Annotated in this window: 49 protein-coding genes and 1 tRNA gene (2 of these 50 cut by a window edge); 19 read left to right on the top strand and 31 right to left on the bottom strand. The window is 33.0% G+C overall.

Annotated features, from left to right (window positions below; translation table 11 throughout):
* The 5 genes from cas2 to ACFSSE_RS09610 all read right to left on the bottom strand — a co-directional run.
* A protein-coding gene (gene cas2 / locus ACFSSE_RS09630) for a CRISPR-associated endonuclease Cas2 (RefSeq protein ID WP_379043757.1) crosses the window boundary here: on the bottom strand, nucleotides 1–7 show its 5' portion. The gene continues 323 nt to the left of window position 1, outside the view; the window shows 7 of its 330 coding nt (coding positions 1–7); its start codon is at nucleotides 5–7; the stop codon falls past the left edge of the window.
* 2 nt (nucleotides 8–9) lie between these two features.
* Nucleotides 10–1,041, bottom strand: a complete 1,032-nt coding sequence (gene cas1 / locus ACFSSE_RS09625) for a type II CRISPR-associated endonuclease Cas1 (protein ID WP_379043753.1) — start codon at nucleotides 1,039–1,041, stop codon at nucleotides 10–12.
* Nucleotides 1,042–1,044: 3 nt separating this feature from the next.
* Nucleotides 1,045–1,671, bottom strand: a complete 627-nt coding sequence (locus ACFSSE_RS09620; protein WP_379043750.1) for a transposase — start codon at nucleotides 1,669–1,671, stop codon at nucleotides 1,045–1,047.
* A gap of 223 nt (nucleotides 1,672–1,894) precedes the next feature.
* Nucleotides 1,895–6,202, bottom strand: a complete 4,308-nt coding sequence (cas9, locus tag ACFSSE_RS09615; RefSeq protein ID WP_379043747.1) for a type II CRISPR RNA-guided endonuclease Cas9 — start codon at nucleotides 6,200–6,202, stop codon at nucleotides 1,895–1,897.
* Nucleotides 6,203–6,630: 428 nt separating this feature from the next.
* On the bottom strand, nucleotides 6,631–7,743 hold the full coding sequence (locus ACFSSE_RS09610) for an acyltransferase family protein (RefSeq protein ID WP_379043745.1): 1,113 nt from the start codon (nucleotides 7,741–7,743) through the stop codon (nucleotides 6,631–6,633).
* Between the two features lie 318 nt (nucleotides 7,744–8,061).
* On the opposite strand from ACFSSE_RS09610, the gene ACFSSE_RS09605 reads away from it, so the two are divergent.
* From ACFSSE_RS09605 to ACFSSE_RS09595, 3 genes are read left to right on the top strand one after another with little or no spacing between them, the layout of a single operon-like run.
* A complete protein-coding gene (locus ACFSSE_RS09605; protein WP_379043742.1) occupies nucleotides 8,062–10,449 on the top strand; it encodes a heavy metal translocating P-type ATPase in 2,388 nt (795 codons plus the stop codon).
* Nucleotides 10,446–10,622 carry a cbb3-type cytochrome oxidase assembly protein CcoS gene (gene ccoS / locus ACFSSE_RS09600; protein WP_379043739.1) on the top strand — a complete coding sequence of 59 codons (177 nt, stop codon included), beginning with the start codon at nucleotides 10,446–10,448 and terminating at the stop codon, nucleotides 10,620–10,622. The genes ACFSSE_RS09605 and ccoS overlap by 4 nt, the downstream gene beginning before the upstream one ends.
* 42 nt (nucleotides 10,623–10,664) lie before the next feature.
* Entirely contained in the window at nucleotides 10,665–10,853 is a 189-nt protein-coding gene (locus tag ACFSSE_RS09595; RefSeq protein WP_379043736.1) for a hypothetical protein, read from the top strand.
* Nucleotides 10,854–11,168: 315 nt separating this feature from the next.
* On the opposite strand, the gene ACFSSE_RS09590 is transcribed toward ACFSSE_RS09595, so the two are convergent.
* On the bottom strand, nucleotides 11,169–12,332 hold the full coding sequence (locus ACFSSE_RS09590) for a beta-ketoacyl synthase N-terminal-like domain-containing protein (RefSeq protein ID WP_379043733.1): 1,164 nt from the start codon (nucleotides 12,330–12,332) through the stop codon (nucleotides 11,169–11,171).
* 662 nt (nucleotides 12,333–12,994) lie between these two features.
* Nucleotides 12,995–14,272 (bottom strand): acetyl-CoA hydrolase/transferase family protein, encoded by a 1,278-nt coding sequence (locus ACFSSE_RS09585; RefSeq protein WP_379043730.1) that lies wholly within the window; start codon nucleotides 14,270–14,272, stop codon nucleotides 12,995–12,997.
* A 287-nt stretch (nucleotides 14,273–14,559) separates the two neighbouring features.
* Here ACFSSE_RS09585 and ccoN point away from each other — a divergent pair, with 287 nt between their 5' ends.
* The 6 genes from ccoN to ACFSSE_RS09555 all read left to right on the top strand — a co-directional run bounded on the left by ccoN (nucleotide 14,560) and on the right by ACFSSE_RS09555 (nucleotide 20,401).
* Nucleotides 14,560–16,677 (top strand): cytochrome-c oxidase, cbb3-type subunit I, encoded by a 2,118-nt coding sequence (gene ccoN / locus ACFSSE_RS09580; protein ID WP_379043926.1) that lies wholly within the window; start codon nucleotides 14,560–14,562, stop codon nucleotides 16,675–16,677.
* Between the two features lie 4 nt (nucleotides 16,678–16,681).
* Nucleotides 16,682–16,876: a hypothetical protein gene (locus ACFSSE_RS09575; RefSeq protein WP_379043727.1), complete on the top strand. Its 195-nt coding sequence runs from the start codon at nucleotides 16,682–16,684 to the stop codon at nucleotides 16,874–16,876.
* Nucleotides 16,873–17,733 (top strand): cbb3-type cytochrome c oxidase N-terminal domain-containing protein, encoded by an 861-nt coding sequence (locus tag ACFSSE_RS09570; protein WP_379043724.1) that lies wholly within the window; start codon nucleotides 16,873–16,875, stop codon nucleotides 17,731–17,733. The genes ACFSSE_RS09575 and ACFSSE_RS09570 overlap by 4 nt, the downstream gene beginning before the upstream one ends.
* Before the next feature lie 176 nt (nucleotides 17,734–17,909).
* Entirely contained in the window at nucleotides 17,910–19,298 is a 1,389-nt protein-coding gene (ccoG, locus tag ACFSSE_RS09565; RefSeq protein ID WP_379043721.1) for a cytochrome c oxidase accessory protein CcoG, read from the top strand.
* Between the two features lie 6 nt (nucleotides 19,299–19,304).
* Entirely contained in the window at nucleotides 19,305–19,718 is a 414-nt protein-coding gene (locus ACFSSE_RS09560; RefSeq protein WP_379043718.1) for a FixH family protein, read from the top strand.
* Nucleotides 19,646–20,401, top strand: a complete 756-nt coding sequence (locus tag ACFSSE_RS09555) for a sulfite exporter TauE/SafE family protein (RefSeq protein ID WP_379043715.1) — start codon at nucleotides 19,646–19,648, stop codon at nucleotides 20,399–20,401. Before ACFSSE_RS09560 ends, ACFSSE_RS09555 begins: the two co-directional genes overlap by 73 nt.
* A 594-nt stretch (nucleotides 20,402–20,995) precedes the next feature.
* On the opposite strand, the gene ACFSSE_RS09550 is transcribed toward ACFSSE_RS09555, so the two are convergent.
* The 5 genes from ACFSSE_RS09550 to pfkA all read right to left on the bottom strand — a co-directional run bounded on the left by ACFSSE_RS09550 (nucleotide 20,996) and on the right by pfkA (nucleotide 25,366).
* A complete protein-coding gene (locus tag ACFSSE_RS09550; protein WP_379043712.1) occupies nucleotides 20,996–21,154 on the bottom strand; it encodes an IPT/TIG domain-containing protein in 159 nt (52 codons plus the stop codon).
* A 58-nt stretch (nucleotides 21,155–21,212) separates the two neighbouring features.
* Nucleotides 21,213–22,040: a formyltetrahydrofolate deformylase gene (purU, locus tag ACFSSE_RS09545; RefSeq protein ID WP_379043708.1), complete on the bottom strand. Its 828-nt coding sequence runs from the start codon at nucleotides 22,038–22,040 to the stop codon at nucleotides 21,213–21,215.
* A gap of 487 nt (nucleotides 22,041–22,527) precedes the next feature.
* Nucleotides 22,528–23,526 carry a type I glyceraldehyde-3-phosphate dehydrogenase gene (gene gap / locus ACFSSE_RS09540; RefSeq protein WP_379043705.1) on the bottom strand — a complete coding sequence of 333 codons (999 nt, stop codon included), beginning with the start codon at nucleotides 23,524–23,526 and terminating at the stop codon, nucleotides 22,528–22,530.
* 4 nt (nucleotides 23,527–23,530) lie between these two features.
* Complete coding sequence (locus tag ACFSSE_RS09535; protein ID WP_379043702.1) at nucleotides 23,531–24,379, bottom strand: hypothetical protein; 849 nt, start codon at nucleotides 24,377–24,379, stop codon at nucleotides 23,531–23,533.
* Between the two features lie 6 nt (nucleotides 24,380–24,385).
* A complete protein-coding gene (gene pfkA, locus ACFSSE_RS09530; protein WP_379043699.1) occupies nucleotides 24,386–25,366 on the bottom strand; it encodes a 6-phosphofructokinase in 981 nt (326 codons plus the stop codon).
* A 124-nt stretch (nucleotides 25,367–25,490) separates the two neighbouring features.
* Between pfkA and ACFSSE_RS09525 the strand changes: the two genes are divergently transcribed.
* Nucleotides 25,491–26,186, top strand: coding sequence for an NUDIX hydrolase (locus tag ACFSSE_RS09525; RefSeq protein ID WP_379043696.1), 696 nt, complete (start codon nucleotides 25,491–25,493; stop codon nucleotides 26,184–26,186).
* Nucleotides 26,187–26,563: 377 nt separating this feature from the next.
* Here ACFSSE_RS09525 and ACFSSE_RS09520 read toward each other — a convergent pair whose 3' ends face one another.
* The 3 genes from ACFSSE_RS09520 to ACFSSE_RS09510 all read right to left on the bottom strand — a co-directional run bounded on the left by ACFSSE_RS09520 (nucleotide 26,564) and on the right by ACFSSE_RS09510 (nucleotide 32,529).
* The gene (locus ACFSSE_RS09520) at nucleotides 26,564–26,980 is read right to left on the bottom strand and encodes a cupin domain-containing protein (RefSeq protein WP_379043693.1); all 417 of its coding nucleotides are present in this window, start codon (nucleotides 26,978–26,980) and stop codon (nucleotides 26,564–26,566) included.
* A 105-nt stretch (nucleotides 26,981–27,085) separates the two neighbouring features.
* The gene (rpsA, locus tag ACFSSE_RS09515; RefSeq protein ID WP_379043690.1) at nucleotides 27,086–29,032 is read right to left on the bottom strand and encodes a 30S ribosomal protein S1; all 1,947 of its coding nucleotides are present in this window, start codon (nucleotides 29,030–29,032) and stop codon (nucleotides 27,086–27,088) included.
* A 200-nt stretch (nucleotides 29,033–29,232) separates the two neighbouring features.
* A complete protein-coding gene (locus ACFSSE_RS09510) occupies nucleotides 29,233–32,529 on the bottom strand; it encodes a T9SS type A sorting domain-containing protein (protein WP_379043687.1) in 3,297 nt (1,098 codons plus the stop codon).
* 519 nt (nucleotides 32,530–33,048) lie between these two features.
* On the opposite strand from ACFSSE_RS09510, the gene ACFSSE_RS09505 reads away from it, so the two are divergent.
* A complete protein-coding gene (locus ACFSSE_RS09505; protein WP_379043684.1) occupies nucleotides 33,049–34,281 on the top strand; it encodes a M23 family metallopeptidase in 1,233 nt (410 codons plus the stop codon).
* A gap of 654 nt (nucleotides 34,282–34,935) precedes the next feature.
* Here ACFSSE_RS09505 and ACFSSE_RS09500 read toward each other — a convergent pair.
* Both ACFSSE_RS09500 and ACFSSE_RS09495 read right to left on the bottom strand, forming a co-directional pair.
* Nucleotides 34,936–36,027, bottom strand: a complete 1,092-nt coding sequence (locus tag ACFSSE_RS09500; RefSeq protein ID WP_379043681.1) for a T9SS type A sorting domain-containing protein — start codon at nucleotides 36,025–36,027, stop codon at nucleotides 34,936–34,938.
* A gap of 129 nt (nucleotides 36,028–36,156) precedes the next feature.
* Nucleotides 36,157–36,618 (bottom strand): DUF4293 domain-containing protein, encoded by a 462-nt coding sequence (locus ACFSSE_RS09495; RefSeq protein WP_379043678.1) that lies wholly within the window; start codon nucleotides 36,616–36,618, stop codon nucleotides 36,157–36,159.
* A gap of 102 nt (nucleotides 36,619–36,720) precedes the next feature.
* Between ACFSSE_RS09495 and truA the strand changes: the two genes are divergently transcribed.
* The 3 genes from truA (at nucleotide 36,721) to sucD (ending at nucleotide 40,556) form a co-directional block, all read left to right on the top strand.
* Nucleotides 36,721–37,488: a tRNA pseudouridine(38-40) synthase TruA gene (gene truA / locus ACFSSE_RS09490; RefSeq protein ID WP_379043675.1), complete on the top strand. Its 768-nt coding sequence runs from the start codon at nucleotides 36,721–36,723 to the stop codon at nucleotides 37,486–37,488.
* Nucleotides 37,481–39,271, top strand: coding sequence for an ABC transporter ATP-binding protein (locus ACFSSE_RS09485; protein WP_379043672.1), 1,791 nt, complete (start codon nucleotides 37,481–37,483; stop codon nucleotides 39,269–39,271). The genes truA and ACFSSE_RS09485 overlap by 8 nt, the downstream gene beginning before the upstream one ends.
* A 412-nt stretch (nucleotides 39,272–39,683) precedes the next feature.
* The gene (sucD, locus tag ACFSSE_RS09480; RefSeq protein WP_379043669.1) at nucleotides 39,684–40,556 is read left to right on the top strand and encodes a succinate--CoA ligase subunit alpha; all 873 of its coding nucleotides are present in this window, start codon (nucleotides 39,684–39,686) and stop codon (nucleotides 40,554–40,556) included.
* 291 nt (nucleotides 40,557–40,847) lie between these two features.
* Here the strand turns inward: sucD and ACFSSE_RS09475 are convergent, their stop codons facing one another.
* Nucleotides 40,848–41,423 (bottom strand): outer membrane beta-barrel protein, encoded by a 576-nt coding sequence (locus ACFSSE_RS09475; protein WP_379043923.1) that lies wholly within the window; start codon nucleotides 41,421–41,423, stop codon nucleotides 40,848–40,850.
* On the opposite strand from ACFSSE_RS09475, the gene ACFSSE_RS09470 reads away from it, so the two are divergent.
* A complete protein-coding gene (locus ACFSSE_RS09470; protein WP_379043666.1) occupies nucleotides 41,332–42,072 on the top strand; it encodes a sensor histidine kinase in 741 nt (246 codons plus the stop codon). The two genes, ACFSSE_RS09475 and ACFSSE_RS09470, sit on opposite strands and share 92 nt — an antisense overlap.
* A gap of 372 nt (nucleotides 42,073–42,444) precedes the next feature.
* Nucleotides 42,445–43,266 carry an endonuclease/exonuclease/phosphatase family protein gene (locus ACFSSE_RS09465; RefSeq protein ID WP_379043663.1) on the top strand — a complete coding sequence of 274 codons (822 nt, stop codon included), beginning with the start codon at nucleotides 42,445–42,447 and terminating at the stop codon, nucleotides 43,264–43,266.
* A gap of 286 nt (nucleotides 43,267–43,552) precedes the next feature.
* On the opposite strand, the gene ACFSSE_RS09460 is transcribed toward ACFSSE_RS09465, so the two are convergent.
* The 3 genes from ACFSSE_RS09460 to ychF form a co-directional block, all read right to left on the bottom strand.
* Entirely contained in the window at nucleotides 43,553–44,974 is a 1,422-nt protein-coding gene (locus ACFSSE_RS09460) for a tetratricopeptide repeat protein (protein ID WP_379043660.1), read from the bottom strand.
* 73 nt (nucleotides 44,975–45,047) lie between these two features.
* Nucleotides 45,048–45,119, bottom strand: a tRNA-Arg gene (locus ACFSSE_RS09455).
* Between the two features lie 82 nt (nucleotides 45,120–45,201).
* Nucleotides 45,202–46,302: a redox-regulated ATPase YchF gene (gene ychF / locus ACFSSE_RS09450; RefSeq protein WP_379043658.1), complete on the bottom strand. Its 1,101-nt coding sequence runs from the start codon at nucleotides 46,300–46,302 to the stop codon at nucleotides 45,202–45,204.
* 136 nt (nucleotides 46,303–46,438) lie between these two features.
* On the opposite strand from ychF, the gene ACFSSE_RS09445 reads away from it, so the two are divergent.
* Both ACFSSE_RS09445 and ACFSSE_RS09440 read left to right on the top strand, forming a co-directional pair.
* On the top strand, nucleotides 46,439–46,921 hold the full coding sequence (locus ACFSSE_RS09445) for a hypothetical protein (RefSeq protein ID WP_379043655.1): 483 nt from the start codon (nucleotides 46,439–46,441) through the stop codon (nucleotides 46,919–46,921).
* Between the two features lie 31 nt (nucleotides 46,922–46,952).
* Nucleotides 46,953–47,402 (top strand): hypothetical protein, encoded by a 450-nt coding sequence (locus tag ACFSSE_RS09440; protein WP_379043652.1) that lies wholly within the window; start codon nucleotides 46,953–46,955, stop codon nucleotides 47,400–47,402.
* A gap of 17 nt (nucleotides 47,403–47,419) precedes the next feature.
* On the opposite strand, the gene ACFSSE_RS09435 is transcribed toward ACFSSE_RS09440, so the two are convergent.
* From ACFSSE_RS09435 to ACFSSE_RS09395, 9 genes are all read right to left on the bottom strand, one after another.
* Nucleotides 47,420–49,261: a UbiD family decarboxylase gene (locus tag ACFSSE_RS09435; RefSeq protein ID WP_379043648.1), complete on the bottom strand. Its 1,842-nt coding sequence runs from the start codon at nucleotides 49,259–49,261 to the stop codon at nucleotides 47,420–47,422.
* Between the two features lie 114 nt (nucleotides 49,262–49,375).
* A complete protein-coding gene (locus ACFSSE_RS09430) occupies nucleotides 49,376–49,663 on the bottom strand; it encodes a hypothetical protein (protein WP_379043645.1) in 288 nt (95 codons plus the stop codon).
* Between the two features lie 164 nt (nucleotides 49,664–49,827).
* Complete coding sequence (locus ACFSSE_RS09425; protein ID WP_379043642.1) at nucleotides 49,828–50,190, bottom strand: hypothetical protein; 363 nt, start codon at nucleotides 50,188–50,190, stop codon at nucleotides 49,828–49,830.
* A gap of 86 nt (nucleotides 50,191–50,276) precedes the next feature.
* Nucleotides 50,277–51,365, bottom strand: coding sequence for a chorismate synthase (aroC, locus tag ACFSSE_RS09420; RefSeq protein ID WP_379043639.1), 1,089 nt, complete (start codon nucleotides 51,363–51,365; stop codon nucleotides 50,277–50,279).
* A 157-nt stretch (nucleotides 51,366–51,522) separates the two neighbouring features.
* On the bottom strand, nucleotides 51,523–52,767 hold the full coding sequence (aroA, locus tag ACFSSE_RS09415) for a 3-phosphoshikimate 1-carboxyvinyltransferase (protein WP_379043636.1): 1,245 nt from the start codon (nucleotides 52,765–52,767) through the stop codon (nucleotides 51,523–51,525).
* The gene (locus ACFSSE_RS09410; RefSeq protein ID WP_379043633.1) at nucleotides 52,767–53,873 is read right to left on the bottom strand and encodes a chorismate mutase; all 1,107 of its coding nucleotides are present in this window, start codon (nucleotides 53,871–53,873) and stop codon (nucleotides 52,767–52,769) included. The genes aroA and ACFSSE_RS09410 overlap by 1 nt, the downstream gene beginning before the upstream one ends.
* A gap of 144 nt (nucleotides 53,874–54,017) precedes the next feature.
* Entirely contained in the window at nucleotides 54,018–54,848 is an 831-nt protein-coding gene (locus ACFSSE_RS09405; protein ID WP_379043630.1) for a prephenate dehydratase, read from the bottom strand.
* Nucleotides 54,849–55,093: 245 nt separating this feature from the next.
* Complete coding sequence (aroB, locus tag ACFSSE_RS09400; protein WP_379043627.1) at nucleotides 55,094–56,158, bottom strand: 3-dehydroquinate synthase; 1,065 nt, start codon at nucleotides 56,156–56,158, stop codon at nucleotides 55,094–55,096.
* Entirely contained in the window at nucleotides 56,155–56,361 is a 207-nt protein-coding gene (locus ACFSSE_RS09395) for an RNA-binding S4 domain-containing protein (protein WP_379043624.1), read from the bottom strand. Before ACFSSE_RS09395 ends, aroB begins: the two co-directional genes overlap by 4 nt.
* Before the next feature lie 86 nt (nucleotides 56,362–56,447).
* On the opposite strand from ACFSSE_RS09395, the gene ACFSSE_RS09390 reads away from it, so the two are divergent.
* On the top strand, nucleotides 56,448–57,638 hold the full coding sequence (locus ACFSSE_RS09390; protein WP_379043621.1) for a proline dehydrogenase family protein: 1,191 nt from the start codon (nucleotides 56,448–56,450) through the stop codon (nucleotides 57,636–57,638).
* Here ACFSSE_RS09390 and ACFSSE_RS09385 read toward each other — a convergent pair.
* Nucleotides 57,635–57,671, bottom strand: the final stretch of a protein-coding gene (locus ACFSSE_RS09385) for a hypothetical protein (protein WP_379043618.1). 365 nt of this gene lie beyond the right edge of the window; the window shows 37 of its 402 coding nt (coding positions 366–402); the start codon falls outside the window, past its right edge; its stop codon occupies nucleotides 57,635–57,637. The genes ACFSSE_RS09390 and ACFSSE_RS09385 overlap by 4 nt on opposite strands.

The following is a 57,671-nucleotide window of genomic DNA, read 5'->3' as shown; positions in this document are numbered from 1 at the left end:
GGCGCATATTTAAAAAGGCAATGGCTCATCATCAATTGTTTTGGGCTTGCTCAATTTTATTTCTTCTTCAGCAGCAATATTTATATCATTTTCGGTTTTGTAAAGTTTTACTTTTTTGGCTTCAAAATCTTTAAGTACCGGATAATTGATTTTTCTTAGAGTTCCCTCATAACATTTAGCTAATGATGCTGTAGTATATTGCACACCTACCATTAAAGGGCTTGTTCCTCGTTCAAAACTAACATCAACACTTGCAATGTTTAATAATTGGCTTTTTATAGCAGAAGATAGCTCTAAGAAGTTCTCACCATTGTCGATAATTTTCAAAACAATTTGATCTACAAAAGGCCGGTAAGGTTCCATCACATCATCTGCCAAGCAGTAGGCATTGTATTTATTTTTATGATGGATGCCTAAGGTAGGGATTAAGCCAGAAGAAACAATTCCGCGAGCCACAATAGCTCTTAAAATGGCATAGCCATAATTGAGGAGATTGTTAGGAGGGTCGCCATCTCGTCCTCTAAAAAAATCTAACTTTTTGGGGAATACGTTTTTCCAATAATAAGCTGCCGCTCTACCTTCATAATTATCAGGGTCGCCACTTTTTACCGATTTTGCCCAATGTAACATGTTATCGCATGCAATCCCTCTATTAAATAATACGGCTGCTTGGTTTAATATTTTAGCTTGAATGGTTTGTTGCCAAAGCTGTTTTTTTAAAGGTTGCGATGCTTCTATTTGGTATTTATATCTTTCGCTTTGGGTATGATGTCCATCAAGTGGAAGCAATAAGCCTACCGGATGATGGGTATGATTACAAGTAATTAAAGCTACATTATTGGCTAATAAAGCCGCCATACAGCCATGAGTGATGGTAATTTGTTGATGATCTAAAATCACAATTCCAATATCTTCTATAGGGATGTTTTTCTTACTTTCTTTTTCTCCTAAGCTTTTTAAATGAGGTAGGTCTATCTGTAATTGTTGATTTTTTAAACTCAGATAGGCAGGGTTACTGAAATAGAGCGTCCTTTTAATCATGTTTTAGGCGTTTAAAATATGCTCCTCTATTTTAGCATACTCCTTAAAATATTTGAGTTTTTCTAAATGGATTTGATGGTAGTTATTTTCCTCGCCAAATAGTTCGGTTATTAAAAGGGGGTAATTTTGATTAAAAGTGGAGTAAGATGTCCATTCCCAATCTAAAAGGTGACTTGTAAAACCATGTTTGATGGGATTTGTATGGATATAAATAATTAATTGATGGAGATAAGCTTCGTTATCGATTAATTTTCTTTTAAAATTCTTTAAAAATAAAGATCCTCTACGTTGATAAACTTTGTTAAACGATTGCGAATAGGAACTAAAAAAATTAGAAAACTGTTTAGATAATAAATTAGAAAATTTTAGTTGTCTTTCTTCGTTAGTTAGATTTTCCACAGTTTTAAACTTTGGAAAATCTTGTTTTAAAGCTACTTCATCTTTTATTTTAACCAGCAGATGGAAATGGTTAGGCATCAAACACCAAGCGATGGTTTTGGCTATGGGGTTGATATGCTGCTGATATTTCTGTAAGAAAAAAGGATAATTTTTAGCTTCCCGAAATAGGTTATCATCACCATTGGCGTGGTTGTAAATGTGGTAATATTGACCAGTTTCAAGCGCTTCCATTTTACTATTCTCCTATTTTTGTGATTTTACCTAAATGGTTAATTCGAACTTTGATAATGTTTTAAATGCTATTTATTACTTCTCTTGTCACTACAAAAAATTATTTTTTAGTAATTGGTAATTATGTAACGGTAAAGCACTAACCACAATTACTGCAATCATATTTTTGATAAAGTTGTAGTAGTTCATTTTAGAAAGGTTTTACTCATAATTTATAATTATTCTATTCTCTACTGATTAATTTAATATTGCCTAACCAATCTGTTTGAATTTTAATACAACTATCTTGTATTTTAAGATTCTTCTGACCAGCAAATTCTTTCTTTAGAATTATTTCTTTTACAAAATTTTCATTTACTTCCGTTTTAGTACTTGAATCAAAAGACCCAAATTCTTTATAATTCAATTCTTGTTTCGGGATACTTTTATCTTTATATAGTTCTTTCAAATTCTTTCTCTGCTCCTCTGTTAAATCTTTTGGAATACTAATCGGCATAGAATAATTATGAGGGATAAAAAAACAATCTTTTCCTGTAAACTTTACTACTTTATAAATCCTTTTACTAAACTTAGTTTTATTTTCATTTAAATAAATCCATTCCTTAAACTCATCTGTAGTGAAATTCAAAATAGGATCTTCAATTTCAGGTAGATATACCAAATCATTTTGTTGTAGGGTAAATAAAACCTTATCTGGCTTTTCCTTATGCTTTAGCCTATAATATTCTGCAATTTTGTTTCTGTAATTTGTATCATTTTCTTTCAATGATTCTTTAGCTATATCAGCAGAATCAAATAATGTTGCAATATCAAATACTCTTTTTCTATTCTTCTCCATTATTAAAAACAAATAATTATCTCCGGTAATCACTCCCTTCTTAATATTGTTTTCATAAAGCCTTTGTAAAGTACTTGTTGCCGTTTCTTTAGTGGTATACCAAACTTTAACTTTAAAAACTGGTGGTTTTAGTTCAGTTGGTTTTTTAGTTTGAAATCTATTTTCGTTAAAGGCTATCATTCCCTCTCCAGTAAAAGCTTCCTTAATTGATTCATATTTTTTTCTATGATTGTCAATTTCATTTTTTAATACCTCATCTAATATTTGGGGAATATCTTTAGCTCCTAGAGAGGAAAGTCCAATTGTTTTAGTATCTCTTACTTTGTTCGTCTTAGGATCTAATGATTTTCCATAATAAGTTTCTTGATGTAGAGATGCTCTTATTTTTAATTGTTTTTTGCCTGTTTCTTCATCAACTTTAATTCCTAACTTATCTTTTGGTTTATGAGAAATTATCATCTTCTCCAGCTGCTCTTTAGCCTGTATTACTATATCATCAAAAGGTTTTTCAAAATATCTTGAACTTTCTATTTTTTTTTGTATTTCTTCTCTTCTTGTTTTTTCCATGTTAAAAAATGCCTCAATGATACTTTCGTCTTCTTTTATTTGAATATTAAACTCGTCTTTTCGCTTAGTTAATTCATCCTGAAGATACTTATTGAGATTATTAAGTCTTTGAATATGACTTTGGTTAGTTAATGCTACTACTAAAGCATCAATTGAATGGTGGCGATGGTCAAAACGTTTACTCCAGTTTTTAATTTCATAAATATGTTTTTGTTTTTCTTTATCATAATACTTATTTATCCATTCGGTGTTTGGCATTCCTGTTTCTTTATTCAAATCCCATAATTCCATTTGCTTGAAACGGCTTTCTGTTAATTCCATAAAAAGCTTTTTCAATCCCCACCTACTTCTTAAAAAACTGGTTACTTCTCCTGTACTTGTTTTGACATTATCGCTACCAACGATTTTTGCCAATTCATTTTTAACAGCTACGGAAATATACTGTGTATCTTTTATTTGTCGTTCTACTGGATTTGTTGGTATTTTTTCCAGCAAAAGATTCTTTTTCTTTTTGCCATAAAATATACTTTCAATGTGGCTTAAGTAATTTTCTATTGTACAAATATCAAATGCTGAATTTTGTTGTGAAATATATTCCCACGCGGTTCTATTACTTTTTTCTTCATTGATGTTGGTTTCACAAACTACTTTATTAGAAACAGAATCATCAAAATATCTTGATTTTGGTACGATGTGGTCAATATCATAAAGACGATCTAGTGAGAATAATTTGGATAATGGAATCGGCTTTAGGGTATATGGAGAGATACATTTTTGCTCTTCCCATAGTCTTAATTTTTGTATTTCTTCTAGGGTAGGTTCTTTAGATTGTTTTGGGTATTCTTCTTTATTTTGGCGGCTCCAGATTTTGTATAATTCAATGTTGCCTTGTGTTGGATCTTGCTTCAATTCAATCAAACGTTTTTTGATTGTTTCATTAATTTTTTGATTATTGATTTGCCCTTTATAAATTTTCTCTCTCTCTACCGCACTATTTTTTAAATCTCTTGCCAATTCAATCCGTATTTCTAACTCTTCTGGATTAAAATTGTATTCTTTCCAAATAGCTTTTACCACTTGCATTGTTTCATTAGAAATTTGCTCAACAATTGAATTTCTTAAATTTCTATTTACATAGTTAATATCGTGATAATTGGTGATTTCTTTATTTATTGCGGCCTTTGTATGTTTTCCATAAACAAGAGATGCAGCAAGAGAGTACATTAACCCACCAGTTTGGAGTGCATTATAATTACTTTGTATAAAGTTTACGACATAATCTTCTAAATTTTCAAAAGGAAATTCTTCGGATACCTCACCCGTTTCAATAAGATGAAATTTTGCTTTTAAGGATTCGGAAATTTCAGTTGGATATAATTGCATTAAAGGTAGAATATTTAGAATAGCCTTTTCAGAGAGACTTGCATATTTTCTAGGAAACTTAACATTTTGAGCAAACTTTAATGCTAATTCTGTGGCAAGTAAGTCATTCATAAGTGGTTTTAAGACCTCCTTTATTGACGATACTTTTACGCTTTTTGGGTCATATTCATTACCATTATTAGCATTCTCAAAAATGGTGTTCCAAAGACTTATGATTATATCGTTATTAATTACAAAGTTTTCTCCTAATACTTTTTTAATTGAGATTAGAGTATCACAGCCCTTTAACTTTGCTTTTGAATTTAAACCATTCAAAAACTCTCCTTTCTCATCTTCTAATTGGATTATTTTTCTTACCTCTCCGTAACCTAATTGTTTTTGCACTTGAAGCCTACTGTATATTTCTTGCTTTTCTTCTTGTGTCAAAAATCTGTTGGTATACTGGAATACATTTTTCTTTTTCTTCTCATTATAGACTTCTTGCTTAGAAGTAATATACATCCTATTAATCTGATCCCAGCATCTGAACTCTTGAAATAAAGGATGGGAATTAGCTAAAACAGATTCATCTTTTTCAAACTGACATTTATTAATTAAGTCAGTTTGTGACTTCAAAGGTCGTTGATAATAAATAATTTGTTCTTTAATTATGTATTTCAAACCACCATCAATGGATTCTTTTCTTAGTTTAGTTTGTGTTTCACTATTGCCAGGGAATAAATAATTTGCTATTTTTTCTAACTTTTCTTTTGGACAATTATTTAAAAATTCGTTTTCTATAGCTTGTCTTTCCCAAATAGAATCAAATTCGGCTTCATACCTATGACGAAGAACAACTCTATTTCTAACTTTAGTCCATTTATTTTCTTTTAATATTTTAAGAACTTCTTGACTTACACTATTACCCGAATCTTTTATTCTTTCCTCGAAAGATTCCATTTGCTTTCTCCAATTTGTCCTTTGCGGCAAAGCAAGCTCATAGGTTGAATCACCTTTTTTTGGCCTTTTAATTCTAATTTCTAATTCTTCTTCTTTATCCTTCTTTTCTTCTAAATTTTGTAGTTTAGTCCAGCACTCAATTTCTATCCCATTTAAAACAATTGTTATATTGTATTTAAAAAAAGTTTCGCTTTTATTCTTGCCTCCTTTAAAAGTATCTTCTGATTTTTCAACACTTTTAATCAATACTTTTTCTTTAATCACTTCATAACTTTTCTTTTTACAGTTTTCTTCTCCATCGTCCTCTTCCTTACCTTTCTTTTTTGATTCATCTTCATTATTTCCACCAGCATAGCCACGTAGTTGATTAAAATTATACAATATTTTACCAAATTCCTTTAAACCAATTAAATTACTTATAGCATTTGCTTTAAGTTGGTAATGTTGTAAAGAATCTAATTGCATTGTTCCTTTTTTTATAGGTAACAATTCTAATGTTTGAATTTTATTTGCTTCCGGTAAACCATTTTTAAATTGAAATTGCTCAGGTAACATTCCTAATTCATTCAATACAAAGAGTAGTTTATTTCTACGAAGTTTATAACGTTTATTTAATTTTCGAATATTTCGCTTTTCTCTCCGTGAAGCATTTTTCGTAATTCCAACTCCTTTTTCATAATCTTGTTTGTCAGTACCCATTGGAATAATACGTGAGCCCATTCCAAGAATTTTCTTGTCATTTATGTTAACCAAAGCCCAACCAATACTATTCGTCCCTAAATCAAGTCCTAAAATTGTTTTCATAAATATAATATTTGAGAGTGTTTTTAATTCCGTTTAAAATAGTTTAATAATTGATCAATTATTTTTCTGAATCTCTTGAAAATAAAGGTAAATAGAAAATATATTTTAAGATTACGGTTTCCCGTATTTGTAATTAAAAAATAATATTTACATTTGAATACGAAAGCAAATCACAATAAGGATTATTCCGTTGTGAAAACATTTAAGGCGGGGCAACTCGCCTTCTTTTTTTTTTATACTTTTTTCGCCCAAACATTGTTAGCAATATTTGTTTTTTTATGAGAATCTCTGTTTTTTCTGGAAAATTCCAATCCTTCCACCAATAATTTCTCGCGTTAACGATAGCAACGACAGCGCCGCCAGCTGGCGGACTATAGTGAATAGCGTGTTAAAACGCCCAAATAAAGGATATAAACCTAATATTTAATTTAGTTCACCCAAACCCTTTTTAAACCCATTACCTTTTTTTCAAAATAATAATACGATAAATAGGCCAGCGTAAAAGATGCTATAAACACAATTGAGGAAGTGATTACTTTGGATGCAACACTGAGGTGGATGGTTTCAAAAATTAATTCTTCTAATGGCGGTTTCATAAAAACATACAATATCCAATGAAAAACGTAAAGACCATAAGCTATTTTGCCAATAAATTTTAGGGAACTGTTGTTTAATACTGTACTTAAGAAACTGATTTTTGGAGTGGCTAAAGCGTAAACTAAAATACAGCCAAAAAACAAGGCAAATGCTGTTAATCCAAATGTTGCGATATGTGGGTTGCTAAAGTGTAAATCTTGATTTATAACAATTGCAAACACAATATAAGCTAAAGAGCTATAAAAAATAAGGTGCGTAAACTTTTGTAATAATGAAATGTTATAGCGTACTAAATAAGCTAGCATTGCACCTATACTTAAAGCATCTAACCTTGATACTGTAGCTACATAATAACCAATATTATTTAATGAAAAAAAATAATACCTAAAACCTATGGCAATAATTATGAAAAGTAATAATATTCCTATAAGGCTTTTACGTGGCAAATATTTAACGATAAAGGGAAATAAAAAATAAAATTGTTCTTCAATTGCTAATGACCAAAAATGGTTTAAAGTGGCTTTACCATGCGGAAAAATTCCGTTAAAAGTGTACACCCAATTTTGTACATAAAACCAGTAAGACCATGATGTATAGCTAATAGTTTCTATATTGAAAAGTTGCTTAGGTAATAAAATAATAATAAGGACTAAATAATAAAGCGGGAAGATACGGAGGGTTCTTTTGATCCAAAAATTTCTGAAATAATGAGGTTCATCTCTGGTTTCTAATAAACTGCCGGTAATTAAAAAGCCCGAAAGAATAAAAAATAAATCGACACCGCACCAACCAAACATAAAATGAAAAGTATGGAAAAGAATAACCAGCAAAATGGCAATTCCTCTTAAACCATCTAAAGCTGGAATATAGGTTTTAGCATTCTGATAATTTATAGTTAAAGGAGGAAAAAAAAGCTGAAAGAGCTTGTTGTTGCTTTTTACCATTTGTTTTTAAAACTCAATTGTTATCGTATTTTAAGTTTAAAACGTAAAACTAATCATTTGCCTTACATGCTAAAATTTTTTATAAATTATAAAATTTAAACCTGCGTTAATCATGACAAACTTATTTTGCCAAATTAAAGTTTAACAGTAAAAAAATAACGTTTAAGAATAATGTTGTAAATGAAGAATTGGTTTTTAGCAGCTCAAAAAAATGATACATAATTGATTAATTTGTTTAAGCTATATTTTGTGATTTCAGTCACTTTTTGGAATTAGGAATATCATAATTAAATATTTACAAAGTAGGATATTTGCATTATGGCAACTCTAGTACAAGAACAATGTTTTCACTGTGGTGATATTTGTATTTCTAAACCGCTGCAAAAAGACGAAAGGAGTTTTTGCTGTGCTGGTTGTTTAAACGTTTACAGTATTTTATCTGTTGGTAGCTTAAAAAATTACTATAAATTAAATCCTCACCCTGGGGCAACTCAAAATAAAGACAACAATAATTTCGCTTTTTTAAACGTTGCAGAAATTGCCGCTAAACTCATCAACTATCAAGATAAAGACAAAACAATTATCACTTTTTATATCCCAAGCATCCATTGCAGTTCTTGTATATGGTTGTTAGAGAACTTGCATACGCTTAATCATGGAGTTTTTGAAAGCCGGGTAGATTTTTTAAAAAAGCAGGTTTATATTCAATTTAATCAACAACATACCACGTTACAAGAGGTTGCGCAATTATTGGCAAGCATTGGATACGAGCCCTTAATTAGCTTGCAAGATGTGGTAAATGATAGTACCCAAAAGAAAGATAATTTAATGCCTAAAATTGCCGTGGCAGGTTTTTGCTTTGGAAATGTGATGTTATTTAGTTTTCCGGCGTATTTTGGTATTTCTGTTGGCGATGCGCATTACGGTAGGTTTTTTAGTTTATTGGGTTTATTGTTTTGTATTCCGGCGGCTGCATACGCTGGTATAGATTATTTTAAAAGGGCTTTTTATTCTTTAAAACAAGGTGTTTTAAATATAGATTTCCCTTTGGCTTTAGGTATTGCAGTTTTGTTTTTAAGAACCCTTTCCGATTATGTTTTTGATTTAGGAGAAGGTTTTGCCGATAGTTTAACTGGTTTGGTTTTCTTTTTACTGATTGGCAAATTTGTACAACAAAAAACTTATCACCACCTTTCTTTTGAGCGTGATTACCGTTCGTTTTTTCCGGTAGCGGTTGATGTAATTGCCGAGGATGGTAAAATTAGTCCGATTGCTTTAGAACATATTAAAGAAGGGGATAGAATTGTGGTTAAAAACCAAGAAATAATTCCGGCTGATGCCATGCTATTAAATGGCAATGCTTTAATAGATTTTAGTTTTGTTACTGGCGAAGCTAAACCTGTAGCAAAGGTTTTGGGAGAAATTATTTATGCTGGTGGTAGGCAAACGGCAGGAGCGTTAGAGTTAGAGGTAATAAAACCGGTTTCACAAAGTTACTTAACTGGTTTGTGGAATAACGAAAGTTTTCAAAAAGCAAACCCTAATAAAACCAAAACTTTTGTAAATAAAGTAAGCCATTATTTTAGTGTGGTTTTACTCACATTAGCCACACTTACATTTTTGTTTTGGTTACCTTTTAGTTGGCAAACTGGTTTAAATGCCTTTACAGCGATATTGATTGTAGCTTGCCCATGCGCATTGGCTTTAAGCACTCCTTTTACCATGAGTGCTGCTTTAAGTATTTTTGATAAAAATAAGTTTTACCTAAAAAACACCGACGTGGTAGAACATTTAGCGGCTATTGATACCATAGTTTTTGATAAAACAGGTACAGTAACTTTGGCACAAGATAATTCGGTTGAATTTATTGGACAAATGGATTTACAACAACAACTGATGGTTTTTAGTGTTTGTAAAAACTCATCGCATCCGTTAAGCAGGCAAATTTGTGAATTTATTAAAGTTAGCAATCCTTTAGCCGTTACCGATTTTAAAGAAATAGCTGGTGAGGGAATTACTGGTTTTTGTAATGGTATAGAGGTTAAAATAGGGAAGGCAAATTATGTTACAGGTAAGGATGTGAAAGTGGGTAATTTTCCTCAGGTTCATATCCAAATTAATAACCAATACCTGGGATATTATAAAGTTAACCAAAAGCTACGTCCGCAACTGGGCAGTTTAATGGAAAATTTAGGCAAGCAATACAGCACTTACCTCATTTCTGGCGATGGTAACCAAGATGGTATTTTACTTAAAAATTATTTTAAAAATGAGAGCCATTTATTGTTTAAGCAAAGTCCGCAAAACAAGCTTGATTTTATAGCTAAACAGCAAAGCCAAAACGCAAAAGTTTTAATGATTGGTGATGGTTTAAACGATGCTGGTGCATTGCAACAAAGCGATGCCGGAATTGCAGTAACTGATAATATCAATAACTTTACACCAGGTAGTGATGCTATTTTGGATGGCAACACTTTTCATTTATTGCCTAATTTTTTAAATTTTGCAAAAGGTGCGGTAAAAATAATTCATCTTTCTTTTTGTATCTCCGTTTGTTACAATATTCTTGGAATTAGCTTTGCAATACAGGGTAAGTTATCGCCATTAATTGCTGCTATTTTAATGCCTTTAAGTACGGTTACTATCATTATATTTACAAGTATTGGCACTCATTATCAAGCCAAAAAACACCATTTAAAATCATGAGTATTATATTTTTTTTAATAGCCTGTAGCGTAGTTTTAGCACTCCTGTTTTTAGGCGCTTTTTTTTGGGCGCATCATAGCGGTCAAAATAAAGATTTATATACCCCTTCTGTAAGGATGTTGTTTGATGATGATTGTGTTGAAGATGGGAGTGAGGTGGAGAGGAAGGATTGATTATTGAGATTGTTGATAAAATCCTCTTTATTGAATTAAATAATGGCATTTACAAAAGGTTTAGGTTTTATTAAAATCTTCCCGCTCATTGCCGCGGGGGTTAGTTGCTTTTTTCCAGTAGCTGAAAAAAGTAACCAAAAAAAGCCACCGCTGCGCCGATTGCTACAAAGGTTTTGCTTTAACTGCTCCATCACTACAGCAATCACCAAGGCGGAATTTATCGGTAAATAAAGTTTGTGCTAAAGCCTGAAATGAGAAGATTTCTTTGTGAAATAATAACCTAATCAGGTTAATGATAACTCTATTTTTAAGAATTTAGGTTTTATTAAAATCTTCCCGCTCATTGCCGCGGGGGTTAGTTGCTTTTTTCCAGTAGCTGAAAAAAGTAACCAAAAAAAGCCACCGCTGCGCCGATTGCTACAAAGGTTTTGCTTTAACTGCTCCATCACTGCAGCAATCACCAAGGCGGAATTTATCGGTAATTAAAGTTTGTGCTAAAGCCTAAAATGAGAAGCTTTAAGCTTTTCGCCTTTAGCCTTCAGCTTTTTAGTCTATTTCCAAAATAACACTTGCAGCATTTCCCCCAAAACCTACGGCGTTAATCATTATTTTTTTGATGTTTTTGGTTTGTTTTTGTGGTGCTATATAAGGCGGAGCAATAAATTGATTGTGTTGTAACATCAATAAAGCCATTTCAATACTTAATGCACCAGATGCGCCAAAAGTATGTCCGGTTTTCCATTTGTTGCAGGTTAATAATGGGATACCAGTTTTAAATACAGCTTCAATGGCTCTCATCTCGGCAATATCTCCTAATAATGTTCCTGGCGAGTGTAGTATAATTACATCAACACTGTTTATATCGTGGTTTGTGAGTGCTTTTTGCATGGCTTTTTGCATACACTCAGCATTGGCAGATAGGGATGCTCCGTTTTTAATGCTTTCTACTCCGTAGCCAATTCCGGTTATTTTAGCCAAGGGTTTTTCTGCATTTGCACTCAATAAAAAGTTGGCAGCACCTTCACCTAAAATCATGCTACTTTGCGTCTTCCTTAAATCCATTGCTTTACAAGGATAGCTTTCTTCTATGCTAGAATATATTTTTAAGGCCTTCATTTGCGCTACTGTAAAAGGCGTTAAGGGCGCTTCAGACCCGCCAGCTAAAAAGTGATTTGCATAACCAGATTTTAGCCAAACAAAAGCGTTAATGATGGCATGTAAGGCCGTACTACAAGTAATAGAATGCGAAATTGCTGGTCCGTTAGTGTTTAAATCTGTTGCTACCCAACTGGCAATGTTTCCTAAAGTTGTAGAAGGTGAAGCTTGAGCGTAAGTTTCATTTTGTATGCTACTTAAAAACTGCGAATGGTAATTTTCGAATAGGGTAGTGGCTCCTCTTGATGAACCAATGTTAATTCCTAAATCTGTATCAATTGGATGGTTACAATGTTTTACGGCTTCTCTTGCTGTAAATATTGCATATAAAACACTGGGGTCTAAATTTCTGTAAGCGTTTTTTTCTTCAATAATTTTATTAACGGCTAAATTACTTTGTTGGCTAAGTTTAGCCATCCATTCCTCTTTTCCATTTATATTTTGTTTGGTAAATAAATGATTGCTATTTAAGTAATTTTCCCAAATTAGTTTTTTATCAAAACCTAAAGCCGATATACTTCCCCATCCTGTAATACCTATTTCAATCGAATTCATCTTAAACCTGTTCAAATATTGTAAGAGGTTGCGAAGTTAGGTTTTTGTTTAAAAACTGAGGATGTTTTTTTTATTTTAATGGTACGTGGTTTAACCTTAGAGTTTATGAAGGTTAACCACAAAGAGTTCACAGAGTCGGATGGTGATGAATCTGCGTAAATCGGCGAAATCTGCGGGAGAAATAATTTAACCACAGAGCCCCCAGAGGTTGCAGAGCTGGGAAAACAGTTTTTTTCATTGTTCAAAAATTCCATCATTCACTCATTTAAAATTCTTTACCTCTCGAATTCATTAACTCACCACCAAATAAAGCTCATTCTCTCATCCACAATTCTATCCTTCTAAATTCACTAATTCTAGCTGTCGTTAAAGGCGCAGCGGAGAGTTTATTCAATTTGTTTCAAAGGCTTTTATGTGTTCGCTAATGCTCGGGTTGTTTCTTTTCCTCTGAAATTGCGAAGCACTCTTGAATGCCTAATTATAAAATCTGTTAAATATGAAAAAAGAAATAGCCTCACGCGGCAATGAGCGGAAAGATTTTGAAGACTCATACAGTTTTACTAAAAGTCATTTATTCCAATAAAATCAGGTTCCTCTTTGAGAGAACCTGATTGGACACAATAAATCAGATTTCCTAAAAAAAACCTGATTGAAAATCAAAACTATTTAAATCTTTCATAAAACGCTTTCTCCAAATTTTCTCTATGATCTGGATGTGCAATCTCAATTAAAGCTTTACCTCTTTGTTTTAAACTTTTACCAAATAAATTTACTTTGCCATACTCGGTAACCACCCAATGCACATGTCCTCTTGTTGTTACCACACCAGCACCTTCTTTTAAAAACGGAGTAATGCGAGAAATACCTTTACTTGTTACTGAGGGCAATGCTATAATTGGTTTTCCACCTGGCGATAAAGACGCCCCTCTAATAAAATCCATTTGCCCACCTATACCAGAGTATTGGAACGTTCCAATAGAATCTGCACAAACTTGCCCAGTTAAATCAATTTCTATGGCACTATTTATAGCAATAACTTGCGGATTTTGTCTGATAATTGAGGTATCGTTTACATAATTAATGTTCATCACCCTTATAGATGGATTGTCATCCACAAAATCATATAGCTTTTTAGTACCTACCATAAAAGATGTAACAGATTTACCTCTATTTAGCTTCTTATTAACATTGTTAATTACACCACTTTCAATTAAAGGAATCACTCCGTCAGAAAGCATTTCGGTATGTAAGCCTAAATTTTTATGATTTGCTAAATTCTTTAAAACCTGATCGGGAATACTACCTATACCCAATTGTAGCGTTGCACCATCATCAATTAAAGAGGTTACGTTTTTTCCAATTTCAGTAATAATATCATTTCCTTTTGTAGAATAATCAACTTCTGGTAAGGCACAATTTTGCCAAACCATGGCTTCAAATTTACTGCAATGTATAAATCCATCGCCATGCGTACGGGGCATATTTGGGTTAACTTGGGCTATTACTTTTTTTGCATTATCTAAGGCTGCTTTGGCAATATCAACAGAAGTACCTAAAGTACAATATCCATGTATATCAGGTTCTGATACTTGTAAAATGGCGACATCAATAGGCAAAAAATCATCGTTAAAAAGTAATGGTATTTCGCTTAAAAAAACCGGAACATAATCTCCATTTTGGCTATTAACAATCGCTCTCGAGTTTGCAGAAACAAATAAGGAATTAAAGAAAAAACTTTCTTTGTATTTAGGATCGTTAAAATTACTATCCCCCAAGGTGGTGATGCTTACTAATTCAACTTTTTTTAATTCTTTATAGCGGTTTTGCAAAGCTTGGATAATATGTGTTGGTGTTGCAGCGCTTCCATGTATAAAAACACGGTCGCCAGATTTTACCATTTTAACTGCTTCTCTTGCCGATATATAATTGAGGGATTCCATATAAACTATCTTTTTAATGTTATAAATAATGCAACAAATTTAACGTACTAAAACTTCTAAATATATGACTAACATCATCCAATATGTTAATGTTTAGCAAAAGCTAATTTATTTAATGATGCGTTCTAAAACTAAAAAGAGTAAGTTTTTAATGTGTTTTAGAGAATTAAAATTGATTGAAATATAGAAAGTGATAGAAATCACTTTTTCGTACTCTTCAAGTCATTCTATTGTCATGCAGTCAACTTTACTTTTGTAACAATAAAAATGCTATTCAAATAGATATGATGCAAACAGATAAATTTTATTATGATAACAAAATCGTTAGAGATTTTGCTATTGCCACATTAGTTTGGGGAATAATTGGTATGACGGTAGGCTTGCTAATAGCCACTCAACTTTTTAGTCCGGAAATGAACTTGGGTAACCAATACACAACTTTTGGTAGAATTAGGCCTTTACACACCAACGCCGTAATTTTTGCTTTTGTGGGTAATGCCATATTTATGGGCGTTTACTACTCTTTACAACGTTTGTTAAAAGCTCGTATGTATAGTGATGTAATGAGCAAAATACATTTTTGGGGTTGGCAATTAATCATTGTTGCAGCAGTAATCACTTTGCCTTTAGGTTTAACAACATCGCATGAATATGCCGAATTAGAATGGCCAATTGATATTGCAATTACTGTTATTTGGGTAGTATTTGGTGTTAATATGTTTGGTACTATCATTAAAAGAAGAGAAAGACATTTATATGTTGCTATTTGGTTTTACATAGCCACATTTGTTACCGTAGCCGTTTTACATATTGTAAACTCTGCTCAGTTACCAATTTCTGCATTTAAAAGTTATTATATATACGCTGGTGTTCAAGATGCGTTAGTGCAATGGTGGTATGGGCACAATGCTGTAGCGTTTTTCTTAACTACGCCTTATTTAGGGATGATGTATTACTTCTTACCTAAAATGGCTAATCGTCCGGTTTATTCTTATCGTTTAAGTATTCTTCACTTTTGGGCATTAATTTTTATTTATATCTGGGCGGGGCCTCACCATTTACTATATACCTCTTTACCGGGTTGGGCACAATCTGTTGGGGTTGCGTTTTCTATCATGCTTATTGCACCAAGTTGGGGTGGTATGATAAACGGTTTATTAACCTTACGTGGCGCTTGGGACAAAGTACGTGATGATGTTACTTTAAAATTTATGGTGGTTGCTTTAACCGCTTACGGTATGGCTACTTTTGAAGGTCCGATGCTCTCGCTAAAAGGCGTAAATGCAATTGCTCACTTTACAGATTGGATAGTAGCTCACGTTCATGTTGGGGCATTAGGTTGGAATGGATTTTTAACTTTTGGTGTGATGTATTGGTTAATACCACGTATGTATAAAACCAAATTATATTCTAATAAATTAGCTTCTTTCCACTTTTGGATAGGCACTTTAGGTATTCTATTTTACGCAATTCCGCTGTATTGGGCAGGGTTTACGCAAGGTTTAATGTGGAAAGAATTTACGCCAGAGGGTTTGTTAAAATATTCTAATTTTTTAGAAACGCTAATTAGAATTTTACCAATGTACATTATGCGCTCTATTGGTGGTGCAATGTATTTAATAGGTGTTATTGTGATGGCTTATAACTTAGTTAAAACAGCCAAAGCAGGTAAACTGGTAGAAAACGAATATGCTGAAGCTTTACCATTACCAAAATTAGAAGCCGAAGAAGGTAAAAAAGAATTTTGGCACCGTAAAATTGAGCGTAAACCAATGGTAATGTTGGTGTTAAGTTTAGTTGTTATTTTGATTGGCGGATTAGTAGAAATGTTACCCACTTTCTTTATAAGCTCTAACGTACCAACAATTGCAAGCGTAAAACCTTACACTCCGTTAGAGTTACATGGCCGAGATTTATACATACGTGAAGGTTGTGTAAACTGCCATTCGCAAACAGTTCGTCCGTTCCGTTCAGAAACAGAACGTTACGGAGATTACAGTAAAGCCGGCGAGTTTGTATATGATTATCCATTTTTATGGGGAAGTAAACGTACCGGACCAGATTTGCACCGCCAAGGAGGTAAATACAGCAATGCTTGGCATTATAACCACATGACAGATCCTCGCACCATGTCGCCGGGTAGTATTATGCCAAGTTACGATTGGTTGATTGATCAAAAATTAGACATCAGTACAACAGCTGCAAAAATTAAAGCAATGCAAACTTTAGGTGTTCCTTACCCCGCTAATTATGCCGATATAGCCAACGAAGATGTGGCAAAACAAGCAAAATTTATTGCTGATGATTTAGCACAAAATAAAATTAAGGCAAGTAGCGATACAGAAATTATAGCCATTATAGCCTATTTGCAAAGATTAGGTACTGATATTAAAAATAAAAATTAAAGATATGTTTAAGCAATTTGTAAAAACACTACAAGGTGATGAAGTTTTTATGCTGATCTCCTTATTGATATTCGTACTTTTTTTTATCGGGGCAACCATTGCTTTAATAAGAATGAAAAAAAGTTATACAGAATATATGGCTGATATTCCATTAAATGACGAAAACGAAAAACAGGATTTTAACACATCAAACTTATGAGGTTTTTAAAAAATAAAATAGCGTTGGTTTTAGTAATTGTTTTAACCAGCGTTAGCGTAACCTTTGCCGCAACTACTACAGAAATTATGAACGGCATTGCTTTAGGTGCAATCATAGCTACATTATTTTTAATTCTGATTGTATGTTTGGTATTGCTTAGAGCTTTTGGAGCGATGGCAAAATTGCTGTTACCAAAAGAAGAAGCCGCAGCCGTAAACAATCCTAATTACGAATTGGTAATAAAACCAGGTGTACCAAAAATTACATTTTGGCAAAAAGTACTTTCTTTAAGGCCTTTGGCAGAAGAGAAAGAGTTACTTATTATGCATGATTATGATGATATACAAGAATTAGATAACCCAATACCAGCTTGGTTTAACTGGTTGTTTTATGGTTCTGTAGTATTTGGAATTGTTTATTTACTTAATTTCCATGTATTTAAATTAGGGAAATTACAAGATGAGGAATATGTTGTAGAAATGAAAATTGCTGCTGAAGAAAAAGAAGCGTTTTTAGCACAATCTGCTGATAGAGTTGATGAAACAACAGTTAAAATTAACACAGATATTGCTGTTTTAGAAAGCGGGAAAGCATTATTTGCACAAAATTGTGTGGCTTGCCACGGTGCAAACGGCGAAGGGACCGTTGGGCCAAACTTAACAGATGAATATTGGTTACATGGCGGATCAATTAATAACGTATTTAAAACTATAAAATATGGCGTACCAGAAAAAGGGATGATTAGTTGGGAAAAACAGCTTTCACCAAAGCAAATTTCGGATGTATCTAATTATATAGAATCTTTAAAAGGTACAAACCCGGCAAACCCTAAAGCACCGCAAGGGGAGAAGGAATAGGGCCTCATCCTAAATCCTTCTCCGGAGGAGAAGGACTTCCCTAAATTGGTTAAGAGGAGTGAGGTGATTTTAAGTAGCATAAAATCATTTTATAAAACAGATAGAAGAGTAATTAAACATTCCCGTTATCAGGTAGCTCCCTCTTCTTTGGAGAGGGTTGGGGTGAGACCAAAATTATGTCAGATCAAGAAATTAAATATCACCACCAAACTGTAGATGAAAAAGGGAAACGTAGGTGGCTTTATCCATTAATTAGGGTTGGAGATTGGTACAAGTACAGAAGTGTTGTAAGTTATGTTCTTTTGGTATTTTTATTTGGTGCGCCTTATTTAAAAATTAACGGAAACCAATTTATTTTATTCAATATCATCGAAAGAAAATTCATTTTGTTTGGGCAGGTTTTTTGGCCACAAGATTTTTTTATCATCGTTTTATTGATGTTAACTGGCTTAGTTGCTATTGTTTTATTTACAAGTGCTTTTGGTCGTATTTTTTGTGGATGGATTTGCCCTCAAACTATATTTTTAGAGATGGTTTTCCGCAAATTAGAAATTTGGATAGAAGGTGAACCTGCTGCCCGTAAAAAGTTAGATAATAGCCCTTGGAATCAAGATAAAATCATAAAAAAAACCACCAAGCATTTTCTTTATATTTTAATTTCCTTCTTTATTGCCAATACATTTTTAGCTTACATTATTGGTACAGATGAGCTTTGGAAAATCATGACTGAACCCATTCAGCAGCATTTAACTGGTTTTGTAAGCATCTGGGTTTTTACGGCTGCTTTTTATTGGGTATTTGCTCATTTTAGAGAGTTGGTATGTATAGTTGCTTGCCCTTACGGAAGGTTGCAAGGCGTTTTATTAGATAAAAACTCATTAATTGTTGCGTATCATTATTTACGTGGCGAACCAAGAGGTAGAATTAAAAAAAGCGAAGTTAACCCTGAGCCTTTAGGCGACTGTGTAGATTGTAATTTATGCGTGGCTGTTTGTCCTACTGGGATAGATATTAGAGAGGGAACACAACTAGAGTGTGTTAATTGTACCGCTTGTATTGATGCATGCAACCAGGTGATGGATAAAATTAATCGTCCAAGAAATTTAATTGGTTATTATTCTGAAGAAATGATAAAGAATAATGAACAGCCTAAATTTACGCTTAGGATGAAAGCTTACAGCATTGTCATCGTATTAATGATGGCAATTTCAACCTATTTTATTTTAAGCAGAAAAGATATTGATGTTACCATTTTAAGAGCTTCTGGCACTTTATATCAAGAACAACCAAATGGTTATGTGAGTAATTTATACACGGCAGAACTGGTTAACAAAACATCAAAAGCTATAAAAGTTGATTTTGAATCGGAAGATAAAGATGCCAAAATTAAATGGATACAAGCCGTAGATAAAATTGAAAAAGAAGAGACTGTAAAAGTTACATTTTTTGTAATGTTACCGCAAAAAAGCATTGTTAAAACCAAAACTAATATTAAGCTTTTGGTGAAAATAGATGGTGAAATAATAGACCATATAGAAACAAATTTTTTAGGTCCTGTAAATTAATATAATATGAATTGGGGAAAAGGTTTAGTAATTTTTTTAGCAGCATTTATGATTTTTATTTCCGTTTTGGTGGTAAAAATGTTTAGCAGTGCCGAGGATAATTTTGATAAAGATTATTACGAAAAAGGTTTAGCTTATGATAAAGAATATGATTTAAAACAAAATGTAATTAATGATAAAGTTGAGCCCACTGTATCGCAAAATGATGATTATGTAAGCATCCGTTTTAATGCAGTTGATAGTGGTGTTGTAGCATTTAAACGCCCATCAAGCCAATTAAAAGATCAAGTTTTCACTTTTAAAGATAGTGTGGTACAAATACCTAAAACTAATTTTGAAAAAGGCGAATGGAAAATGGTTATGAATTGGAGCGCCAACCAAAAGAATTACTTGTTTTATACCAATTTATTTATGCCATGAGCCATATCCAACTCGCATTTGTGATTGGATTATTAGGCAGCTTTCACTGTGTTGGCATGTGTGGGCCTCTAGCTTTTGCTTTTCCGCAACAAGCAGAAAGTACATGGCTAGTTGTATTAAAAAAAATATCTTATAACGTTGGGCGAGCAATTTCTTACGCTTTTTTAGGCTTATTAATTGGTTTATTAGGCAAACAATTATGGCTTGCTGGTGCACAACAAGCCATAAGTATTTTAAGCGGGGTTTTAATTGTTTTAGCGGTTTTGCCCCAAATTATTAAGTATAGTAAAAAAGAAAATTACCAACCAAACCTATTTAATAGGTTTATTAATAAAGTAATTGCAAATGCCATTAACCGTAAAGCTGGTCATTTTTATTTAGGCTTGTTAAATGGTTTTTTGCCATGTGGTTTTGTTTATTTAGGCCTGGCAACCGCAATAAATACCAATAGTGCTTATCAATCGGCTTTGTTTATGTTTGTTTTTGGTTTAGGTACTACTCCTTTAATGTTGCTGGCAATGTTGGGTGTAAACTTTAGTAAACCTGTATTTAGGCAAAAAATCAATTTATTTTTACCCTACCTTACGCTGTGTTTGGGTTTGTGGTTTATAGTTAGAGGCTTAAATTTAGATATCCCTTATCTAAGTCCTAAAATATCTTCTGAAACGGTTATTTGTCATTGATAGTTTTTTGTTGAAAACTAGCGTCTGTTTAAATTTGTATTGTAAAAATGTTTATAGATTATTTTTGAGGGAAAGGAGACAAATTTTGTAGAGATAGCCGGAAGCTGTCTTGAAAACTGCTTTAGCACTCTAGAGTTCCTTTTAAAAAAAAAATGTATCGAAAAATTTAACGAAGTTGTAGCCAAAAATAAGTATAAGCAAATTATTAGATAAATTTTAAACAAGCTCTTATATCTTAGAAAAATATATTTGCAAAAAAAAATGCACATGTAATGTTCTTATTTGTATCATGGCGAGGAAGTAAGCCATCTGTTGGTTTAGAAGATGCATTTGTGTTAGAGATTATTAAATAAGAGATGTAAATCATTGTTAATTTAATTTGGGCGTTTATACACGCTTTCCATTATATCTTTTTATTGCCTTCCTTCAACTTCGCTCAGGATGATAATAAAAAGGATGCCATTTCAATCGTTAACGCAAAACGCAGGGTTCTCAGAAAAGAGAAACCCTGCTTGGACTGAATCCAAAAATAACACAAATAAAATAGCACCCCTTCATCAAGAGTGCTGCTTTCTAAACAAAATTAACCAATCCCTAATTGGTAATCGTAAAATTATCTGTTGCGGTAATGGTTTGTCCGTTAACAGTAACGCTAATTTTCATAGCAGAGGGAGTAATATTTGAAGGAACTGCTACCGTAATTCTATTGCTTGTTGCTGTTAAAACAGTAGTGCTTATAGTTCCAAATTTCACGGTATTGTTATAAATGAAAGAAGGTATGCTGGTATTGAAGAAAAAAAATTGACCATAATTAATCAAAAACCACTGTTTTATTGTTATAAACAAACACCCTATCTTCAAAAACCAATTGCATTGCTTTTGCCAAGGCAGCTGTTTCATTCTCTCTGCCAGCTCTCACTAAATCTTTTAAGCCAAAACTGTGGTTAACAGGTGTTATTTTTTGAGTAATAATTGGGCCTTCATCTAAATCGTTAGTTACAAAATGAGCCGTTGCACCAATAATTTTTACGCCACGTTCAAATGCTTGTTTATAGGGGTTAGCACCTATAAAAGCGGGTAAAAAGGAGTGGTGTATATTAATAATTTGCAGTGGGAAACTGCTAACAAAACTTGGCGAAAGAATGCGCATAAATTTTGCTAAAATTAAATAGTCAGGTTTGTAGGGTTTTACAATGGCTTTCAATTCTTCTTCAAAAACCTCTTTGGTTTTTTCATGATGGTTTATAAAATGAAAAGGAATTTGAAACCTTTGCGATATGTTTTCCAAATCGGGATGATTGCCTATAATGCAACTTACATTTGCGCCCAAAGTTTTAAAATGGTTACGTGTTAAAATATCGCTTAAACAGTGGTATTCTTTGGTTACTAAAACTACGATGTTTTTTTCGGGCTGTGGGTTTACATGTACTACGGCATTTTGTGGTAAAACACGCAATAATTCTTCTTCAATTTCTTCAGGATTCAGGATGCTGTTTACCACTAATCTTGCAAAAAATTGATTTGCTATTACATCAACATGCTCTCGCATAGATACAATATTATATCCTCCTTTTGCTAAAACAGATGAAATGATAGATACTAAACCAACCTCATCTGTACACTGTATTACAATTACCAAAGCTTATTATTTTATGATGTTACTGAGGGCTAATATATTGTTTATTTCAGAAATGAGGGAGATTGTTTTTGATAATTTGTGTTTAGGGGTAAGGTCGATATAACGCTTTGGATAAACGGTTGTAACGACATCCATTTTATTTGTCCTCCTGAGGCCTAATATATTTCATATAAATCAATATAGAATGACGATAAAACTCATGATTTGGCAACAACACAAGGGGGGAGTCACCCTGAGCGGAGTCGAAGGGGAGCGAAGGGACTTATGCTTCGACTCCGCTCAGCAGGACAAAACGGCTCTGCTTTTAGCAACCTAATTAATAGGTGATTATAAATAACGTCAATGGTAGCGGAGTCGAAGGACGGCAATTATAAAGATATAGTGTAATCCACCTGCCAGCGGATAATATGCCCAAAAAATCTAATTTATAAAAAAAGGTTGCCTTAAATGAATAAGACAACCTCTTCTTTTATAACTATTTTTAAAACTACTTAACTGTAGCCATGTGTTGTAATAAATCGATGATTTTGTTAGAATATCCCCACTCGTTATCGTACCAAGCAACAACCTTTACAAAGTTATCGTTCAATGCAATACCAGCATCAGCATCAAAGATAGAAGTACGAGCGTCTCCTAAGAAATCTGTAGAAACAACAGCATCTTCAGTATAACCTAAAATACCTTTTAACTCACCTTCAGAAGCATCTTTCATTGCTTTTTTGATTTGCTCATAAGTAGCTGGTTTTTCTAAACGTACGGTTAAATCAACAACAGAAACATCTGGAGTTGGTACACGGAAAGCCATACCAGTTAATTTTCCTTTAATTGCGGGAATCACTAATCCTACCGCTTTTGCAGCACCAGTAGAAGAAGGAATAATGTTTTGTGCAGCACCACGTCCACCTCTCCAGTCTTTTGCAGACGGACCATCAACTGTTTTTTGAGTAGCAGTTGTTGCGTGTACAGTAGTCATTAAGCCTTCAATAATACCAAAGTTATCCATTAAAACTTTAGTTATTGGAGCTAAACAGTTAGTAGTACAAGATGCGTTAGAAACGATATTTTGATCTGCAGTTAATGTTTTGTGGTTTACACCCATTACAAAAGTAGGGGTATCATCCTTTGCAGGCGCACTCATTACTACTTTTTTAGCACCAGCATCAATGTGTTTTTGAGCTGTTTCTTGGGTTAAAAATAAACCTGTTGATTCTATAATATATTCTGCACCAATCTCATCCCATTTTAAGTTAGCTGGGTCTCTTTCTGCAGTTACGCGGATAGTTTTTCCGTTTACTACTAAGTTACCGTCTTTCACTTCTACAGTACCATCAAAAATACCATGTGTAGAATCGTATTTTAACATGTAAGCCATATAATCTGGTTCAACCAAATCATTTATTCCAACAACTTCAATATCTTTTCTTGTTACGGCAGCTCTAAAAGCTAATCTTCCGATACGGCCAAAGCCGTTGATTCCAATTTTCATTTTGTTAATTTTTATTTGCGTAATAATTTAATAAATTATAAATAGGTTCTTTTATAACCGAACTAATGTTAATATTTTTTTCTTCTGCAACTTCTCTCAAATAATCTTGAAAAAACGCAGCAATTGTACCTACAAAGTAGATAGGGTGTTTACCACCATAGCTTTGATGAAGCGGGATAAGATAAGTATCCATAAATAATCCAAAGCCTTCTTTAATTAATCCTTTAATATAAGGCGAAGTTCTGTTTTCATTATAAAAACTTGTAAAAGAGGTTAAGAATATGTTTGGATGTGGCAACTTATAGAGCTTATCCATGATGGTGCGCCTATCATAGTCATATTTTTTTTCAAAAGCTGCCTTTATATCGGCTGGCATGGTGTCGCTTAGGTATGCTTTTAAAATGGCTTTACCCATCCAAGTAGCAGATCCTTCATCACTAATGGCGTACCCTAAACCATAACTATTTTCTATTATTTTTTTTCCATCAAAAAAGCTAGCGTTAGAACCACTTCCTATAATACAAACAACGCCGGGTTTATCATCAGAAGACGCTTTTGCGGCTGCATCCATATCATGGGAAACATATACTTTACTGTACCTAAAAAACTTTGATAAAGCATTATGAATGATTAGATTTCTTTCTTTAGAAGACGCACCAGCACCAAAAAAATATATTTTTTTGATGGCTTCTGCATTGTTAATGAGCTTAGTGTTTTTGTTTAACAGTTGGATAATCCATTTTTCATCGTTAAAGAAAGGATTGATACCATTGGTACGCACCTCAATAACCTCTTTCTTTTCGGTTAAACGCCAATTAGAATATCTTGAACCACTGTAAACTACTGCTATCATTAAAAATTATGCTAATATAGTTGACATTTCCATTAAATCGTCTTCTAACTTAAATTCATGCCCATTTAATGCTTCAACAATATCGGTTAAAACAATTTCATTCCCTCTTAAACCAACTGTTTTACGATGCTCTCCTGCTATTAATGCCTTAACAGCGGCAAAACCCATTCGGCTTCCTAAAATCCTATCAAAACTGCTAGGCGAACCACCTCTTTGCAAATGGCCCAATATGGTTACTTTGGTATCGTAAAAATTAAAAACCTCTTTCACTCTTTTAGCAACATTAAAGGCACCACCATTTTTATCTCCTTCGGCAACAATTACAATTCCCGATGTTTTGTTTTTTGCAGCTCCTGCGGCCAAAGTAGCAATTAAATCTTTAATGCTAGTGTCTTTTTCTGGTAACATGATGGCCTCTGCGCCACCAGCTATACCTGCTCTTAAAGCAATACAGCCAGCATCACGCCCCATTACTTCTACAAAAAATAACCGAGCATGGGATTCTGCTGTATCTCTAATTTTATCAATAGCTTCAATTACTGTATTTGTTGCTGTATCAAACCCTAAAGTATAATCAGAACCGTATAAATCGTTATCAATGGTGCCTGGCACACCAATTACCGGAATATCAAATTTTGAAGAAAAACGCTCAAGACCAGTAAAAGTACCATCGCCACCAATGCCAACTAAAGCATCAATTTTATTCTTTTTAAGGTTATCATAAGCCTTTTGCATCCCCTCGGGGGTTTTAAATTCTAGGCAACGAGCTGTTTTTAATATTGTTCCGCCTAATTGTAGGATATTGCTAACAGAATGGTTATCCATATCAACGATGTTGTTCTCAATCATTCCTTGATATCCTTGCCTTATCCCTGCTACTTTTAATCCATAATAAATGCCGGTTCTTACAACTGCTCTAATACAGGGGTTCATTCCTGGTGCATCTCCTCCTGAAGTAAAAACTGCTATTTTATTTATTTTTGACATGTATTTGTATTGTTCGAAAGTTTGGAGTTACTAATATAAGGTGTATTTTTTACACTAAGCAAATTTTTGTCGATTATTTTTTTCAACTTTGTGTTAAATTACAATTAAATTATAGCTTTATATCTTGGAAAATTTACCGCTAAATTTCGAATCTATTTTCACCGTAGATTGTATCATTTTTGGATTTGACGAAGGAGAACTGAAAATTTTATTGATTGAAAGAAATGAAGAACCATTTAAAGGTTGGTTTGCTTTACCAGGATATTTTGTAGAAAACACAGAAGCGATTGAGACTGCAGCTAAACGAATTCTTTACGAATCTACAGGTTTAAAAGACATTTATATGGAGCAATTTTACACCTTCGGGGCTTTAGGAAGACACCCTCAAGGGAGGGTAATTACTGTTGCATATTACGCTCTAATTAGGTTGAATGGGCAAAAAGATTTGCATCCAATTACAAATTTTGCAAAACAAGCAGTATGGGTAAACGTAAAAGATATTCCAGAACTAGCATTTGACCACAGCAGAATTTTTAGGAAAGGTTTTGAAAAAATAAGAAATAAAATAAGCTACCAGCCTATTGCTTTTGAGCTGTTGCCAGAAAAATTTACCTTAACACAATTACAAAATGTGTATGAAGTTATTTTAAACAAAAAACTAGATAAAAGGAATTTTAGAAAGAAGATGTTGTCTTATGATATCTTAAGAGAACTAGATGAAAAGCAAAAAGGGGTTTCATATAGAGCTGCCAAACTTTATAAATTTGACAAGCGTAAATACGCTAAGAATTTCCATAAAGAACTTTCTTTTACTAAATAGTTCTTTATGTAAACTATTTTAAAGAAAGACTGATTATTTTAATCGGTCTTTTTTTTTGGAGTTTCATTTATAGAAATGGATGTGTTTTTTTAGAAAGGGTTTTAGCTTAGTTCCGATTTTTAAGGTTTGAAATTTCCCATTTTTAATTATAGCAGAAACATTAATCACCTTAAAATTCGCCTTTGGCTGGTGCGGAATAGTTGAAGAAATATGGGCACTTCCATTTATAGCATCAGGCATAGGCGAGAGTTTTTTGGATACTTTTTTGCGGAAAAAAAGTATCTGCCACTGCCCGGCATGAGGGCAGGAAAGGCTGTGCGGTTGCCTTTTTAAGGATGAAATTAATAATCAAACAAAGGGCTATAAATTCAACATCATTATTTCTTAACAGTATTCTCCATTCCTTCAACACCAGCGTAAAAAACCATAATTTCTACGGGGTCATCTCCTTTGTTTTCTCCATAGTGGAAAGTGTTTACTAACTCTATTAAACTATCACCAGTTTTTAGCTCTAATTTATTTTCTTTATCGTCAACTACAGTTAATGTACCTTTTAGTACAACACCAGCATTAATAACCAAATGTTTATGTAATGCAAGTACGGTATGCGGCGGAATGATGTATTTTAAGACGGTTATTTTTGGTTGCCCGGTTGGGTAGGATGGTAGCTTTTCTCCGTTCCAGCTTTGGGTGCTTTCTGCAATTTTAGTAACCGTTATTAATTGCTTATTTTCTTGCGTAAATGCTGGTAGCATAAAGCTTAGCAAAAATAAAGTGTTTAAAATTTTTTTCATTTGTTTTAAGGTTTAAAGTTTTAATTCAAAAATGGCTGTAATTTTTGGTACAAAAAAAAGGGCAGTAAAATTAATTTTACTGCCCTTTAAATATTTAAAAGCTAATTATTTACCTTCTACTTTTTTCTTAGCAGCTTTTAAAGCATCACCTTCTAACTTATCTTTAAGTTGAGATAATACATCTAAATCTCCTAAAGTAGATTTCTCTACAGAATCTTTAACTTTTTTAACTGATGCGTTTGCAGCGGTAGCTTCTTTTTTCTTAGTAGCTCTTTCTTCTGCAACTTCCTCAGCTTTAGCTTCTTCCCATATACGAGCATGAGATACAACGATACGTTTTGAATCTTTGTTGAATTCGATAATTTTAAATTCAGCAGCTTCTTCTGCTTTTAAAGTTGTACCGTCTTGTTTAGCTAAGTGTTTAGATGGAACAAATCCTTCAACACCGTAAGGTAAAGCAATTATAGCACCTTTATCTGTTACTTTAGTAACTGTACCTTCGTGGATAGAATCCAATGTGAAGATAGTTTCAAAAGTTTCCCAAGGGTTTTCTTCTAATTGTTTATGACCTAAACTTAATTTGCGGTTTTCAACGTCTAATTCTAAAACAACTGTATCTAATTCTTCACCAACTTTAGTGAACTCGTTAGGGTGGTTTACTTTTTTAGACCAAGAAAGATCAGAAATGTGGATTAAACCATCAATTCCTTCTTCAATCTCAACAAAAACACCAAAGTTAGTCATGTTTTTAACTGCAGCTTTGTGCTTGCTTCCGATTGGGTATCTTTCAGCAGCTTTCTCCCATGGATCTGGAGTTAATTGCTTAATACCTAATGACATTTTGCGTTCGTCTCTGTCTAAAGTTAAAACTATAGCTTCAACTTCGTCGCCAGTTTTCATAAACTCTTGTGGGTTACGCAAGTTTTGAGACCAAGACATTTCAGAAACGTGGATTAATCCTTCTACTCCTGGGATAATTTCTAAGAAAGCACCATAATCAGCAACAGTAACAATTTTACCTTTTACTTTAGTTCCGATAGCTAATTCAGTATCTAAAGATTCCCAAGGATGAGCAGAAAGTTGTTTTAAACCTAAAGCAATACGTTTTTTCTCATCATCAAAGTCAAGAACAACAACATTTACTTTTTCATCTAAAGACAATACTTCTCTTGGATGCTCAATACGTCCCCAAGAAATATCAGTAATGTGTAATAAACCATCAACACCACCTAAATCAATGAATACACCAAAATCCGTAATGTTTTTAACAGTTCCTTCTAATACTTGTCCTTTTTCTAATTTAGAAACGATTTCAACTTTTTGTGATTCTAAATCGTCTTCAATTAAAACTTTGTGAGATACTACAACATTTTTAAATTCGTGGTTGATTTTAACAACTTTGAATTCCATTGTTTTACCAACGTAAACATCGTAATCTCTAATTGGCTTAATGTCTATTTGAGATCCTGGAAGGAAAGCTTCAACACCAATAATATCTACAATTAATCCACCTTTAGTACGGCTTTTTACAAAACCATTAATGATTGTATCATTTTCTAAAGCTTCATTAATCATTTCCCATGAACGTTGAGTTTTTGCTCTTTTACGAGATAAAACTAATTGTCCATTTTCATCTTCTCTTTGTTCTACGAAAACATCAACGGTATCACCTTTTTTCAAATCAGGCATATCGCGGAATTCGTTTACTGCTACTAAACCGTCAGATTTGAATCCGATATTTAATACCACATCTTTACTGTTGATAGTTACAACAACACCAGAGATGATTTCTCCTTTGGTAACAGAATTGAAAGTACCTGAGTACATTTCTTCCATTTTTTCACGGTCAGCTTTGCTGTAGTTACCAAACATTTTTTCGTCAGCATCCCAATCAAAATCATTAGGATCAGCGATTTTTGATGATGATTTAATGTCATCAATAGATAATGAATCAGCTTCTGACTCATATACCTCTTTTACTTTTTTTTCAGTGTCTTGAAGTTCAGCTTGTTTAGCTTCTAACTCCTTCTCTGCTACTTGTTTTTTTGCCATTAATTAGTTTATCTCCTTTTTTCCCGCTTTGGGGACTGCAAAGGTATGAATATATATTTTGAATTAAAAGTATTTTTTTTGGCTATTATTATTGATAGTGAATTAGTTGAGTGTTTAACAAATTAGTGCTGTCAAGAAGTGTGAAAATATCTTCTTACAAGCACTAATTATATTTTAAAAATATTTCACTCGCCAAGGTATTATTGTTTAATCAATTTTTGTTGCTGAGTTTTCCCATCTGCAGTTATCTCTAAAATGTAAATTCCAGCATTTAACGAGTATAGCTTTTGGTTTATTTCCGTACTAATTGTTTCTAAACTTCCTGAGCTTGTTAACCAAACCCTACCATCTGTTCCCATTATTTTAAAGTTTAGGTTAAAGGTGGTAGTGCTATTCCATATAATGTTGAGTTGATCTTCAACTGGATTTGGATAAACTGTAAACAATGTTGGATTTTTACCACTGATTATATTTAGTGCTTTAGGCGAAGAATAACTCGCATTTCCATCAAAATCAACTTGTTTTAGGCGGTAATAGTTAATGCCTTTAAAAGGCAAATAATCTGTAAACTGATAATTTTGTAGGTCTTTAGAAGTCCCTGCACCTTTCAATTTTCCTAACACTACAAAGTTTTTTCCGTCCGAAGATCGCTGAATCTCAAAATGGCTGTTTTTCGTCTCAGAAAGTGTGCTCCATTTTAACTCAACTTTATTTCCTAAGCCTTTGGCATCAAATAAGTTGAGAATAATTGGCAAGGTTGCATCATAAATAGGTGTAAAGCGGGCGTAAACAGGCAAATGATCTGATGTATTGGTAGAATAAGAAGAAATGTAATTTCGAGCATCTTCTACCATGGTGCTATTAGAAACATAAGTGCTTTTTAATTCGTTCGAAGTGATAATATGATCGATAAAACTTGGATTACTGCCACCAACAAAAGTGCCTGCACCCACAACCTGACTAATTTCTTTTGTTAATGTTAGGTAATTTGTTTCATCAGCCACAAAAGAATTATAACTTGATGTAGGATTGGTACTAATTGAACCTACTACTTTATCATTAAAATCTCCTAAAATTATAAGTTTATCATTAGGATAAGTTGTATTCAAATAGTTGTTTAGATAATTTACGTCATACACTCGTCTATTATAATCTGCGGTAGCAGAACCTGATTTTGCGTGTAGCACTATCACTTTGTAACGGTTGGTAACGCCCTCAATAGTAACATCAAAAGTTGCCATAAATGGTAACCTACCCGATGACCAAAAAGAACTTGCATCTCCGCCCGGATAGTTTGTAATGTTGTTAGGTTGATTTGCTCTGGCATTATCAAACTCGGTTACAAACAAAGCTTCACTACTAATTAAAGTAGTGGTTGCAGGATTGTATAAAAATCCAACTTTTTGTGCTGGAAAATTAGAAGACGGAGTGTTAAAAGAGTATGACCATCGGTCGCTTAACAATCCACTATAACCTGTATTTGTTTTTAACGTGTTAAATGCATCATCATCAGATACTTCTTGCACTGCCAAAATATCCATATTTAATTTTTGAATAACTGTACTTACGTTGGTTATTTGAAGCGCATCATTTGTAGGACCAAATTCGATATTACTTGCGTCCCTTACATCAGTTCCAAAAAATTCAAGATTATAACTTGCTATATCTATGGTTTCTGATCTTAAAACCGAACTGCCAGATAAGCCAACAGTATTATTGATTAATCCGGTTGCCGTAAATGTTAAAACCCCCGAAGTTTTCAACTTGCGAGTTGTTGGTGCAAACCTTAAATGAACAGTTTTTCCGGCAAGTGCATCTGTTTGATTAATGGTTATCGACGAAAGGAATAAAATGTTATCTCCAGAAACCTGAAAATCAGCTGGAGCAGTTACACTCACATCGCCATAACCAGCACTCTTAAACATGAAACTTTTACTTGCCGAAAAAGCTAAAGCCATTGTTTCCTCAAATTCAAAAGACATTGCGGGAATGTTAGCATATTGTGTCAGATTTTCTATTTTAAAATCATCTATTTTCCATTCGGAAGTGTTATTTGAACCGCCAGAAGTGGTTTTGTAAACAAAAGCAACGTAGGTTGACGCAGATTTATAATCGCTAAGATCAATGTTGGATGATAATTTCCAAATTCCAGTGGCAGTAGGGAAATCTCCATTTATTTCTGTCCACTCAGATTCGTTAATCACTCCGCTACCGTTGTAAGTGGTAGAAACCATCAGTTTAATATCCGGACCTGTAAAAAATTCGCGACTGTAAAACTGCAAAACAGGAAAATTGGCAAAGCTGTTTAAGTTTAAGGCAGGCGAAATTAACCAGTCGTTACTTGGCGTATTGGTGTCAGAAAAACCATTCATCGTTGCCGATCCAGGTGCCGAGTTAGGATTTTGGGAGCTGTAAATCCAGCTATTTGCCGGTCCAGATACGTTCACCTGAGTCCAGCCCGAACTTGTTAAAAAATCTGCTTCATTAAAATCTTGTTGAAAAGGATTAATTACGTAAGCATTTAGAGTTAATGTTTTGTCTGTAGCTCCGGTGCTGGTAAGTGTAATTGTTCCAGATTTTTTGCCGAGAACTGCGTTTGATAAATGGCGAACGAAAACAGTTTTATTAGCACCGCCACCCAAATCTGCCATGGCAATGTTTAAGCTTGCAGTGCCAAACGTTGAATTATCTAGAGAGATTTCAAAATTTTGGTCAATATTTACGCTTATATCATTAGTAAGGTTGTTTGCGGTAACAATAAAGCTTTCTGTTGCGGATGTAGAATTGGTAATTTGGGGTTTAAGATTAACAATAGCAGGAGTTACATTAATAACCGGACCATTTGTAGGTATCAAATCTACACTTCCCTTCAGCTGTACGTTATCTATACTAAAAGTACCGCCTGTTCCTTCAGCATTGAAACCGTAAAACCTAAAAGTTATTGCACCGTTTACAGCGGCATGGCTGGATGATAAGGTAATTTTACTTCCTTCTTCTGCACTGCTTGTTCCATCACTAACCTCAAAAATATTTGTGGCTACTACAGAAAGATCCGAATTTATGGGAGCTATGCTGGCTGGTAAATTGGATGCATAGTTATCTATGCTTGACCTAACCGCATACTGCCTAATTCCCGATGCGGATCGTTGTAAAGTAAATGCTAAATCAGCCACAGTTAAACTATACCCAGCAGCAGGTGTAACGGTTACTTGATAATAAGAGCTAGCCGATAATGCGCCAGTGAAAATATTAGAGCCGTTTGTTGCACCTGTTGGCCAGCCTGTAAAAGAAAACCTTGAACCTGCATTAGGATTTGCCGATGCCCCAGTAGAGGTAAATGAACCGAAAGTGACATTAGTGCCGGTAGGAACTGTTGTTGGGTCGGTAAGACCAGAAGAGGATGTTACACTTCCAAAATTGTAAGTCGCTGTAAAACTTTGCGAGAAGCCTAATTTAAACAGGATACAGAGAATAGAAACTAGTAATAATTTTTTCATATAACTCAAATAAATTTTTGTGAGCAAGATATCTACTGAACAAAAATTTAACGTTAACAAGGTGTAATATTTGCCTTACAAAATGATTAAATAGTTTTGAGATTTGACTGCGCAATGGGAGCTGTAAAATACGAGTGGGATAGCCCCATATATTATAAAAACCTATATCCGGCTTGTGAGAATTTAACCAAATTTTTATCTAGAAAACTTTATTATTGTCAATTTCGGGTTACCAACATCATCCCACTAAATCAAATTTAATTTACAGTCGGCAACCAAATGCTAGTTCAGTTTTTACTAGGCACAATTTGTGTATATTTTGATTTAATGGAGGATTTTGTGAAATCTATCTATTGAAATGGAATAAAATAAGCTTAAAAAGAAGTTTTATTCGTAAAGTTTTAAACTAATTTAAAGCATCTGATAAAATTGTCGCCAATGACAAGGTGATTGAGTTAACACTAATATCCGTTAATAATTTTAAACAAAAACTCTTATTGAGTAAGTAAACAAACAGAAATGACTAAAAATATCTGCTATATCATCGTTTTATCACTCTTATTTATTACCTCGTGTAAAACAATATTTAAAATTTCTCCTTATCAATCCTACGTTGAGTCATTAAAAAGTACGGGTTTAAATACCACCAACATGGGCCAAAAGTGGACGAAGGTTGGCGACAGTGTTTTAAGCAACCCCAATAATGGCTTGAGCTTTCCTTTTAAAGAAGAGATCTTTTTCAGAGAAGAAGCTCCTGCTGCTATTGCCTACCAAATCTCCTATCAGAAAAGCAAGAAAATCAAGATTAGCATTTCTACCTCTAATAAAAACGGCGTTTTTTTAGATTTTTTTGAAGGGATAGAAAATAGAAAAAACATTACAAGTAAGCACTTAAAAGACACTATTTTAGTTTATGAAAGTGATAAAGACCAAGTTTTATTGTTACGCTTACAACCACAACTATTAATTAACGAACATGTTATAGTAGAGATTTTGGAGCAGCCGAAATTGGGGTTTCCGGTTAAGAACGGCAAAAACAACGATATTAAAAGTTTTTGGGGGATGGATAGAGATGGAGGAGAAAGAAAACATGAAGGAGTAGATATTTTTAATAAAAGAGGAACTCCAATTATAGCCGTAGAAGACGGTGTTGTTAGCAGAGTGCAAATTACAAATTTAGGCGGTAAAGTGGTTTGGCAACGTTTAGGGTTTGCTGGTCCATCTATATATTATGCTCATTTAGATAGCCAAACTGTTAGTGAAGGACAAAAGGTGAAAAAAGGGGAAGTTTTAGGTTTGATGGGAAATACCGGCAATGCTAGGACTACATCACCCCACTTACATTTTGGTATTTACACCTCTAGCGGAGCAATTGATCCTTTAAATTATATTTTTAAAAAGGATAGCGTCCCCGGAAAGCTAAAAGCTGACAGTAAATATTTAGGTAAAGAGATAATGCTTACAGAAAACGACCAAGTATTACCAGTAAAAATTTTGGCAATTTCTACAAGCAGTGTAACTTATCAGGATATAGAAGGCAATGTAAGTAGAAACGAAGTGCTTAATATTTATAACAAAAAAATTAAGCGGCCAGCCAACCCAAGCTCAGCTTATTTATTAGAGAAACCAGCAGCAGACGGTGTAGCCATAGGTAAATTTGATCCTACAGAATATTATGCTGTTTTAGGTTTTAAAAACAGTTTTGTTTACTTAGAGCAGAATAATGTTAGGGGATGGGTTGCTGCAAAGTAAATTGTTATTTTATAATTAAATGATTCCTTTTTTAATACGCTTTTCAGTTGTCCGTCTTTGGAGAGGGTAGAGAGAAGTTAATAGGGTTAGTTGTATCTTCTTATTCATAATTTAATACACTTTACTATTATCCTTCTTTGGCGAGGCTAGGGAGAGGTTTTTTATTCTTTGGGCAACAGCCGGGCTGTACGGTACTTCGCTATCGCTACGGTGCTACGCACAAATTTTTGCAAAATTTCACCTACCATCCCTGTTGCAAATCGTCATAACGCAATACTCTTAAGTTGAAAATTTGCTTTGTGTTAATAATTATGATATACTGGTAGGGGAGTGTGGTTCAGATTAGTAAAGTGGATAACAAAAATCTGATTCCGTTTAAGTTTTTACATGTCCAGCAGAACATGTCGAAAAGCATCCTAACATAATCTTGTATAAATTACTTTTTTATGCGAAAACTGATAATAAATCGTTGCTAAAATTTTAAATATTTTTATTCATTTTTTTTTGATAAAAAAACAGATGGCTATGTATTAGAACACGTGTAAATAAATTAAAAATAACAAAAGTTTTTTCTTGTTATTTCACGTTGAATTTTGGCAAAAAAAAGCCTGTTCAAAATTAATTCTGAACAGGCTTTTAAGTTCTTGTTTAAGTTTACTTCACAAATTTCAAACTTGTAACCTTTCCATCTGCAATTAAATTGATAAAATAAATTCCGTTATTTACAGATTGAGAGAAATTAGCAGCGTTGAATCCTTTGGTTAAAGAAATAGATTGTGAATCTAATTTTCTACCTGTCATATCAAATAAGGATAATGTACCAATAGTTTGATTTGGAGAGTTAATATTAATAGAAACTGAAGAACTTGATGCAAAAGCAGAAAGTTTAACTTCTTCAATTTTAGCTGTTGCCGAAACAATTTCTGAAACAGCAGTTTTACCATCAAAATCTGTTTGTTTTAATTTGTAATAATTAGCACCAGCGTAAGGGTTTTCATCAACAAAAGAATAAGTTTTTTCTGAATCTGAGTTGCCAGCACCGTTTAAAGTAGCAATAGAAGTAAATGACTTACCATCATAAGATTTTAAAACCTCAAAAGATTTATTGTTTTTTTCTGATGCTGTAGCCCAGTTTATTAAGATAGTTTCATCAACTGCTTTTGCTGTGAAAGATGTTAGAGAGATTGGGAGAGTTGTAATACCATTCAAAACTACATCATCAATTCTCCATGTTCCTGCTCCACCTTCTGCATTATAACCATAAATTCTAAAGGTTAGTGGGGTAGTTCTGGCAGAAAATGCAGCAGTTGCTGGTAAGCTAATTGTTTGACCAGTTCTTTCAAGATCATTATCTGGAACTGTGAATACTGTACCAATGGTTGTCGAATAAGAATCATTACTTGATCTTAATTCCCAGTTCGCAACTCCAGTTAGTGACCTTCTCTCTGATAAAGATAAAGAAGAAAGATTTAATGTAACGTTTGCATTTGGAGTGATTGTGAATTCGTAATAAGCAGTTGCTGACAGACCTGCTGTTGGCCAACTAGATGAATTAAACTTATTAGCTGTTTTACTAGGCGAGATAGAAGAACCTCTAGACATGCTTGATACTACAGCATTAGAAGGCTGAGCATTTGGTGCAAAAGTGGTTTCATCTCCGAGAGCTCCTGTGAATGAAAATGTTACAATTTGACTAAACCCAACAAAAGGAATAAATAATAATAAAGAAAGTAAAATTTTTTTCATGTGATATGTTTTTGTTTTTAAAACTTAAACCTACTGATTTAATGATAATTAATCAAAAATTAATTGTTATTTATGGAATAATTACAATTTTGTTACCCATACATATTAAGATTTAATATTCACATAATATTACCTTAATCTATCCGCACTTTTTACCAATTTCTCATCTCGCATAATTCCTTTTGCGGCTAATATCAAAAATAAAATAGCTACAGACGTTAACCCAGCACCAATACTGTAATCGCTAATTTCTAATTCTTTACCAGCAGCAGCTTTAATAGTTTGCGCTAACCAAAAACTAAATCCAATTACTAAAAAAACATTGCCATAAACCAACATGGTTTGTTGTTTTCTGTTTTTAAATAAAAATATGAGTACAATAGGTATTAAACCTAAAACAGCTGTTACAATAGTTAATAAAGTAAAAGGTTCTGTTTGTGCAACTTGGTTATTTATAATTTCATAAACACCCGTCACCATTATTTTTTTTGCGCCAAAGGCAGATAATATATTTACAATTGGGAAAAGAAATAAAGCATATATTGCTAATGAAGAAAGGAAAAGATAAATAGTTTGAACTCTTTGTATCATTTTTTTTGTTTTTAAATTACGTTTTCTTTAAAAATTAGTTACAAAGTTAAAACAACATTCTTAATAATTCTTTGTTAAATTATTAATGAATAAATTTGTGCAGTGCAAAAATCTCGTCGGTATTTTATTGAATTAGCATATAAAGGTACAGCTTACCACGGGTGGCAATTGCAACCTAATGCAATTGCAGTGCAAGAGGTGTTAAATAAATCGTTAAATATATTTTTCAGGAAAGAGATTGAAACTTTGGGCTGCGGACGTACAGATTCTGGCGTACATGCCAGTCAGTTTTATGCTCATTTTGATGTTGAGCAGGATTTTAGCGAAACAGATAAAGAGAAGTTTATTCGTTCCATCAATTCTTTACTGCCATCTGATATTTCAGTTTCGCAATTAATTAAAGTAAATAACGATGCTCATGCAAGGTTTGATGCTACATTAAGAGCTTATCAGTATCATTTACATTTTAAAAAAGACCCTTTTAAAACAGATACTAGCTGGAGAATTAAGGATAAACTTAATTTAATAGCAATGGAAGAAGCAGCCAATATTATTAAAGAATACCAAGATTTTGGCGCTTTTTGTAAATCAAACGCTGATAATTTTACAAATATTTGCCATATCCAAAAATCGGAATGGGAAATTGTGCCCAATGGTTTAATTTACCATATTACAGCAAATCGTTTTTTAAGAAATATGGTAAGGGCAATTGTAGGTACTTTGGTTGATGTTGGAAAAGGAAAAATTGAAGCACAAGATTTACATCAAATTATTCAAAGCCAAAACAGATCAGCAGCAGGAGCATCTGTGCCAGCCTGTGGCTTATTTTTAACCCAAGTTAAATACCCTTACATAAATAATAATGTCTAATAATATTGCCGGTAAAACTTACGATTGGGGTTTACTAAAAAGGGTTTTTGTTTACGCTAAGCCTTATAAGTCTGTTTTTTTTTGGTCGGTATTTTTAACGCTTTCTTTAGCTGCACTTGCACCTGCAAGACCATATTTGGTACAACTTACATTAGATAAATATGTGTTTTTTAGCGATAGCAGCGGCTTATTAAATATGACTTTGTTAATGATTGCAATTTTGCTTTTGCAAACTTTAGTGCAGTATTATCAAACACTTTTAACAAATTCTTTAGGGCAATCTGTAATTAAAGATTTACGTGTTGATATTTTTAATCATATCATAAAACTACGTTTAAAATATTTCGATAAAACACCAATAGGTCAGTTAATTACCCGTACTGTGTCTGATTTGGAATCTATTGCAGATATTTTTAGTCAGGGTTTAATTTCTATAATTGGCGATAGTTTACAAGTAATTACCATTATTGCGGTAATGCTTTATGCAGATTGGCGACTAACGTTAGTGGTTTTAATACCAATGCCGTTTTTAATGATAGCAACGTATGTATTTAAAGAAGCTATCAAATCTGCATTTCAAGATGTGAGAACGCAAATAGCTTTATTAAATAATTTTTTACAAGAGCATATTAGTGGCGTAAGCATTATTCAATACTTTGCAAGAGAAGAACAGGAATACAATAAGTTTTATAACATAAATGCAGAACACAGAGACGCCCATATTCGTTCAAATTGGTATTATTCAATATTCTTTCCGGTTGTTGAATTAATTTCGGCACTATCTATTGGGCTTTTGGTTTGGTATGGTTCTAAAAGTATGTTAAGTAATCAAGTTTCTCCGGGTGTTGTGGTTTCTTTTATTATGTACATAAATATGCTTTTTAGGCCAATTAGAGAACTTGCCGACAAGTTTAATACCTTACAAATGGGAATGGTTGGCGCTGATAGAATTTTTAAAGTTTTAGATACTGATGAGAAAACTGTAAATAACGGAACTACAGTTTTGCCAGCAATGAAAGGTGAAATTGAGTTTAAAAATGTATGGTTTTCTTATAAACAAACTGATGAAATGCCAAGCGAAAGTGAGTGGATTTTGAAAAATATTTCTTTTAGCTTAAAAGAAGGAGAAACTTTAGCGTTGGTTGGCGCAACTGGAGCAGGTAAATCATCTACCATAAATATTTTGAATCGCTTTTATGAAATTAGTAAGGGCGCTGTTAGTATTGATGGAGTTAACATTAATAATTTTGAACTCAGTTATTTAAGAGCGCAAATTGCAACCGTTTTACAAGATGTTTTTCTTTTTTCTGATACGATACAAAATAATATCAGTTTAAAAAACCCAGAAATTACTTTAGAACAGATAATTGAAGCTGCAAAAGACGTTGGTGCACATGATTTTATCATGCGTTTACCGGGCGGTTACCAATATAATGTACAAGAACGCGGCGCTACACTTTCTGTTGGGCAAGCGCAGTTGGTTTCTTTTATTAGAGCTTTAGTACACCAACCAAAAATATTAGTTTTAGACGAAGCCACATCATCTGTTGATACCGAAACAGAACATTTAATACAAATAGCTATTGAGAAGTTAATGCTGGGAAGAACTTCAATTGTAATAGCTCACCGTTTATCAACCATTCAAAACGCTGATAAAATTATTGTTTTAGAAAAGGGAGAGATTATGGAAATTGGAACTCACCAAGAGTTGCTTCAATTAAACGGGTATTACAAACGATTATATGATTTGCAATTTGGTTCTACTGGGATTAAAAAAGATTAGTTTTTAGTTTTTAGTTAGTTAGTTAGTTAGTTAGTTAGTTAGTTAGTTAGTTAGTTAGTTAGTTTTTAGTGATTTGTTTTGAGTAAGAAGTTTTTTACCGCTGGTGTGATGCCTACACTTGTTGGTAGCACAAGCTTGAGTTTATAAACCCGGTTGAAGCGATATCCTTTTTTTGCCCTCGCCTAAATTGCAAATAGCAAAAAAAGATTTAGCGGAAGACGGGACTGCCTTAAATGATTTGCACCACAGCACCTTTTCATCTTTCAAAAAATAGCTTCTTTTTATAATTTTTGATAAAAGCGTAATAAATGCGTAAAAATGTGGCGTTAACTAAATAAAATAGCTATTTTTTTGAGTAATTTTTTGACATTCTTGTTGATTCTGTTAGCTTTGCCATACATAAAATTTAACCATGAGTGTACTTGTAAATAAAGATTCAAAAGTTATTGTTCAAGGTTTCACCGGAAATGAGGGTACTTACCATGCTACCCAAATGATCGAGTACGGAACCAATGTTGTAGGTGGTGTAACGCCAGGAAAAGGTGGTCAAACCCATTTAGACAAACCAGTTTTTAACACTGTATTAGATGCAGTTACTAAAACCGGAGCAGATGTTTCCATTATTTTTGTACCTCCCGCTTTTGCAGCAGATGCTATTATGGAAGCAGCAGAAGCTGGTATTAAAGTTATTGTTTGTATTACCGAAGGTATTCCAACAAAAGACATGATACAGGTTAAAGAATATATTTCTGGTAGAGATTGCCGTTTAATTGGTCCTAACTGCCCAGGTATTATTACTGCAGATGAAGCTAAAATTGGTATTATGCCAGGTTTTATTTTCAAAAAGGGTAATGTTGGTATTGTTTCTAAATCAGGAACTTTAACTTACGAAGCTGTTGACCAAGTTGTGAAAGCTGGTTTAGGTATTACTACTGCAATTGGTATTGGTGGCGATCCAATTATTGGCACACCAACTAAAGAAGCTGTGGAATTGTTAATGAATGACCCAGAAACTCACGGTATTGTAATGATTGGTGAGATTGGTGGTAGCATGGAAGCAGAAGCTGCTATGTGGATTAAAGAAAATGGCACTAAGCCAGTAGTTGGTTTTATTGCTGGACAAACTGCGCCTGCGGGACGTAAAATGGGTCATGCTGGTGCTATTGTTGGTGGCGCAGATGATACTGCTGCTGCTAAAATGAAAATCATGAGAGAATGCGGAATTACTGTTGTAGAATCTCCTGCCGAAATTGGAGCTGCAATGGCAAAACTGCTGAAAAAATAGTTTTATTTCTTTTTAGAGATTTTAAAAAGGCTGGGATTTATTCCAGCCTTTTTTCGTTTATACAGAAATATATATTTAATTAAAGTGCCCTTTCCTGTGCTACTTTCAATTTCTAAACAGCCGTTTATTGATGAGAGCCAATTCTTCCTGTTTGTTATTTGAATTTCTGTCAACTTTCTTAAATTTTTGTTGAGTCTTATTTTAAAGAAAAGTATTTTTTATAAAAATTTAGGTAAAAAAAAGCTGCCTTAATTTCTTAAGACAGCTCCATTGTATTTTTAATTTTTAAAATTAAAAGGCAAAACCTACAGTGAAAGATAAAACTCTGTTGTTTTGTTCAACGTTTGTTCCGCTATTGCTGTTAGGACGTAAATTAGTTAATCCTAAACCATAACCTGCTCCAAAGTTTAATCCTGAACTCAATTGATAACCGGCTAAAAAGTTAACACCAAAATCTGTTGATTTAATATTATCTCCTGCATCATTACCAAAAGTCAAATCAGATTCAGAAGTATTATTTCCAGAGGTAACTTTTCTTTGTCCTGCAACATTAAAGCCAGCATACGGTCCACCACCTAAATAAAACTTACCTGGCCCAACTGGAATGTTTGCTAATAAATTAACTGGTATTTCAATTGCTAAAACATTGTCTTCAAATTGCGTTGTTCCATTATCAAAATATTTAGCTCCTTTACCTTGTAAAGAAATACCTGGTTGAATAGAGAACATAGCGGACATTGGAATATCTGCATAACCAGTTAAATTAAAGTTTGTAGTGGTCTCAGTTTCGTTAGATGTGCCTTGGTCATCATTAACATACTTGTACTTTGAGCTTAGATTAAAAAACTCAGAAAAAGATAAATTGATTAAAATTGTGGCTCATGATCTGAGAAATCCTATAGGTTCAATTATCTCAATATCAAAGCTATTACTGCTAGAATACGATATTAGCACAGAAAATCGTAAAATGATAAGCATGACAGAAACTGCTGCTACTGATGCGCTTACTCTTATCAGTGAAATATTAGAAAATCATATCCAGCAAAATTATACCTCTTTAAAAAAATCTTTAAGTTTAAATAAAATAACTACCCAAGCATTTGAATTGCTTAAGTTCAAAACAGAAGAGAAGCAACAAAAACTAAATTTAAACTTGCTTAAAACAGATGTTAAAGTTGATGTTAATAGAGAACAAATTTTAAGAGTTTTTACCAATTTAGTAACTAATGCAAGTAAGTTTAGTAATAGTAACACAACTATTGAAATTGACCTAAAAACAGAAAATGGTTTCGCTATTATTATAATAGAAGATCAAGGTATTGGTATAAAATCAACAAAAAAATCAATAACAGACTTAACTAAAAGTAAACAAGAAGGCACATTAGGGGAAAAATCTTTTGGAATGGGACTTGATATTTGTAAAAGAATTATTGATGAGCATGGCGGTGAAATTTGGTTTGAAAGCGATGAATCTGGTTCTAGTTTTTTCATCAAATTACCTATCCATTTACTGTGATTATGTTTAGAGTTAACTCTTGATGGTTAAAAAACTTTATTCACATAACAACAATTAAATTTTTGATTATTCAAAAAATCCAAATCTATTTGCTTTTAATAATTTAAAGCTACATTTGTTTGTATCAATTGTTTTAATATGTTTATAACCCTAAGTATTTTATCCTACTTCTGCACTCTTTTTGTTGTTTTACCTTTAGTTAAAAGTGATTTTTGGATATTTAGGTCTTTAGAATATTCTCGATTTCAAAATTTCTTATTATGCCTATTATTAATTGTTTTGTGGGGTATCTATTTTTCCTTTTTTAACAAAATTGATATTGTTGCCATAATCTTAAACATCATTTGTTTTTTATACCTCACCATAAAAATTGTGCCTTACACTGTTTTAACAAAAAAGGAAGTTAAGGATGTTAAAAGTACCAATAGCCAAAGAGAATTGAAAATTATTAATGCTAACGTGTTACAGGATAACACCACTTATGATATTCTCCTAAATCAAATAGCAACCTACAAACCAGATGTTGTTTTACTTTTAGAGACTGACCATATTTGGATGGATAAAGTAAAATCTTTAAAAGAAGAGTTTCCTTACCATATTGAAGTGCCTCAAGATAATACTTATGGAATGCTGTTTTACAGCAAATTAGAAATTAGAGATAAAGAGATAAACTTTTTAGTAAAAAACGACGTCCCTTCTATTTATTGTAAAGTTGTTTTAAAAGACAATACAGAAGTAAAACTTTGGGGCCTACACCCAGAACCTCCAGTGCCCGGTGAAGAATTAACATCAACAGCTAAAGATAAAGAATTAGCCAAAGTAGCCTTAATGGTTAAAGATAGTAACCAACCTTGTATTGTTATGGGCGATTTGAATGACGTTGCATGGAGCAGTACAACATCTTTATTTACCAAAACAAGTGGATTACTTGATGTAAGAAAAGGAAGAGGGTTTTATAGTACTTTTTCTGCCCATCATTGGTTTTTACGTTTCCCATTAGATTATATTTTTTGTTCTGCTGATTTTGGATTTATTAAGATGGAAAGATTAAAATTTAATGGTTCTGACCATTATCCTATTTTCACACACTTAATTTATCATCCTCAACTAAAACAAAAACAATTAAAAGATACTCCAGCTCCTGATGTTTTAGATGAAGCAGTTGAAAAAGCAAATCAAAAAGTTGAAGATTAAAAAATCACGAATCTTACAATCTTTAAAAGACATAAATTTGGTGTTCTAAATCTTAAATAAACCCACTTTGTATATATTTAAGTACAAATTCCGATAAATAGTACGCAAAAAACCTATTGTAAATAACATTTATAATTCTCTGCAAAACAAGGCATTATTACATAAATCTATAAAAATTTGTGCTTTGGTCTGCTCATTGGTTAATGGCTAGCAAAATAAATAAATTTTAAAATTAAGATTATGAAAAAAATATTATTAGTAGCAGCAGCCTTGGTATTTGGTGGAGCTACATTTGCACAAACATCTGGTTCATCTTCAACAACTCGTTTGGGTTTAAAAGGTGGTGTAAACTTACCATACTTTGTTCTTTAATTTTTTTATTTAAAGTGTTTAAGGTTTTAACCGTTTTTTTTGATTTTGACCAATAGTTATAAATGAGTATTAAAATAACGAAACTAAGCAGCGTTAAAATTATTGTTCCAATAAGGTATATGCTTTTAACTTCATTTTGTTTCTTTAAAAGTTCAAGTTTAGTTTCCTTCTCAAGAATTTGTAACTGCTCAACAAGGTTGATTTGATTAAAATTCCCCTCTTGTTGGTTGTGTTTAAATTTTAAATTTTCAGCTTTTTTGATAAGACTTAGAGCCGTCTTAAAGTCTTCTTTTTTAATTGAATAGTCTGCTTTTATTTTTAATAGATCTGATTCTGGTTTTAAAGCAGGATTTTTTCTAAGGTAATTTTCTGTGTCTGCTAATATCAAATCTAACTCTTTAAAATTACTAAGCGTTAAATAAATTCTAGCTAAATGTATTTTTTGTAAAAAAGCATCGTGTGCTAAATCTTGAGATTTATCATTTATTGATATACTCTTTTTAAGCAAAGCTATGGCTTTTGGATAATCCCCTTTTTTAGCAAAAACCTGACCTAGGTTGCCAATAATAACGCCTTTGCAGCCTCTTGTTAAAGATTTATCATATTCTGATGATTTAAAATTATCTATAAATTTCAAAGCATTTTGATGCCAATATTCTGCCGAGTCTAATTGATTAGCTTTATAATAACTTAACCCAATATTTGATAAAATTTCTTGATGCCTGTAAAGCTTTTCGAAAACATCATCCTTAACGTCAAACGAAATAGACCTTTTAAAACTTCTGGCGGCTAAAATATAATTTTCCTGATTATATAAAATCATCCCAATTCTGTAATTATATTCACGAAAAGATATATTATTAGCCCTAGAAATATTTTTGGCTAAATAAAGATATTTATAAGCTTCAAGGTATTCTTTTTTGGCATAAGAGATATCAGAAAGTGTAAAATATGCCAGTGAATATTGTGTAGGTAAACTTTCTGTTGACCCTAAGTTATTTAATACGGGTATTAATTTTCTAGCATAATATTTAGAAGAATCTAACTTACCTAATGCTAAATATTCACTCGCAAAAAATCTGTAATAATAAAAATCAAAAAGAGGATTTATATTTGGGTCATTTATTTTTATTGAATCTAATTGAGCATAGTTTTTTTTGCTCCCATATTTAGCATTATAAATTATTGTTTGGTGGATTATATCATTAAAATATTTATCCTTTTCTAAATATTTTTCAGTTTTATTTTTGCATGAATTTAAAAGAAGGAATGATATACTTAAAGTAAAAATTACTTTGAATATAAATTTAGCAGATATGAATCTTCCTTTTATCAATTTGACAATATTTTAAGCAATTTGCAAAATTTTTGCTCAAAAAATAATGATAATTATCAGAATTATTTATTTGTGCACCCGACAGGAATCGAACCTGTACCGTAAGAACCGGAATCTTACATTCTATCCATTAAACTACGGATGCAATATATTTTAAATTTGTTGAGTGAAACAATAAAAGTTCAAAATTCAATCATTCAAAACTCACTCATTCAAAATTCAAAAATTTAAACATTAAACCTAAAGTGCATAATGTCTCCATCTTCAACCACATAAGTTTTACCTTCAACGCCTAATTTACCAGCATCTTTACAAGCATTTTCAGAACCTAATGTTACAAAATCGTTGTATTTTATAACCTCTGCTCTAATAAAACCTTTCTCAAAATCTGAGTGAATTACACCAGCAGCTTGTGGGGCGGTAAAGCCTTTGGTAATTGTCCAAGCTCTTACTTCTTGTACACCAGCAGTAAAATAAGTATATAAATCTAATAAGCGGTAAGCTGCTCTAATTAATTGAGCAACACCAGATTCTTTTAATCCTAAGTCTTCTAAAAACATAGAACGCTCTTCAAGATCTTCTAATTCTGCAATTTCCGATTCTATTTTGGCAGATATAATTAAAACCTCTGCGTTTTCATCTTTAACGGCATCTTTAACTAAATCAACATATTTGTTTCCGGTATTTACAGATGCTTCATCAACATTACAAACGTATAATACAGGTTTAATGGTTAACAAGCTTAAATCTTCAATAAAAAGAAAATCATCTTCAGTAATTGCAGCAGTACGAGCAGATTTACCAGTTTCTAAGTGTGTTTTAATAACAGATAATACTTCAAAAGTTCTTTTCGCATCTTTATCACCACCGGTTTTAGCCATTTTTTCAACCTTTTGGATTCTTTTACTTACCGTATCTAAATCTTTAAGTTGCAACTCGGTATCAATAATTTCTTTATCCCTAATTGGGTCAACAGAACCATCAACGTGTATTACGTTATCATCCTCAAAACATCTTAAAACATGGATAATTGCATTGGTAGCTCTAATGTTACCTAAAAATTGATTCCCTAAGCCTTCGCCTTTAGATGCACCTTTTACTAAACCAGCAATATCAACAATCTCAATGGTGTTAGGTACCACATTTTTTGGTTTCACCAATTCAGTTAATTTGGTCAATCTATCATCCGGAACAGAAATAACACCAATATTAGGTTCTATGGTACAAAACGGAAAATTTGCCGCTTGTGCTTTTGCATTAGATAAACAATTAAACAGGGTAGATTTTCCAACATTTGGTAATCCAACTATTCCACACTGTAAAGCCATATTTATTTTGATTTGAAGATTTTAAAATTTATCAATTTGAGAATTCACTAATGACTAATGAACTTTCAGGGCGCAAAGATAACAGAATATGCGTATAATTTTTTTAGATTAGCATAGTTTTTAAGATTAGAAATATATGCAAGAAGATCAAAATATACCAACACCAGTTGAAGAGCAAAGCAAACCTTTAAAATTTGATGATCATATTAAAAATATCATTGCCGAAATTGCCAAATGGGGAAAATTTGTAGGTATTGTAGGCTTCGTACTATCTGGGTTAATATTAATAATTGGATTAGCCTTTATGTTTATGGGCGAAACATTGAGTACTAAATTGGCCGCTTTAGGTCAACCCGCTAATAGTGCGACGGCTGTTGTAGGTTTTGCTTATGCTGTAGTAGCCATAATCTATTACTTTCCGTCAAGATATTTATATGATTTTGCTGTTTATGCAAAACAAGCAGTCGAATTTAACGATCAGGAATCTATCAATTATTCTTTCGAAAGGTTAAAAACGCTATTTCGTTTTATAGGCATAATTGCAATTATGTTTATTGGATTTTATGCTATGATATTAATTATTTCTGTATTTGGAGCGTTGTTTTCAGCGGTACTTTAATCGTAGTATTTCCGATTATTAAAATAGTTTTATGGAGAACAAAAGTATTTTATCAGAAAACCAAACAGACGATTTTAGTTTAGAACTTACTTTAAAACCAATAATCAGGAGTTTATTAAGGTGGCTAAAGCCAATTTATTTATTAGGGTATCTTTTTAATTTTCTCCTTCTACTTTTTTTCATAATCTCCATACTTTTTAAAGGAATACTAGAAAATTTTGTTGGCGACAAGAGCGAGTTCTATAATTATTTAAAAAGTCCTTTTACGTTAGTTTCTTTAGTTTTTATTTTTGCTATTTCAAAAAATGCCCAACAATTTTATAAATCTTTAAAACAGTATTCCATATCAAATCATAAGTCAGATTTAGTTGATACATTTTATCAGCTTAAACAGTTTTTTAGATTTTTGTTTTTTACAGTGGTTTATGTTTTAGCTTTTCTTTTTATAAAATTTGGGGTAGATTTTATTTGGATAAACTAAACTTGCTATTGTTTTTATTAAATAATCCCAAATAAAGAACCACCTTTTTTACCCAATTCAGCTATTTTTTCTTCCACTTTTGCATCCATTATCAAGGGAGGTGCGTGGTGAGGTTTAATTCTGGCATCAATAATCATAGCGCCTTTGCAGCCCCAATGTTTGTGATGCGTAAAACTGTTTATGCCATAAATATCATGAGAAGGATTGCTACGGGTAAACGTTACCCAAACAAAATTGTTCATAGTTGCAGCTGTAAAATCAGCATCATCACATAAAATAATTAAAGGTAAGCCCTCCAAATCAGCATCCTTTAAATGCTGATTTAAAACCTCCATTTCATTTAAAGTTTGTTCTTCGGTTTTAAAATTACTTCCAGTAATTGCTAAAACACCAGGCATTACCATTTTGTGGTTTTTAAAAGAATTGGGAAGAGAAAAACCAGCAGGTACATCTTTCCATAAATCTCTAATCACATCGCCGGCAACAGTAATGGCAACTTTAGAACCAGAATTTATATCAGTACCGCTATAATCTAAAGTATCAATAGTGGTTTTGGTATAAAAATGTAAGTCTCTGGTTAAATCTAATCGTTCTAAAATATGAGTCATAAACTCATTAATGTTATAAATATTTAATTTTGGGTTATCTTCTTTGGCACAAATAAATAGATATTTAGCCAAACTAAGCTGACTTTTTCCTAATACATGATTTGCAATGGTAATAATTTCTTGAGGTTTTCTTCCTTTTAAATAAGGCGTATAACGCTCACTTCCTATCGCAAATAAAAGCGGATGAACTCCAGCAGCATCCACTGCATTTACAGCATGTAAACCCGGTATTTCTTTAGGGATGGCTGCTCCTGTAATATCATGAATCAGTTCTCCAAAACTAGTATCTTCTTGTGGCGGCCTACCAACAACTGTAAAACTCCAAATCGGATCTTTTTTATGGTAAACGTTATGCACTTTTAACAAAGGGAAAGGATGCGTTAAGCTATAATAACCCAAATGATCTCCAAAAGGTCCTTCGGGTTTGTTTTGCATCGGTTCTACAGTTCCGGTAATTACAAAATCGGCATCGGCAGAAATGCAAAAACCTTCATCATCATAAAAATACCTAAATCTGCGATTGCCTAAAGCACCTGCAAAAGTCATTTCAGATAAACCTTCGGGCAGGGGCATCACAGCTGCCAAAGGATGGGAGGGAGGCCCACCAACAAAAATACTCACTTTTAAAGCTTCGCCTTTTGCATTTGCTTTAGTTTGATGCACTCCAATTCCTCTATGTAATTGATAATGCAAACCAATTTCTTCATTTAAAATATAGTCGTTACCGCTTAACTGAATGCGATACATTCCCAAATTAGCATTCATTATACCGGCTTGGTCGCTATCTTCGGTGTAAACTTGTGGCATGGTAACAAATGGGCCACCGTCCATAGGCCAATTTACAATAGCTGGGATGTCACTAATTTTACATTTTGCAAAACCAATGGGCGCACTTCTTTTGCTTACTTTTTTAGGTAAAGCAGATAAAGCTGTAAAAGTAACAGAAGCGTATTTTAAAGGATTTTTAATTGCTTTTATGGGGTCGTTTTTTAGCTCAACAAGCGTTTTGATCTTGTCTAAACTATCTCTAAACATAAATTTACTACGCTCTATGGTACCAAATAAATTAGAGACAGCTGGAAATTTACTCCCTTTTAAGTTCTCGAAATAAAGTGCTGGACCTTGTTTTTCGTAAACCTTTAAATGTATGGCGGCAGCTTCCAAATAAGGGTCAACTTCTTCTTTAATTCTAACTAAGTGACCATGCTTCTCTAAATCGTTAACGCAATCTCTTAAACTTCTATATCCCATATTAATTCAAATATCAGATTAAGAAAATTGTTTTGAGTAATTTATTTTATTTTTTTAGCAGAATGCCAATTTGAAGAGTAGATAAAAAGCCCCAATTTCTTGAGGCTCTTAAAATTATTTTTTATTAAAAGAAATACTGTCTCTAGAAACACTAACACCAGTAGATTTTGTTTGAACAGCCGCCCCGTTAGCGCCAACAGTTACCGATGTTGATGGTTCTGTTGTAGTAGTGGTTGTTGTAGCTGGTTCTGTGGTGGTGTTTTCTGTAACCGTTGTTGTAGTATTTTTTTCAACAACAACAACAGTGTCGCTATTTTCTTCAGCAGCTTTATTATTGTTACAAGCTGTAGCAATAGTTAAACTTAAGCCCGCAATTGCAAATAAAATTTTGTTTAGTTTCATAATTTATAATTTAACTGTAAGTTTACAATGTTAATGCCATAAAATATTTTGAAGCTCAAATTCATCCTTTTTTTGCAAGTCCGGCTATTTATTATACTCCGCGAAAAAATGCGTGGTGCCGTTGCTATCCCAGCTATTAAACTACAGGCTTTAGCTATTAAAGCCTAAACAATAGGAAACCTTTTAACGTTCCAATCTTTAGGTTCATTAAAATAGTGGTAGGCTAAATACTTTGCTTCAACTTCAACAGTATGGTTTTGGTGAACGTAATTTTTGAGTACAGATGCTCTAATTGCACTCCATAAACTGGGTAGGCCAACTTTTAAGTAAAATTTTAAACTTCCTAATTTTCTAAACTGCAAAATATGGCCAAACTCATGTTTTATAATGGCCATATCTTCTGCTTTAGAAAAACAACCTACAAAAGTAACGATGCCCTTATTTGGAATAGTTAAACCATGTCCTTTTTTAAATAGCGAACTTTCGTAAATGGAGATACTTTCAAATATGCCTACTTTTTTAAACATGTTTTTTATGATAGTGTTAAAAAACAAAACCTCATCAGAATTTTAATTCTGACGAGGTTATATCGATAATTTCAGTTTTCATCAATTTATTTATATATCTGATTCCTCAAGTAATGATCTGCAATTACCAAAGCAGCCATGGCTTCTACAATAGCAACTGCTCTTGGTACAACACATGGGTCATGCCTACCTTTTCCTTTAATTTCGGCAGCCTCACCAGCAGAATTTACAGTTTCTTGATTACTCATAATAGTTGCAACTGGTTTAAAAGCTACTCTAAAATTAATATCCATGCCGTTAGAAATACCGCCTTGCACACCACCAGAATAATTAGTTTTTGTACTTATTTTGCCATTTTCATGAGCCTCAAAAGCATCATTATGTTCTGATCCTCTCATGGTTGAACCATCAAAGCCTGAACCATAATCAAAACCATGTACAGCATTAATGCTCAACATTGCCTTTCCTAAATCTGCATGAAGCTTATCAAAAACAGGTTCGCCTAAACCAACAGGGCAGTTTTTTATATAACAAGTCACTTTGCCACCAATGGTATCGCCTTCTTTTCTAATGCTATCAATTAAATGAATCATTTCATCAGCAGTTTCAGCATCGGCACAGCGTACAATATTGCTTTCTCTAAGTTTTACAAAATCATCAACATTACTTGTTGTTACCTCAGGGGAATCAATAAAACCAACACTACTAACATGAGCAATAACATCAATTCCTTTTTGCTTTAAAAATAATTTAGCCAAAGCCCCAGCAGCAACACGGGCAGCTGTTTCACGGGCAGATGAACGTCCACCGCCACGATGATCTCTGATGCCATACTTAGTTTGGTAAGTATAATCGGCATGTGAAGGCCTAAAAGTGTCTTTATTATGATCGTAATCTTTAGATTTTTGATCTTCGTTTGGGATGATAATCGCAATTGGGGTTCCGGTAGTTTTTCCTTCAAATACACCAGATAAAATCTGACAAGTATCAGATTCTTTTCTTTGAGTAGTTATTTTTGATTGCCCTGGTTTGCGTTTATCTAATTCGTTTTGAATAAAATCTAAATCAATTTCAATATTGGATGGACAACCATCAACAATAACACCTATAGCCGCACCATGCGATTCGCCAAATGTGGTAATTTTAAATATTTGCCCGAAGGAATTTCCTGCCATTTCTTTTTTAGTATTGAGTAGTGATTATCGAGTATCAAGACATTTGCGTGATGGCTAGAAGTCTTAGATATACAATATTACTGCTCATTTTTAATTAGTTATATAAGTGCGCCTTTTGTAAGCAAGCGCAAATGGACTTGATACTTGATACTAAAATCTAGCTACTTACTTCAAATCCTATCTTCTTGAAATCTTCCCAAAAATGAGGATAAGATTTTTCTACAACCATTGCTTCTTCTATTATCACTTCTTCAATTATAGTAGCTAAAGGTGCAAATGCCATTGCCATACGGTGATCTTCGTAAGTAGCAACTTTAATGCTTTGTGGTATATTTAATTCTTCGCAATCTAGTTGATAAATATCTGCTTGAGTTTCAATTAACTTGACGCCAATTTTAGCTAACTCTGTTTGTAAAGCAAAAATACGGTCGGTTTCTTTAATTTTTAAAGTTTCTAAACCTGTAAAACTAAATTCTTTACCTAAAATTGCAGCACATACAACAACAGTTTGCGCTAAATCCGGACATTCTTTAAAGTCCAGTAGCTGAGGTTTAACCTCATAATCCACTTTCTCTATCACAATTCCCTCATCTGTGAAAATCGTGGTCACACCAAATAGAGACATAATTCCAGCAATAGCGCTATCACCTTGCAAACTGTCTTTTTTTAGATGAGGAAGGTATATTTTGGATTTCTCTGAAAGCGCAGCAACACTATACCAGTAAGAAGCAGCGCTCCAATCTGGTTCAATAGTTAAAGTACTTTGGTTAAAACTTTGAGGAGCTATACTTATAGTGTCTTTTTTCCAGCTATGTTTAATACCAGACTGCGCAAGCATAGCTAAAGTCATATCCACATAGGGCTTAGAGGTTAATTCGTCCATAATTTCTAACTCTAAGCCTTGCGGTAAAGAGCTTGCAATTAATAACAAAGCCGTTAGAAACTGAGAACTAATATCGCCTCTTATTAAAATATGCTTTGTTTTTTGCTCAAAAGCACCATTTACTAAAACCGGAGGATAACCATCTACTTCTTTGTAAGTAATATCAGCTCCTAAACTTAATAAAGCGTTTACCAAAGTTCCAATAGGGCGTTGTTTCATACGCTCCGAACCTGTAATTTCTACTTTTTCACCCAATAAAGATAGATAAGCGGTTAAAAAACGCATTGCAGTACCCGCCGGGCCAACATTTATTACAGCATTTTTATTTTTAATTTGCTGATTAATAATGTTTTCTAACGTAACGGTATCTGCCGCAGCAGAAAGGTTATTGATATTAACCTTTCCCTTGCTTAACGCAGCCAAAACTAAGGCTCTATTGCTTTCGCTTTTAGAACCAGTTAATTGTATGGTTTCTTCAACTTTAAAGTTTTCTTTTTTTATGATTAATGATGAACTCATTATCCTAAATCAGCTTTAGCAGTATTCATAATTGCAGTTTGTTTACGGATAGACTCGCTGTGAATTAATTCTAAAACTTTTTCTGTAAAATCTTTCTCTAATTTTAAAACTGAACCAAATGCAGTTCTTTTTTGTAAAATCTCATCCCAACGAGAAACTTGTAAAATAGTAACATCGTTATCTCTTTTGTATTCTCCAATTTGCTCAACAATTTTCATACGCTCGCCTAACTTTTGGAAAATTTGATCATCTAATAAATCAATTTTATCTCGTAATTTAGCCAATTTATCTGTGAACTCTGGGTTTTTAGATTCTGCTTTACGTAAAATAAAACCATCAATCATTTCGCTTAATGCAGCAGGAGTTACCTGTTGTTTGGCATCTGTCCAAGCTACACTTGGGTCAATGTGCGCTTCAATCATTAAACCTTGCATGTCTAAATCTAAAGCTTTTTGAGAAATGAAAGGAAGTAATTCACGAGAGCCACAAATATGAGAAGGATCGTTAATGATTGGCAAATTAGGGACTAAAGTTTTTAAGTTGATGGCTAAATCCCACATTGGTTCATTACGGAAAGCTGTTTTTTCGAAAGAAGAAAAACCACGGTGAATAGCAGCTATTTTTGTAATACCTGCGCCGTTAATACGTTCTAAAGCACCAATCCATAAAGATAAATCTGGGTTAATTGGGTTTTTAACCATTACTGGGATATCAACACCTTTTAAAGCGTCAGCAATTTCTTGAACAGTAAAAGGATTAACTGTAGAACGAGCACCAATCCAAAGGATATCAACACCAGCAGCTAAAGCTTCTTCAACGTGTTTTGCGTTAGCAACTTCAACAGCAATTGGGAAACCAGTTTCTGCTTTCGCTTTGTTTAACCACTCTAAACCAATACTTCCAATTCCTTCAAATTCTCCCGGACGGGTTCTTGGCTTCCAAATACCTGCTCTTAAAACATGTACTTTTCCAGTTGCTTTTAATAAACGAGCAGTTGCTAATAATTGCTCTTCAGTTTCTGCACTACACGGTCCAGAGATAATAAGTGGTCCATTGCTAACTGGTGCCCAGTTGCTTAATGGTTCTATATTTAGGTTAAGTTTCATACTAATTTGATTTGAAAATTTGTTGATTTGAAGATTTGAAAATGACCTGCAAACCTGTTTTTATATTAATTAATTTATTTTTATCTTATTACTCGCTACTCACTACTCACTACTCACTACTCACTACTCACTACTCACTACTCACTACACCTTATCATTCTTCACATATTCGCCCATAATACTAAAGTTGATGGTATGTTTTACAATTCTCCGGATAGCGTCTTCGTAATTTTTTGTGTTGTTCCATTCTACATCTACGTAAAAGTTGTATTCGTTTCTCCTGCCTAATACTGGCATAGATTGTACTTTACTCATATTAATATCTAATTCTGCTAAAATATTTAACACTTTAGCTAAAGAACCAGCATCATTTGTTACCTGAAAGCATAAAGAAGCCTTATTAACATTTTCAACTTCAGTTGGTTTATCAGTTAATATTAAAAAGCGAGTATAGTTTTTTTTGTTTGATTCTATCCTTCTTTCTAAAATATTTAAACCGTAAAGTTTTGCAGCTAAAGTATTTGCGATAGCAACTGTATCTGTTAAACCTTGTTCTTTTATTTTTTTAGCACAGGCTGCGGTATCGCTACTTTCAACAATATTCAAATCAGGAAATTCATCTAAAAAATCACTACATTGGCGTATAGCAATTGGGTGCGATGTAACAGTTTTAATGTCTTCAAATTTAACACCTGGCAAAGCCATTAAATGTAATTGAATATGTAGGTAAACTTCGCCAACTACAGGGAAATTATATTCTCTAAGTAAAGTGTAGTTAGGTAATAAACTACCGGCAATGCTATTTTCTATTGCCATAGCCACGTAATCTGCTTCGCCTGCTGCTAATTTTTGAAAAGTTTGCTTAAAAGAATTGCACTCAATGGTTTCAATATCTTCCCCAAAAAACTTGAATGCAGCTTCTTCGTGAAACGAAGCTTTAATCCCTTGTATGGCAACTCTCTTTTTAATACTCATTTTTTTGATAAAAAAAAACCCGGCTTATTTGGCCGGGTTTAGTTAGTTCTTATATAAATTAAGACATAGACACCCGGCTCTTATTTCTAAAATAAAAGTAACCGAAGTAATATGTAGTGTTATTGTTCATTTTTAATTCTGTGTCGCAAATATAATACAATATTGTTAACATTAATAAAAAAATACTTTTTTTTCAAATCAGGCTTTAAAACCCAATTGATTAAACTTTAACCGAGGCTTAACTTTTAAACAAAGTTTTTATAATAGTTTAAACTCTCTATAATCTGAGCTTCATCTGCAAAAATATCGAACATACAGTTTCCAATTTTATTAGGTAAAGAAAAATTGATTTTACCTGCTATATTTTTTTTGTCCTGCTTCATTATCTCTAAAAGTTGGTGTTCAATACCTTCTTTAATCTGATATTTTCCAAAATATTTAACAAATGTTGCAGTAATTGATTCTAAATCCTCTTTGGCCAAACCAATTAATTGAGTTGATAAATAAGCTTCGCATATCATACCCAAAGCAATGGCTTCCCCGTGTAAAAGTGGGTTTTTCTCGTTAGTTAAAGACCATGATTCTATAGCGTGACCAATGGTATGCCCAAAATTTAAAGTTTTTCTGATTCCTTTTTCAAAGGGATCTTCGGTTACCACTTTATTTTTAATCCCTACAGAATGATGAATGTGCTGCTCTGTAACCGCTCTTGCATCAGCTAATTCTGATACTTCTTTGTAAAAATTAGCATCAGCAATAATGCCGTGTTTAATTACTTCGGCAAAACCGGATGTCATTTGCCTATCTGATAAAGTAGTTAGAAAATCTGTGGAGATTATTACTGCTTGAGGCTGAGAAAAGGTACCGATAATATTTTTTACATTATCCATATCAATACCTGTTTTGCCACCTACAGATGCATCAACCTGAGAAAGTAGGGTAGTAGGAATTTGTAAAAAATCTATCCCACGTTTAAAGGTTGATGCAGCAAAACTACCCATATCGGTAACCACACCACCACCTAAATTTATTAAAAGTGCGTTTCTATCTGCTTCAAAATCTAGCAACATGCGCCAAATACCAATACAAAAATCGATGGTTTTATTTTCTTCGCCATTAGGCACTTCTATAATGTCAAATTCTGTTAAGCTTGGCAATTTCTCTTGCAAAACCGGCAAACAGTGCTCTCCGGTTTGTTCATCAGTTAAAATAAAAATTTTAGAATATTTCTTTTCAGCAAGAATATCAGTAAGTATGTTTAAACTGTTATCAAAAAATACTTGATAATTTGTGTTTTGTATAGGTTTCATATAATTTCTATGGTTTGGCCGTTAAATTCAACTTTATCTCCTCTTTTCACTTTTAATCTTTTACGATAATCAACATCGCCATTATATTTAACCATACCATCTGTAACCACCATTTGTGCATCTCCGCCAGAAGACACCAAATTGGTTGCTTTTAAAAGCTGAATTAAAGGAATGTAATCTCCTTCTAACGTAAATTGAATCATAGCAACAAACTTACAAAAAACGGGCGTTTTGTGTGCGCTTAATGGCTAATCATTTTATAATTTTGTTGTTTAAGAAAAGATTAGAAATGCAAAATTTGGTTTCCACTTCAAAATTATCTTTCGATAATACCGAAATAGCTTTTAAACAACAAAGCAATAAGGAACTTAAAAAATCTTACTGGTTGTTTAAAATGATTAGTAATAATTTATTGGTTAAAGTTGGTCCGTTTTTTACCAAAGCAGCTTTATTTTTTAGGTTGCCAATTTCTGGTTTAATTAAAAAAACAATTTTTAGTCAGTTTTGCGGAGGTGAAACCATTGATGAATGTACAATAACTATTAATAAATTAGTAAACGGCGGGGTAGGCACAATTTTAGATTATTCTGTAGAAGGAGAAGATACCGAAAAAGTATTTGATTTGACAGCTCTAGAAATTATAAATACCATAAAAAAGGCTGTAGAAATGCCATCAGCAATTCCATTTTGTGTATTTAAAATAACTGGTATTGCTAGGTTTTCTTTAATAGAAAAAATAAATAGTAAACAAACTTTATCGGCCATTGAAACTAAAGAATGGGAAAAAGCAGTGGCGAGGGTAAATTTAATTTGTGAAACGGCTGCTAAATTTAAACAATCGATTATGATTGATGCTGAGGAAAGCTGGATACAAAATATAATTGATGAATTGGCAATGTTAAATATGATGGAGTTTAATAAGGAGAAAGCCATTGTTTTTAATACCTACCAACTTTACCGTCATGATAAATTAGCCTCTTTAATTGCTGATGTTACGATAGCCCAAACTCAAAATTTTATCTTAGGTGCTAAACTGGTGCGAGGTGCATATATGGAAAAGGAGAGAAAAAGAGCTATAGAAAAAGGTTATAAATCGCCAATACAGCCAAACAAAACAACTACAGATAGAGATTACAATGCGGCAATATCTTTTTGCTTAGACAATATTAACGATGTAGCTATTGTTGCTGGTACACATAACCAATACAGTTGCCAAGTTTTGGTAGAGAAAATGGAGCAAAGGCAAATAGCCTTTAACCATCCACATATTTATTTCTCTCAGTTATTGGGAATGAGTGATAATTTGAGTTTCAATTTAGCTTCAGAAAATTTTAATGTTGCAAAATATGTTCCTTACGGGCCTGTAAAATCTGTTTTACCTTATTTAGTAAGACGGGCAGAAGAAAACACAGCCGTTGCAGGACAAATGGGTAGGGAGTTGAGTTTAATTATTAATGAACTGAAAAGAAGAAGGAATTAGTTAGCTTCAACTTTAACTTGTTGGCGTAAATTT

The organism is Pedobacter alpinus, assembly GCF_042684645.1.
GTDB lineage: Bacteria > Bacteroidota > Bacteroidia > Sphingobacteriales > Sphingobacteriaceae > Pseudopedobacter > Pseudopedobacter alpinus.
The sequence above is the reverse complement of the archived record's forward strand: the minus strand, read 5'-3'. Positions and strand labels throughout refer to the sequence as shown.

Bases quoted from the DNA above. Each gene is read 5' to 3' on its own strand.
- ACFSSE_RS09510 (WP_379043687.1), bottom strand. From the start codon at position 32,529: ATGAAAAAATTATTACTAGTTTCTATTCTCTGTATCCTGTTTAAATTA.
- ACFSSE_RS09595 (WP_379043736.1), top strand. From the start codon at position 10,665: ATGGCATTTACAAAAGGTTTAGGTTTTATTAAAATCTTCCCGCTCATT.
- ACFSSE_RS09485 (WP_379043672.1), top strand. From the start codon at position 37,481: ATGTCTAATAATATTGCCGGTAAAACTTACGATTGGGGTTTACTAAAA.
- ACFSSE_RS09445 (WP_379043655.1), top strand. From the start codon at position 46,439: ATGCAAGAAGATCAAAATATACCAACACCAGTTGAAGAGCAAAGCAAA.
- ACFSSE_RS09425 (WP_379043642.1), bottom strand. From the start codon at position 50,190: ATGTTTAAAAAAGTAGGCATATTTGAAAGTATCTCCATTTACGAAAGT.
- ACFSSE_RS09620 (WP_379043750.1), bottom strand. From the start codon at position 1,671: ATGGAAGCGCTTGAAACTGGTCAATATTACCACATTTACAACCACGCC.
- ACFSSE_RS09570 (WP_379043724.1), top strand. From the start codon at position 16,873: ATGAGGTTTTTAAAAAATAAAATAGCGTTGGTTTTAGTAATTGTTTTA.
- ACFSSE_RS09605 (WP_379043742.1), top strand. From the start codon at position 8,062: ATGGCAACTCTAGTACAAGAACAATGTTTTCACTGTGGTGATATTTGT.
- aroA (WP_379043636.1), bottom strand. From the start codon at position 52,767: ATGAGTTCATCATTAATCATAAAAAAAGAAAACTTTAAAGTTGAAGAA.
- ccoN (WP_379043926.1), top strand. From the start codon at position 14,560: ATGCAAACAGATAAATTTTATTATGATAACAAAATCGTTAGAGATTTT.
- ACFSSE_RS09610 (WP_379043745.1), bottom strand. From the start codon at position 7,743: ATGGTAAAAAGCAACAACAAGCTCTTTCAGCTTTTTTTTCCTCCTTTA.
- ACFSSE_RS09560 (WP_379043718.1), top strand. From the start codon at position 19,305: ATGAATTGGGGAAAAGGTTTAGTAATTTTTTTAGCAGCATTTATGATT.
- ACFSSE_RS09575 (WP_379043727.1), top strand. From the start codon at position 16,682: ATGTTTAAGCAATTTGTAAAAACACTACAAGGTGATGAAGTTTTTATG.
- ACFSSE_RS09520 (WP_379043693.1), bottom strand. From the start codon at position 26,980: ATGAAAAAAATTTTAAACACTTTATTTTTGCTAAGCTTTATGCTACCA.
- ACFSSE_RS09440 (WP_379043652.1), top strand. From the start codon at position 46,953: ATGGAGAACAAAAGTATTTTATCAGAAAACCAAACAGACGATTTTAGT.
- ccoS (WP_379043739.1), top strand. From the start codon at position 10,446: ATGAGTATTATATTTTTTTTAATAGCCTGTAGCGTAGTTTTAGCACTC.
- ACFSSE_RS09500 (WP_379043681.1), bottom strand. From the start codon at position 36,027: ATGAAAAAAATTTTACTTTCTTTATTATTATTTATTCCTTTTGTTGGG.
- cas9 (WP_379043747.1), bottom strand. From the start codon at position 6,202: ATGAAAACAATTTTAGGACTTGATTTAGGGACGAATAGTATTGGTTGG.
- ccoG (WP_379043721.1), top strand. From the start codon at position 17,910: ATGTCAGATCAAGAAATTAAATATCACCACCAAACTGTAGATGAAAAA.
- aroC (WP_379043639.1), bottom strand. From the start codon at position 51,365: ATGGCAGGAAATTCCTTCGGGCAAATATTTAAAATTACCACATTTGGC.
- ACFSSE_RS09405 (WP_379043630.1), bottom strand. From the start codon at position 54,848: ATGAGTATTAAAAAGAGAGTTGCCATACAAGGGATTAAAGCTTCGTTT.
- pfkA (WP_379043699.1), bottom strand. From the start codon at position 25,366: ATGTCAAAAATAAATAAAATAGCAGTTTTTACTTCAGGAGGAGATGCA.
- ACFSSE_RS09410 (WP_379043633.1), bottom strand. From the start codon at position 53,873: ATGAAACTTAACCTAAATATAGAACCATTAAGCAACTGGGCACCAGTT.
- ACFSSE_RS09585 (WP_379043730.1), bottom strand. From the start codon at position 14,272: ATGGAATCCCTCAATTATATATCGGCAAGAGAAGCAGTTAAAATGGTA.
- sucD (WP_379043669.1), top strand. From the start codon at position 39,684: ATGAGTGTACTTGTAAATAAAGATTCAAAAGTTATTGTTCAAGGTTTC.
- ychF (WP_379043658.1), bottom strand. From the start codon at position 46,302: ATGGCTTTACAGTGTGGAATAGTTGGATTACCAAATGTTGGAAAATCT.
- ACFSSE_RS09430 (WP_379043645.1), bottom strand. From the start codon at position 49,663: ATGAAACTAAACAAAATTTTATTTGCAATTGCGGGCTTAAGTTTAACT.
- rpsA (WP_379043690.1), bottom strand. From the start codon at position 29,032: ATGGCAAAAAAACAAGTAGCAGAGAAGGAGTTAGAAGCTAAACAAGCT.
- cas1 (WP_379043753.1), bottom strand. From the start codon at position 1,041: ATGATTAAAAGGACGCTCTATTTCAGTAACCCTGCCTATCTGAGTTTA.
- ACFSSE_RS09495 (WP_379043678.1), bottom strand. From the start codon at position 36,618: ATGATACAAAGAGTTCAAACTATTTATCTTTTCCTTTCTTCATTAGCA.
- aroB (WP_379043627.1), bottom strand. From the start codon at position 56,158: ATGAAACCTATACAAAACACAAATTATCAAGTATTTTTTGATAACAGT.
- ACFSSE_RS09555 (WP_379043715.1), top strand. From the start codon at position 19,646: ATGGAAAATGGTTATGAATTGGAGCGCCAACCAAAAGAATTACTTGTT.
- ACFSSE_RS09505 (WP_379043684.1), top strand. From the start codon at position 33,049: ATGACTAAAAATATCTGCTATATCATCGTTTTATCACTCTTATTTATT.
- ACFSSE_RS09395 (WP_379043624.1), bottom strand. From the start codon at position 56,361: ATGATTCAATTTACGTTAGAAGGAGATTACATTCCTTTAATTCAGCTT.
- ACFSSE_RS09390 (WP_379043621.1), top strand. From the start codon at position 56,448: ATGCAAAATTTGGTTTCCACTTCAAAATTATCTTTCGATAATACCGAA.
- ACFSSE_RS09590 (WP_379043733.1), bottom strand. From the start codon at position 12,332: ATGAATTCGATTGAAATAGGTATTACAGGATGGGGAAGTATATCGGCT.
- ACFSSE_RS09535 (WP_379043702.1), bottom strand. From the start codon at position 24,379: ATGATAGCAGTAGTTTACAGTGGTTCAAGATATTCTAATTGGCGTTTA.
- ACFSSE_RS09435 (WP_379043648.1), bottom strand. From the start codon at position 49,261: ATGGGATATAGAAGTTTAAGAGATTGCGTTAACGATTTAGAGAAGCAT.
- gap (WP_379043705.1), bottom strand. From the start codon at position 23,526: ATGAAAATTGGAATCAACGGCTTTGGCCGTATCGGAAGATTAGCTTTT.